Here is a 57011-nt window from a genome sequence, read left to right as displayed (position 1 = left end):
TGACGTCTTCCCAGTTACGGGCATCGACGTCGTCGTCCAGCACGATCACGAATTTGGTGTACATGAACTGACGCAAAAAGCTCCACACCCCCATCATCACCCGCTTGGCATGGCCCGGATACTGCTTCTTCATGGTGACCACCGCCATGCGGTAGGAGCAGCCTTCCGGCGGCAGGTAGAAATCGACGATTTCGGGGAACTGCTTGCACAGGATCGGCACGAACACCTCGTTGAGCGCCACGCCTAGAATGGCGGGCTCATCGGGAGGACGCCCCGTGTACGTAGAGTGGTAGATCGCGTCGCGGCGCATGGTCATGCGCGTCACGGTAAACACCGGGAACCGGTCTACTTCGTTGTAGTAGCCGGTGTGGTCGCCGAAGGGGCCTTCCGGGGCCATGTCGTCGGGGTAGATGAACCCTTCCAGCATGATTTCGGCGGAGGCAGGCACGTCCAGCTCGGCATGGCCGCACTTGACCAGCTCGGTGCGCGACCCGCGCAGCAGCCCGGCAAACGCGTACTCCGAGAGCGAATCGGGCACCGGGGTGACCGCTCCCAGTATCGTGGCGGGGTCTGCCCCCAGGGCCACGGCCACGGGGAAGGGCTCGCCAGGATGCGCCTTCTGGAATTCCAGAAAGTCCAGCGCGCCCCCACGATGAGACAACCAACGCATGATCAGCCGGTTCTTGCCGATCTTTTGCTGGCGGTAGATCCCCAGGTTCTGACGTTTCTTGTGCGGCCCTTTGGTGATCACCAGCGGCCAGGTCACCAGCGGCGCTGCATCACCCGGCCAGCAGTGCTGAATGGGCAGACGGTCCAGGTCTACGTCGTCACCTTCGTAGACCACTTCCTGGACCGGGGCGCGTTTGACGTTCTTCGGCCCCATGCTGAGCACCTGCTTGAAGATCGGCAGCTTCTCCCAGGCATCTTTCAGCCCTTTGGGCGGGTCAGGCTCCTTCAGAAACGCCAGCAGTTTGCCGACTTCCCGCAGGGCTTCTACCGACTCCTGCCCCATGCCCAGCGCAACACGCTTGGGCGTACCAAACAGGTTGCCCAACAGGGACATGTCGTGACCTTTGACATTTTCGAACAGCAGTGCCGGGCCACCGGCACGCAGCGTACGGTCACAGATTTCGGTAATTTCAAGGTAGGGGTCAACTTCGGCGGTAATGCGCTTGAGCTCACCTTGAGCTTCCAGCGCTGCTATGAAATCGCGCAAGTCGTTGTACTTCAAGGTCCTCTCCTCAACCCGGATATCAGTCGCCGCGTAGCGGGTGGCGCCACAATGCAGCGCCTTAACGGCGCTTCATTGCCTCGAAGAATTCCAGATTCGTCTTGGTATCTTTCAGACGGTCGATCAGGAACTCGGTCGCGGCCGTATCTTCCATCGGGTTGAGCAGCTTGCGCAGAATCCACATGCGCTGCATTTCGTCTTCCGACGCCAGCAGGTCTTCGCGACGCGTGCCGCTGCGACGAATGTTGATGGCCGGGAAGACGCGCTTTTCGGCCAGCTTGCGGTCCAGGTGGGCTTCCATGTTGCCGGTACCCTTGAACTCTTCGAAGATGACCTCGTCCATCTTGGAGCCGGTGTCGACCAGCGCCGTGGCGATGATCGTCAGGCTGCCGCCCTCTTCGATGTTACGCGCCGCACCAAAGAACCGCTTGGGCTTCTCCAGCGCGTGGGCATCGACACCACCGGTCAGTACCTTGCCAGAGCTGGGCACCACGGTGTTGTAGGCCCGCGCCAGACGGGTGATGGAGTCGAGCAGAATCACCACGTCCTTCTTGTGCTCGACCAGCCGCTTGGCCTTCTCGATGACCATTTCGGCGACCTGAACGTGACGCGCCGGCGGCTCATCGAACGTCGAGGCCACGACTTCGCCACGCACGGTGCGCGACATCTCGGTGACTTCCTCCGGGCGCTCATCGATCAGCAGTACGATCAGATGACACTCGGGGTTGTTACGCGTGATGGAAGTGGCGATGTTCTGCAGCATCAGTGTCTTACCCGCCTTGGGGGGCGACACCAGCAAACCACGCTGCCCTTTGCCGATGGGGGCGGTCAGGTCGATGATACGTGCGGTGAGATCTTCGGTGGAGCCGTTGCCGATCTCCATGCGCAGACGCTCGGTGGGAAACAGCGGCGTCAGGTTCTCGAAGAGAATCTTGTGCTTGGCGTTTTCCGGGCGGTCAAAGTTGATCTGACTCACCTTCAACAGGGCAAAGTAACGCTCACCCTCTTTCGGCGGACGGATCTTGCCAGAAATGGAGTCGCCCTTGCGCAGATTGAAACGACGAATCTGTGAAGGCGAGACGTAGATGTCGTCCGGTCCGGCGAGGTACGAGCTATCCGCGCTACGCAGGAAGCCAAAGCCGTCCTGAAGAATTTCCAGTACACCGTCGCCATAAATGTCCTCGCCACTTTTGGCGTGTTTCTTGAGGATGGCGAAAATGATGTCCTGCTTGCGCGAACGGGCGAGGTTGTCGATACCCATCTCGCGGGCAATATCGAGCAGCTCGGGAACGGTTTTTTGCTTGAGTTCAGTGAGATTCATCGGTGTGTTAGAAAATTGCTCATGAAAGCTGGGCGACGAGCGCCGGGAATAAGACAGGAGGCGAGGCCTAAGTCATTAGGGCAAAGCGCCGAGTGATGCGTTCAGACTCCATCCAGGCACACGCTCGATTGATAAGTATGGGCAGTCGCGTCGGCCATGATGTAGCCATTAGCCGTAATTGGTGACCGCTGGGCGTGAGGGTAGGTTATCTGACGACTTGGACATCTGGCTGATGCCATCGGAATACGTCTTGCTCGGGGTGCCGAGTCAACACGCTTGTCTGGACGTACAAGCCAACTCGGATCAGGCCAGTTACCCGATGGTAGTCAAGCCCCGCGACAAACGCAAGCCTTTGGCAATTGACAATAGCCAGAGGGCGCCGCAACCTTGGCATAGCCAACTTGAAGGATAGCTCATGCCCAAGGACATTTCGCTCCCCACCGATGCGCCTAACAGCGAAGTAGACAGCGCTGCCCCTCAGCGCCTGGCCGCCATTGACCTGGGCTCCAACAGCTTTCACTTGCTGGTTGCCAACTACCAGAACGAGCGGCTGCAAGTCGTTGCCCGGCAGGGTGAGAAGGTGCAGCTTGCTGCAGGCCTGGATGCTAATGGCTACCTCAGCGAAGCCGCCATGCAGCGGGCGCTGGATTGCCTGAGCCGCTTTGCGCCCTTTCTGACCGACATAGAGAGCGCCAACCTGCGGGTGGTGGGCACCAACGCGCTGCGCGACGCCCACAATAGCCAGGACTTCATCGAACGCGCCGAAGCCCAGCTTGGCCACGCCATTGAAATCATTGCGGGGCGTGAAGAGGCCCGACTGATCTATCTGGGCGCCGCCCATGCCCTGGCCGAGAACGGCCGCCGCCTGATCGTCGACATTGGCGGGGGCTCCACGGAATTCATCATTGGTGAAGCCTTCGAGCCCAAGGCGCTGGAGAGCCTGCGCATGGGCTGCGTGACGTTCAGCCAGCGCTTTTTTGCCGATGGCGAGATTACCGAAAAGCGCATGCGCCGCGCCGAGCTGGCGGCACTCTCGGAACTGGCCAATATCCAGCGGCCTTACCAGCGCCTGGGCTGGGATGACCCGGTGGGCTCCAGCGGCACGATCAAGGCTGCCGCCAGCGTTCTGTTCGCCTACGGCGATGCGCCCCAGGAAGGGGTGATTACCCGCAGCGGCCTGCAAAAGCTCAGAGAGCGGCTGGTAAAGTGCAAGCACCTGGACAAGGTCGAGCTGGATGGCCTGAAGGCAGACCGCGCCCGGGTATTCCCGGCGGGCATCGCCATTCTCAATGCCGTTTTCGAAGCCTTCGACCTGCACCAGATGCGTTTTGCCGATGGCGCGCTGCGGGAAGGCGTGCTGTATGACATGGCCGGGCGCAACAGTGCCGAAGACACTCGCTCACGCACCCTGGAGCTGCTCAAGCGCACCTACGACGTGGATGCCCGGCAAGCCGAGAACGTGGCCGACACCGCTGGGCGGCTGTTCAAACGACTCCAGCCCTCCTGGAGGTTGAGCAACGAACAGGGACATTTCCTGAACTGGGCCAGCCATGTCCACGAGATCGGGCTCGCCATTTCCCATAGCCAGTTCCATCGTCACGGCGCTTACTTACTGGAGCATTCGGACCTGGCCGGGTTTTCACGCCCGGAACAGCGCTTGCTGGCCTTTCTGGTGCGCGCCCATCGACGCAAGTTTCCGCTCAAGGAGTGGCAGGCACTGCCCGCATCCCAACAGCCCACGGCGGGCAAGCTGGCTCGCCTGCTGCGTCTGGCGGTGCTGCTCAATCACTCTCGGCCCGAAAGCCCTCCGGCACTGCCACACATCGTGGTCGATGACAGCGGTGAAGGTTTGGTGATCACGCTCCCCCAGAGCGATGAGCCTACCCTGCTGAGCACCGACCTGGAGCAAGAGCAGGGGCATATTGCGGGGGCGGGTTTCGTGCTGACGCTCGTCAGCTAGTCAGGGCACCGCACCGCCACCCCCGCCGCCTGCCAGAGCACTCTGGCAGGCGGCTGCAAGATGGCCAGGCAGCACTCTCCTTCCATCACCAGCAGCAGCCGCTGACGCTCCCAAGGGGGGATCGACTGCTCCTGCAACCAGCGCTTCAGGTCACGACGGCCACGCCCCGGCAGCACCAGCGCTTCTCCGCCCTGACGCCCACGCAGCACGAATGAGGCGCTAGCCGCATCTTGTGCTCCCGTTTCCACCTCGAGCGCCAGCGTGCCCAGCGGCGTCGCCAGGCCTGCCCGGCCATCCCACACCGCCTGCCAGCCATCCAGCGGTGCCTGCGGGGCCATCACGTAAAGCCCGCCCCGCCATACCCGCGCTTCGGCCCCAGGCCATGTGATGCACACACGCGCCTGAGCGGCAGCACGCAACTGGTCCAGCAGGCTGGCCAACCGCGCCTGTGGCGGCGTCGGTAACCCGTGTTGCTGGCACAGCGTCCGCACCAGCAGCCGTTGGCGAGGGAGTGGCAGCGCGGCCAGGGCATGGGCGTCGATACACCCGGGCGACAGCGCCAAACCGGCCAGCTCATCGGCAGCGTAGCTGGCCAGTAGCCCATCGGCCTCTCCCGCCCAGGCGGCACTGCGGGCCAACGCCCGGGCGGCCCCGGGCCAACGCTGGCCGAGCACGGGCAGCACGGCGTGGCGCAGGTAGTTGCGATCGTAATAGGTATCCTGATTGGTAGGGTCTTCGCACCACGCCAGCCCCTCGTGCCGGGCAGCCTCGCGCAGCTGGTCTCGCCGAACGCGCAGCCACGGGCGCAGCAGTACACGCCCCTGCCACTCACGGCGCCAAGGCATGCCAGCCAACCCACGAATACCGCTTCCGCGCAGCGCTGCCAGCAGCCAGGTCTCTGCCTGATCATCCTGATGCTGGCCCAGCCATAGCGTGTCGCCGGGGGCGAGGTACTCGAAAAAGGCCTGATAGCGCGCCCGCCGGGCAGCGCCTTCGATACCCTCCCCCTGCGGTTCGACGCTGACCCGCGCCACGCTGAGCGGGACGCCGAGCCGCTGGCAAAGCGCTGTACAGTGGGCTTCGAAGTCGGCGGCGGCAGGCTGCAAACCATGGTGAACGTGCAGCGCACGCAGGCTGCGGCCACGCAGCTGGCAGGCCCTTGCAGCCAGAGTCAGCAGCAGCGAGGAGTCCAGTCCGCCCGAGAGCGCCACCCAAACGCAACGCCCCGGCGGGGTCTCCGCCAGGGCGTCGTCGAGCAGCGCAAGCAGTGCGTCAGGCGGCAGGGGCGCCATAGCTCATCAAGCGTGCGTAGCGGCGCTCCAGCAGCGCCTCATGGTCCAGCGCCTGGAGCCGATCGAGGCTTGCCGTCAGCGCTTCCTTGACCCGCTCTGCGGTGGTGACGGGATGACGGTGGGCGCCGCCCAGCGGCTCCTTGATCAACGAGTCCACGAACCCCAGCTCCTTGAGGCGCTCGGCCGTGATACCCATGGCCTGAGCCGCGTCGGAGGCCTTCTCGGCACTCTTCCACAAAATGGAGGCGCAGCCTTCCGGAGAGATGACCGAGTAGGTGGAGTACTGCAGCATGTGCAGCTCGTCACACACGCCAATCGCCAGGGCACCACCGGAGCCACCCTCCCCGACCACCGTAGAGATGATCGGCGTTTTCAGCCGCGACATGACGGCCAGGTTATAGGCGATGGCTTCCGACTGGCCACGCTCTTCGGCATCGATGCCGGGGTAGGCGCCAGGAGTGTCGATGAAGGTGAGAATGGGCATCTTGAAGCGCTCGGCCATCTCCATCAAACGGCACGCTTTGCGGTAGCCTTCCGGACGCGGCATGCCGAAGTTGCGGCGCACTTTCTCTTTGACGTCGCGGCCCTTCTGATGGCCAATGACCATGACCGGCGCATCGTTCAGACGAGCAACGCCACCGACCAGCGCCGCGTCGTCGGCGAAGTTGCGATCACCGTGCAACTCGTCGAAGTCGGTAAAGATGTACTCCAGGTAATCCAGCGTATAGGGGCGCTGCGGGTGCCGCGATAGCTGGGAAACCTGCCAGGGGGTCAAGTCCTTGAAGATCGACTCCGTCAGCTTGCGGCTTTTCTCTTCCAGCCGAGCAATCTCGTCAGAGAGGTTCACCTGGCTGTCGGAGCTGACCAGACGCAGCTCTTCGATCTTTGCCTGGAGCTCGGCAACGGGCTGTTCAAAATCAAGATAATTTGGATTCATCGGCTCTGCCTGTAAGCTGCCTGTCATAAAAAGGCATTGTCAAAACGCATCTCGGTTGGGGCCATTATCGCACCCTGACCCCGCCACGCAAGGGCTCAGCGATAGCGCAGCTGAACCCCCACCTGGCCCTGAACGTCGCGCAGGGCCAGCAGCAGGTCGTCGCTGGGGGCCACTTTCCACTCATCGGCCAGCTCCAGCCACCCTACGGCGTCCGGATGGCGATACTGCAACCTCACCGGCAGGCCTTCGCTATCCCGGTAAGGCGCAAGGCTGTCGCGCAGGCTATCCACCAGGCGGCCATTGATCTGCCCGGCATCCAGCGCCAGTTCCACGGCCTGGCCATAGCGCACCCGGGCGGTGACCATCGGGGTGACGTCCTTGCCGCGCAGGCGCAGCCCGCCCGAGAAGTCATCGCTGGAGACTTCTCCCTCGACGATGATGACCTGATCCGACTCGATCTGACCGCGCAACTGGTCGAACAGCTCACCGAACAGCGACGCTTCGATACGCCCGGTGCGGTCATCCAGCGTGATGAAGGCCATGGTGTCGCCACGCTTGGACTTCATGGTGCGCATGGCCACCACCAGCCCTGCCACCCGCTGGGACTCGCGGGACGGCTTGAGGTCGCTGATGCGCGTAGAGACGAAGCGCTTGAGCTCGCGCTCGTACTCATCGATGGGGTGGCCGGTAAGGTAAAGCCCCAGGGTGTCTTTTTCACCCGAGAGACGCTCGCGGTCGGTCCACTCCCGGGCATGACGGTACTCGGCGTACACATCCCCGGCCTCTTCTTCGGCAGCAAACGCGTCCCCGAACATGTCCAGCATGCCCAGATTCTGGTTGGCATGGTTCTGGGCGGCGGCCTTGAGGGCGTCTTCCATGGCGGCAGCCAGCACGGCACGGTTGGGGCCCAGGGTGTCCAGCGCCCCGGAGCGAATCAGCGCTTCGAGGGTGCGCTTGTTCATGCGCTTGGGGTCGATACGGCGGCAGAAATCGAACAGGTCCTTGAAGGGGCCATCGGCATTGCGCGCCTCGACGATGGCACCTATCGGGCCTTCGCCCACGCCCCGGATGGCCCCCAGGCCGTACACTACGCGGCCTTCCGTATCCACGGTGAACTTGTAGCCACCCACGTTGACATCCGGGGGTGTCACGGTGAGCTTCAGATGGCGGCACTCTTCGATCAGCGGTACCACCTTGTCCAGGTTGTCCATCTCGGTGGACATGACCGCCGCCATGAACGGGCCTGGGTAGTGGGCCTTCAGCCATGCAGTTTGGTAAGAAACCAGCGCGTAGGCCGCCGAGTGCGACTTGTTGAAGCCATAACCGGCGAATTTCTCCACCAGGTCGAAGATGTTGCCCGCCAGGTCCTTGTCGATACCGTTGGCGGCACAGCCTTCCATGAAACCGGAGCGCTGCTTGGCCATCTCTTCGGGCTTTTTCTTGCCCATGGCTCGGCGCAGCATGTCCGCCTGGCCCAGGGTGTAGCCCGCCATCACCTGGGCAATCTGCATGACCTGTTCCTGGTACAGGATGATGCCGTAGGTCGGCGTCAGTACCGGTTTCAACAGCTCATGCTGGTAATCCGGGTGTGGATAAGATACTTCCGCCCGGCCATGCTTACGGTTGATGAAGTCATCCACCATGCCCGACTGCAGCGGGCCCGGACGGAACAGGGCCACCAGGGCGATCATGTCGTCCAGGGAGTCGGGCAGCAGCCGCTTGATCAGCTCCTTCATGCCGCGGGATTCGAGCTGGAACACCGCCGTGGTCTCTGCCCGCTTGAGCATTTCGAAGGTCTTGCCGTCGTCCAGCGGGATGGCATCGATATTGAGCGGGCCCTGGCCTGCTGCATCGCGCACCTTGTCCACCATCTCCAGCGCCCAGTCGATGATGGTGAGGGTCCGCAGCCCCAGGAAGTCGAACTTCACCAGCCCAGCGTCTTCAATGTCGTTCTTGTCGAACTGAACCACCAGCCCGGCGCCATCCTCGTCACACAGCAGCGGCGAAAAATCGGTCAGCTTGGTGGGCGCGATGACCACGCCCCCCGCGTGCTTGCCGGTGCCCCGGGTGGTGCCCTCCAGCTTCAGGGCCATTTCCCAGATCTCTTCCGCCTCTTCATCGTTGTCGATGAACTCCTTGAGGGCGGGCTCCTGCTCGATGGCCTTGGCCAGCGTCATGCCCACTTCGAACGGGATCAGCTTGGAGAGCTTGTCCCCCAGCGAGTACGGCTTGCCCTGGGCACGGGCCACGTCACGCACCACGGCCTTGGCGGCCATGGTGCCGAAAGTGACGATCTGGGAGACCGCGTTGCGGCCATAGCGGTCGGCAACATAGTCGATGACCCGGTCGCGCTTCTCCATGCAGAAGTCGACGTCGAAGTCGGGCATCGAGACACGCTCGGGGTTGAGGAAGCGCTCGAAAAGCAGGTCGTAGCCAATCGGGTCCAGGTCGGTGATCTTCTGGGCGTAGGCCACCAGCGAGCCCGCGCCGGAACCCCGCCCAGGGCCAACGGGCACGCCGTTGTCCTTGGCCCACTGGATGAAGTCCATGACGATCAGGAAGTAGCCCGGAAACCCCATCTGGATGATGACGTTGAGCTCGAACTCCAGGCGGTCACGGTAGCGCTGCTCGATCTCACGGAAGGCGTCGCCGTCGCGGGGGTACTCCTCGGCGGGAAATAGAAAGTCGAGCCGCTCGGTCAGGCCGTCATGGGAGACCTTGCGGAAGAACTCATCCTGGGTCATGCCCTCGGGGATGCCGAATTCCGGCAGGAATATCTCGCCCAGGCGCACATCCACGCTGCAGCGCTCGGCAATCATCACGCTGTTTTCCAGCGCTTCCGGAATGTCGGCAAACAGGGCCGCCATCTCTTCCGGGCTTTTCAGGTACTGCTCTTCGGTATAGCGGCGCTCGCGGCGTGGATCGTCCAGCGCCTTGCCTTCCCCGATGGCGACACGGGTTTCATGGGCCCAGTAATCGTCGCGGGCCAGAAAGCGTACGTCGTTGGTGGCCACCACCGGCGTGTTGGTCTCGATGGCCAGCTTGACGCTGGCGTGCACGCAGGCTTCCTCCAGCGGCCGCCCTGTGCGCACCAGCTCCAGGTAGAAACGGTCGGGAAAGGCCTGCTGCCACTCCTCCAGCAGTTGGCGCGCTTCACGCTCGTGTTCCGATAGCAAATGACGGCCAATGTCGCCATCGCGGCCGCCGGACAGCGCAATCAGTCCGTCGCTCTGGGCCAGTACCCACTGTTTGTCGAGAATCGCCCGCCCCTGGCGCTGCCCGTGGGTCCACCCCTTGGAGATCAGCTCGGTGAGGTTGCGATAGCCGTCCTGGTTCATGGCCAGCAGCGTAATGCGGTACGGGTGCGCTTCATCGTGAGGATTGGCCAGCCACAGGTCGCTGCCGATGATGGGCTTGAGCCCCGCTCCTTGCGCCGCCTTGTAGAACTTCACCAGGCCAAACAGGTTGGTCTCGTCCGTCAGCGCCAGCGCGGGCATCCCCCGTTCAGCGGTGGTACTGACCAGCGGCTTGAGCTTGACCAGACCATCGACCAGGGAGTATTCACTGTGCAAACGAAGATGAACGAACGGAACCGTCATGAGACTCTCAGCATAAAGCGCAAATGAAAAAAGGCAGCGCTACAGCAGCGCTAACTGACGCTGTACCGGCGCAAAGCTTTTGCGGTGTTCGGCCAGCGGGCCATGGGCTTCCAGAGCCGCCAGGTGCTCTTTGGTCGGATAGCCCTTGTGGCGCGCAAAACCATACTCAGGATAGCGTAAATCCAGCGCGGCCATCTGTGCGTCCCTGGCCACCTTGGCCAGAATCGAGGCGGCGGCAATCGCAGGGTGGCGCGCATCGCCTTTGACGACGGCCTGCCCCGGCAAGGCGTGCCCCGGCAGCCGGTTGCCATCCACCAGCAGGTATTCGGCGGCGGGCATCAGGGCATCGATGGCACGGCGCATGGCCAGGTGCGTGGCATGATAGATGTTGAGCGTGTCGATTTCGGCGGCGCTGGCCTCGGCCAACGCAAAGGCCAATGCCCGCTCCCGTATCTGCACGTCCAGCTGCTCCCGCTTGCGGGCCGTCAGCTTTTTCGAATCGGTCAACCCTTCGATGGGCGCCAGGGGGTCGAGAATCACCGCCGCAGCCACCACGCTGCCGATCAGCGGGCCACGCCCCACTTCATCCACACCGGCCAGGTAGGGGCCGGTATAGGCCACTACCAGCGGGGGATAATCACCCGCATCAATGGCCATCCGTGACGGCCTCCAGCGGCTGCCCCGCCGCCAGCGCCGCCACGGCCTGGGCAGCACGCTGGCTGGCATTGCGCTGTAGCGCGGCGTGCATGGCGGCAAAGCGCTCTTCCAGCGCCTGACGGGTGGAAGCTTCCTCCAGCAGCTCGCCCACCTGCAGGGCAATGGCCTCCGGCGAGGCGGCGTGCTGAATCAGCTCGGGAACCACACTCTCCTGGGCGATCAAGTTGGGCAACGAGATCCAGGCCGTCTTGACCAGCCGCTGGGCAAGCCAATGGGTTGCGGGTGCCATCTTGTAGGCCACCACCATGGCCCGGTGGCACAGCATCGCTTCGAGAGCGGCCGTACCTGAGGTGAGGAGCACGGCATCACTGGCCACCATGGCCTCTCTTGCCTGGCCGTCCAGCAGCGTTACCGACGGATGCAACGCGGGGTAGCCGGACAGCAGCTCGGCAAGCTCCCGATGCCGCTGGGCTGTCGCCGCAGGGATCACGACCTGCAGGCCAGGATTGCGCTGGCAAAGCAGCGTGACCGCCGCCAGGAAGGTCGCTCCCATGAAGCGGATTTCATTGCCACGGGAGCCCGGCAGCAGCGCCAATACCGGCCCGTCGAGCTTTAAGCCCAATGCTTCACGGGCCGCCTGACGGTCGTTGACCAAGGGCAGCTCATCCGCCAGGGGGTGGCCCACGAACGCCACCGGCACGCGATGCTGACGGTAGAAGTCGGCCTCGAAGGGCAGCAGCGTCAGCATGCCATCCACGGCCTTGGCAATGTTCTTGACCCGCCCCTGGCGCCAGGCCCATACCGAAGGGCTGACGTAATGGGCCGTGGTCACGCCCGCTTTCCGCAGCTGTTTCTCCAGCCCCGTGTTGAAATCGGGCGCATCGATGCCAATCATGATGTCCGGCTGCCAGGCCAGCGCGTCTTCACGCAGGGTACGGCGTACGCGGATCAGCTCGGGAAGGTGCTTGAGCACCTCGACCAGCCCCATCACCGATAGCGTTTCCAGTGGAAAGCGGCTTTGCAGGCCCTGAGCTTCCATGCGTGGCCCGCCCATCCCGCGAAACTCCACGTCAGGAAACCGGGCGCGTAGCTCACGCATGAGCCCCGCGCCCAGAATATCGCCAGAGAGTTCGCCTGCCACAAGGTATACGCGTTGCAGTGTCATGGAGACAAGACAGCCAGTTGAGGTGTATTAGCGCACGATACCGCGCGTGGAGCGCTCGATGGAGTCGGCAAACTGCGCGACTTCCGGCAGGTCGAAGCGGCTGCGCATATCGCTGACAGCTTGTTCGACGGTCAGCCCTTGGCGGTAGACCAGCTTGTAAGCAGTGGTCAGGGCGGCAATCGCCTCGCGGCTGAAGCCACGGCGCTTGAGGCCGACCAGATTCAGGCCACGCGCTTCAGCAGGGTTGCCGTTGATCATGACGAACGCCGGAGTATCCTTGGTGATGATCGAGCCACCGCCCGCCATGGCATGGTCCCCAAAGTGGCAGAACTGATGCACCGCCGAGAGCCCGCCCAGAATGGCATGGTTGCCCAGCGTCACGTGCCCTGCCAGGGTGACCTGGTTGGCCAGGATGCAGTCGTTGCCGATCACGCAGTCATGGCCAACGTGCACGTATGCCATGAACAGATTGCGCGACCCGATGGTGGTTTCGCTGCGATCCTGCACCGTACCACGGTGCAGCGTCACCCCTTCACGGATCACGTTATCGTCGCCCATGACCAGCCGCGTCGGCTCACCGGCGTACTTCTTGTCCTGGCAATCTTCACCCACCGAGGCAAACTGGAAAATACGCGTGCGCTCACCCAGCACGGTAGGCCCCTTGATCACCACGTGGGGGCCGATGACGGAACCGGCGCCGATGGTGACATCGGGCCCGATTACGCTAAAAGGGCCGACCTCGACGTCATCGGCCAGTCGTGCCGTGGGGTCGACCAGTGCAGTAGGATGTATCAAGCCACCTTCCTCTCGGCACAAATGATTTCTGCTTCACACGCCAGCTCGCCGTCCACCGTGGCGCGACAGGCAAATTTCCAGATGCCGCGCTTGCCACGAATGACGTTGGCTTCCAGCGTCAGCTTGTCACCCGGCATGACCGGGCGCTTGAATCGTACGTTATCGCTGCCGACCAGATAGTAGACATAGCCATCTGCCGGGAGCTTGTTGACCGTCTTGAAGCCCAGAATGCCACACACTTGCGCCAGTGCTTCGACGACCAGCACGCCCGGCATGATGGGGTGATGCGGAAAATGACCATTGAAGAATGGCTCATTGATGCTTACGTTCTTGTACGCCACGATGGCTTCGCCCACGGTCAGTTCCGTGACTCGATCCACCAGCAGGAAGGGATAGCGGTGGGGCAAGTATTCGCGAATTTCGTTGATATCCATAACCATCGTAACGACCTCTAAATAGACATAGCGCCTGAACCCTGTCAGGCAGGTACCAGCACTCCTGCTGGCCAAAAGGCAGAGGATTATAACTTGCTGTTATCAAGCCTCAAGCCACTCGTCCTTGAATTCCTTGTTTGCTTCACGATTCTCGCTGGCTTTTTTCCAATCGCGCCAATCGTTTGGCAATATCATCCAGCTGTTTGAAGCGCACTGCGTTCTTGCGCCATTGAGTGTTGCTCATGGCGCCCGTGCCGGAGGAGTAGACACCTGGCTCATGAATCGAGTTGGTGACCAGACTCATGCCCGTTACCTGCACCCCGTCGCACAGGGTCAGGTGACCCGACAGGCCAACGCCGCCACCCAGCATGCAATGCTTGCCCACTTTGGTGGAGCCCGCAATGCCTACACAGCCCGCCAGGGCGCTGTGGTCGCCAATCGTGACGTTATGGGCGATCTGCACCTGGCTGTCGATCTTGACGTCATTGCCAATGACCGTATCACCCAACGCACCACGGTCGATACTCGAACAGCTGCCGACCTCGACATCATCGCCAAGGATCACGCCGCCCAACTGAGCGATCTTGTGCCAACCGGCACCATCATGAGCGAAGCCGAAACCATCGCCACCGATCACACAGCCGCTTTGCAAAATGGCGCGCTTCCCGACGATGACACCGTGGCACACCGTCACGTTGGCGTGCAGCCGAGTATCGTCGCCCAATCGGCTGTCGGCACCCACCACGCTGCCTGCGCCAATCACCACACGATCCCCCAGCACCACGCCAGACTCGATCACCGCATTGGCCTGAATCGAGATACCCTCGCCCAGGGTGGCATCTTCCGCCACGATGGCACTCGGGTGGATACCCGGGACATCACGCGCAGGCAACGGGTCAAACAGCTGCGACAGTTTGGCATAGCCAAGATAGGGGTTGCTCATTTCCAGCCGCGGCACGGGGCAATTCTTGCCGTGCTCTGGATGCAGCAGAACGGCGGCTGCACGCGTGGTGGCCAGGTCTTTGAGATACGCACGATTGGCAAGAAACGCCACCTGATCGGGCGTTGCTTCCTTGAGGGTGGCCAGGCCACGAATTGGCTGGTCGGCGTCGCCCTCGAAATCAACGTCCAAGTGACGTGCGATATCGGCTAGGGTGAGGTGTTGAGAAGCGTGCGTCATGGGAGCCCAGGAAAGCAGCGGTGCGGCCAACGAGCGCCGCACCCACGGTCATGAATTAGTTCAGCGAATCAAAAATCTGCGTGACCTCGTTGGTCACGTTGGGAAGATCCGTCGAAGAGTGCAGCACTCCCTGCGGCTCTACCAGCACGTCGATGTTGTGACGCTCCAGCACCTGCTCGACGGCACGCTCAAGCTTCGACTCGGCGCTTTCGAGGAACTGCTGCTCGGAGGTTTGCTGCGCCTGCATCACTTCACGACGAAGCTGCTCGAAACGGCTGCCCTTCTGCTGCAGCTCGGCAATCAGCGCATCGCGCTCGGATTGCGACATGGTCTCGCCCTGCTGCTGCAAGCGAGTTTGAAGCTGCTGCAGCTCGTTACCCAGCGACTGAGCTTCGCGCTGCTGGCCACCAATCTGGCTTTCCAACTGGCTCAGCGAGGATTGTGCCGACTGGGTGTTCATCAGCGCTGCGCGCCAATCCAGTACAGCGACTTCAGCCGCGTAGGCGGGTAGCGTCATGGCCCCGAACAGGCACACAGCGGCGGTCAGTTTACGCATTATCATGACACTCCTTGAATTAGAACGTTTGGCCAAGCGAGAACTGGAAGAACTGCGTATCATCGCCACTTTCATCGTTTAACGGCTCTGCGATGCTGAAGGTCAAGGGACCCACGGGCGTCAGCCAGGAAAGGCCAATACCCACACTGTAGCGTAAATCGCCCAGATCTACGCCGGAACTGCAACGCTGGCGGCCCGCGTCTTCTTCCAGCACGTCATAGCAGGAGCTCAGGAAGGTATTACCGGCATCCAGGAACAGCGAAGGCTGTACCGAGCGCTGGTTCTCGACGAACGGCATCGGGAAGAGGACTTCTGCGCTGCCTTGAACCAGCACGTTACCCCCGAGGGTACGGTCACGTGCACCCTCGCGGGCGGGCGTGGTGCGCTGCCCCAGAGTATTGGACGTGAAGCCACGCACCGAGCCCAGGCCCCCTGCATAGAAGTTCTCGTAGAAGGGGTAAGGGTCATTGCTGGCCAGAGTATCGGCATAGCCCAGGTTACCGCTGAACTTGAATGCCCAGGTCTCATCGTCGTTGATCGGGAAGAGCTGCTGCGCGCGGGCCTGAACCTTGTAGTACTCCGCATCGCTGCCCGGCACACCGGTTTCCAGCGAGAGACGCTGGTAATTACCTGCCGTCGGCATGATACCGCGGTTCAGGTTGTTGCGGGTCCAGCTGGCGGTCAGCTTCAGGCTCTGAGCGTTGTCACCCTCGTCTTCTACGTAACGGCGAATTTCAGAGGCCGTATCGAAGTAGGTCTTGACGGTGATGTCTTCGATGCTCGCCCCGAAGTTGAGCCGCGACAGCTCACTGATGGGGTAACCGAAGTTGATGCCCGCGCCGTAGGCGTCGGTGGAGAACGTGGAAATATCGGAGTCGGCGTAGTCCGTCTCGCGATAGAAAACGTTATAGCCCCGTGAAATACCGTCCAGGGTCCAGTACGGGTCGGTAAAGGCAAAGTTCACGCTGGTGAACGTGTCACTGCGCTGAGCACCGATGTTGACGCGGTTACCGGTACCCAGGAAGTTGTTCTGGGCCAGACCGACGCCGTAGATCACCCCGGCGCTCTGCGAGAAACCGACGCTGGCCGAGACCGAACCAGACGGCTGCTCTTCGACGTTGTAGGTCACGTCCAGCAGATCAGGCTGCCCTGGCACGGGCTGAGTGTCGACTTCCACCTGGCTGAAGAAGCCAAGACGCTCCAGACGCTGGCGCGACTGGGTGATGGATTCCGTGGAGGCAGGCGCGCCCTCCAACTGAATCATTTCACGGCGCAACACTTCATCCTGCGTGGTGGTGTTACCAAAGAATTCAATACGACGCACGTAAGTACGCTGGCCTGGGTCGACGGCGATCACCAGATCGACCGTTTCACCGTCACCGGCCATTTCAGGGATACCGCGCACCTCGGCAAAGGCAAAGCCTTCGGCCCCCAGGCGCTGACGCAGGGCTTCCGTAGAGGCGTTGACGTCGCCACGGGAGAAAATTTCGCCACTGCTGACCTGCAGCAGGTTGCGCGCTTCGCTTTCGCTGATTTGCAGGTCTCCGGCAAACCGAATGTTGCCGACCCGATACTGGGTGCCTTCGTCGATGTTCAGCGTCACGAAGATCTCGGACTTTTCAGGCCCAATCGAGACTTGCGTGGAGGTCACGTCGAAGTTGACATAGCCACGGTCGAGGTAGAAAGAGCGCAGGCGCTCGATGTCCCCCGAGAGCGCTTCCCGGGAGTACTCGTCCCGCGAGAACCAGCCAAAGAAACGTCCTGGGCGGTCGTTCAGCTCGAAGACGCTACGCAGCGTGTCGTCATCGAAGTCACGGTTGCCCACGATATTGATCTGGCGAATCTTGGCCACTTCACCTTCGTTGATATCGATGTTGACCTGCACTCGGCCTTCATCGATTTCATCCACGGCGACATTGATGCTGGCACTGTAGCGGCCCTGCGCCTGGTACACCCCTTCCAGTTCACGCTCGATGTCGTCCAGGGTAGAGAGCTGCAGCACTTGCCCTTCGGAAAGGCCGGACTGGCGCAGGCCATTACGCAGGTCGTCATCGGAAATCTGACGGTTGCCGGTAATGTTCAGGCGAGCAATGGTGGGACGCTCGACGACCTGGATGACCAGAACATCGCCTTCGCGGGCCAGCGAGACGTCCTCGAACAGGCCGGTGGCGAAAAGGTCACGCGCGGCGGCGGCCAGCTGCTGCTCATCGACGCGGTCATTGGCACTGACAGGAAACGCATTAAAGACCGAGGCGGCGGATACCCGCTGTAGTCCTTCCACACGAATGTCCGAAACATCAAAGGATTGTGCCTGGGCGCCGCTGGCGCCCGCCAGCAAGAGTGCCGCCATTCCAAGGGTCTTGATTTTCATGCAGTCAGTTCGCTCGCGTTGGTCTGCCTGTCGTTGAGACAGGCACCATATACATTTGTGCAGGCAGATGACAAGCCATCCACGCGCTACACGCGTTATTACCACAGGCGCATCAAGTCAAAATAGAGCGCCATCAGCATCAGGGTGCCTACCATGGCCAGCCCTATGCGAAGACCTATTGCTTGTGTCTGCTCGGATACCGGTCGCCCGCGCAGCACCTCGACAAAATAGTAAAGCAAATGACCACCGTCGAGCACGGGGATAGGCAGCAAATTTAGCACACCCAGGCTGATCGACAGATACGCCAGAAAGCTGACGAAGGCTTCGGTGCCCGCACGCGCCGAATCTCCGGAGATTTGCGCGATGGTGATGGGCCCCGACAGGTTGGAGGGCGAAATCAGCCCCACCAGCATTTTACGAATGGCATCTACCGTGAGCACGACCATGTCACCGGTACGTGACAACGCTTGGCCCAATGCCTCGATGGGTCCATAGCGAATGTCGCGCAGCAGCTCGTCAGGCCAGTTGACCGGCTCGGCACCTGCCCCAATGTACCCAACCTCGACGCCACTCTCCAGCGTATTGCGACCTGGGGTCATGGTGAGCGTGCCGGATTCACCGTTGCGCTGGTAATCCACGCGAAGGGCTTCGCCTGCGCTGTCACGGATGATCTCGACGAACTGCATCCAGTCGCGAACCGGCTCACCGTTCAACGACGTAATACGATCTCCCGGCTGGAGGCCAGCCTCGGCCGCTGCCTGCCCCTCCAGCACCTGCCCAAGCACGGCAGGGACATCAGGCCGCCACGGCACGAAGCCCAGCGTTTCCAGCGGTTGCGGCGGGTCTTGGCGAACCATGTAGCGGCTGATCGGCAGTTGATACGCACGCGAGGCACTGCTGCCTTCCGGACGCGCTTCGATCTCCAGCTCGCCATTGAAGCCGATCATCGACACCAGCTTCAAATTGATCTCTTCCCAGGAGCGCATGGCATCGCCCTGGATGGCGGTGATTTCACTGCCCTGAGGCAAGCCTGCCTCGGCCGCTGGCGAGTTGGGCGTGACCGGCCCGACAATCGGCGCCACCGTGGTGGTACCGGCCACGAACAGTGCCCAATAAGCCACGATGGCCAGCAGGAAATTGGCGATGGGGCCCGCCGCCACGATGGCGATACGCTGCCAGACGGTCTTGCGATTGAACGCCTGGTCCAGCTGATCTTCAGGGACCGGCGCTTCGCGCTCGTCGAGCATTTTCACGTAGCCACCCAAAGGAATGGCGGCCACCGCAAATTCGGTCCCGTGGCGGTCCACCGTCGACCACAGCGGCTTGCCGAAACCGACCGAGAACCTCAGCACCTTCACACCGCACCGGCGTGCCACCCAAAAGTGGCCAAACTCGTGAAACGTGACCAGCAGGCCCAATACCACGATAACCGCTAGAATATTCTGTATCAGGCCCACGCCGTGCTCCTTTACATGACCCGCCGTTAAAGCGGAGAGTGCTCAGCCATTCGCTGGCGCACGATAATTTCCGCCTGCTCACGCGCCCAGCGATCCGCATTCAATACTTGCTCGAGAGACGCGGCATCGCCCTGATAAGGCTGTGCCATGACCGCTGCCACCACCTCGGCAATCTCGCTGAAGCCGATGGTTTCGGTCAGAAAGGCATCCACCGCCACTTCGTTGGCCGCATTGAGAATGGCTGGCGCCGCGCCACCCTTTTGAATCGCTTCTCGCGCCAGCCGCAAACAGGGAAACAGTGCCTCGTCGGGCGCCTCGAAATCCAGTCGTGCCACCTGGAACAGATCCAGTGCTTCGACGCCAGCATCGATGCGCTCCGGCCACGCCAGGCCGTAAGCAATCGGGGTACGCATATCGGGGTTGCCCAGTTGGGCAATCACCGAGCCATCGTCATAGGCTGCCATCGAGTGGATGACGCTTTGCGGGTGTACGACCACCTGTACCTGCTCAGGCGCGGCGTCGAACAGCCAGCAGGCCTCGATCAGCTCCAGCCCTTTGTTCATCAGCGTGGCGCTGTCGACGGAGATCTTGCGTCCCATGGACCAGTTCGGGTGTGCACACGCCTGTTCGGGCGTTACCTTGGCGATGTCGGCCGCCGCCCAGCCCCGGAAGGGACCGCCCGACGCGGTCAACAGCAGTTGACGCACGCCATGCTTGGCCAGCCCACCACGATGCTCGCTGGGTAGACACTGATAGATGGCATTGTGTTCAGAATCGATCGGCAGCAGGATGGCACCAGAGCGCTCGACCGCCTCCATGAACAGCGCGCCACTCATGACCAGCGCCTCTTTATTGGCCAGCAGCACGCGTTTGCCTGCCTCTGCCGCCGCCAGCGCTGGCAGAAGGCCAGCGGCCCCCACGATGGCGGCCATGACGGTATCGACCTCTGGCGCACTGGCGACATCGCATAGCGCCTCGGGGCCAGAGAGCACCTTGGTATCGATGCCCGTTGGTGCGAGTGCCTGCTGAAGCCACTCGGCATCGTTCGCATCATCCAGCACCGCAAACCGGGGCCGATGTTCCCGACACTGCGCCAGCAGGGCTTCTTTTGAGGTATGGGCCGTCAGCGCATAAACGCGATAGCGGTCAGGGTGGCGGGCGATCACATCCAGAGTACTGGTGCCTATCGAGCCCGTGGCCCCGAGCACCGTCACTTGCTGAACAGGCACGGTACTCATAGCGCACTCACCTGGGCCTGTAGTACCAGCAGGTAGAACAAGGCAAAGATCGGTATGGCGGCGGTCAGGCTATCGATACGGTCCAGCACGCCCCCATGGCCGGGCAGCAGCTGGCTGGAATCCTTGATGTCACGGTAACGCTTGAGCATGCTTTCCAGCAGGTCACCCAGCACCGAGATCAGCGTGACGACGGCCGTGACCAACAGCAGCGCGATGCCACCAGCGACGCCCAAGGGCTGCCACAGGGCGAACAGTAGCGCCAGCAAGCTCGTAGCGGCAAGCCCGCCCAGCACGCCTTCCCAGGACTTGCCGGGGCTGACCCGCGGGGCCAGCTTGCGCTTGCCCCAACGGCGGCCAGCAAAGTACGCGCCGATGTCCGCGCTCCACACCAACAGCAGCACAAACAGCAGCCACACGGCGCCGCTATCACGCAGGACGTTGAACCCCACCCAGCAAGGCAGCAGCACCCAGGCGCCCATCGACAGCCGCCGGGTGGTGCTCTGCCACTGCTGGCCCGCCGCCGGGTACTGGGTCACCCAGTACAGGTTCAGCAGCCAACCGGCGGCAGCCAGCCATAGCGGCCAGACGGCATAAGCCGCCCCACTGAACCACAGCAGCGCCATGAGCATTGCCATTCCGACGACGCAACCGAGCCGCTGGCTCGGTTGCGTCACGCCTGCGAGATTGGTCCACTCCCAGGCACCCAGAAGCACCACGACGGCGGTAAACAGCGCAAACGCGCCGCCCTGTAATCCAAACAGCCCGGCCAGCACCAGGGGTGCCAGCCAGGCAGCGGTGATGATTCGCTGTTTAAGCACCTTGCGCCTCTATTTGTTCGTCGGTCATGCCAAAACGGCGACGTCTCAAGCAGAAATCGTCGACCGCCTTGTCGAAAGCCGCCCCGTTGAAGTCGGGCCACAGCAAGGGTGAAAAATGCAGTTCTGCATAGGCCAGCTGCCAAAGCAGGAAATTGGACAGGCGCTGCTCGCCACTGGTGCGGATACACAGATCCACCGGCGGCACCTGCTCGACCCCCATGGCAGCATCCATCCGCGCTTCGTCAATGGCGTCGGGGCTCAACTCGCCTGCGGCGACCTGCTCGGCCAACTGGCGTGCGGCGCGAGTGATATCCCACTGGCCGCCGTAGTTGGCGGCAATCACCAGGTGCATGCCCGTATTGTCGGCAGTCAGAGCCTGAGCACGCTGAATGTGTTTCTGGATGGCGTGGGAAAAGCCACGCTGCTCGCCAATGATGGAAAGCCGTATATTGCGCTCGTGAAGCTTCTTGACCTCGCGTTTCAAGGCCATCAGAAAAAGCTCCATCAGCGCGTTGACCTCGGCCGCTGGACGCTTCCAGTTTTCACTGGAGAATGCAAACAGGCTGAGGGTTCCAACGCCCCGCTCGGCGGCACGCTCGATGACGGCACGCACGGCTTCGACGCCCGCTCGGTGGCCCCGCGCACCTGACAGCCCACGCGCCCGAGCCCAGCGATTGTTACCATCCATGATGATCGCAACATGGGACGGCATCACCCCCTCGGATCGAGAAGGCTCCGTGCCGCCCGGCTGCTGTGGGGGAAGCTGGGGGGAGGTCATGGGGTCTCGCACCAAAGATCAATCATATTAAAGCCAAGCGATGGCCCACGGGCAGCCAGGCTGCCCGTGGTGAAGTGAACGCAGTCTGCGATGTCGACGACATCGTTATACCTGCATGAGATCCTGCTCTTTTGCTGCCAACGCCTTGTCGATCTCGGCGATGTACTTGTCGGTCAGCTTCTGGATCTCGTCTTCGCCCTGGCGCTGATCATCTTCAGTGATCTCTTTCTCTTTCAGCAGCGACTTGAAGTCACCGTTGGCGTCACGACGCACGTTACGCACCGCCACACGGGCCGTCTCGGCCTCGCCACGCGCCTGCTTGATATAGCCCTTGCGCGTTTCTTCGGTGAGCATCGGCATGGGCACGCGAATCACGTTACCCGCACTGGAGGGGTTGAGCCCCAGGTCAGAGGTCATGATCGCTTTTTCGATCTTCGGCACCATACCCTGCTCCCAAGGAGCAACGGCCAAGGTGCGCGCGTCTTCGACGCTGACCGAGGCCACCTGATTCAACGGCACTTGGCCACCGTAGTACTCAACGGTCACGGCATCCAGGATGCTGGGATGCGCACGCCCGGTACGAATCTTGTTAAAGTTGACGTGCAGCGCCTCGACGCTCTTCTTCATGCGAGATTCTGCATCTTTCTTGATGTCGTTGATCACGTTGTTACCCTCTGTCTATCAGCGTGCCTTCCTTGCCCCCTACTACCAGATTCAGCAGGGCACCAGGCTTGTTCATATCGAATACCCGCACCGGCATATCATGGTCACGTACCAGGCAGATTGCGGTCAAATCCATCACGCCCAGCTTCTGCTCCAGAGCATCGTCGTAGGAGAGCTGGTCGTATTTTACGGCGTCGGGGTACTTCACCGGGTCCTTATTGTACACGCCGTCCACCTTGGTGGCTTTGATGACGACGTCCACGTCCACTTCGATACCGCGCAAGCAGGCGGCCGAGTCCGTGGTAAAGAAAGGGTTGCCGGTGCCTGCAGAAAACAGCACCACGTCACCGGAAGTCAGGTAGCGAATGGCAGTACGGCGGTCATAGTGTTCCACCACACCGCTCATGGGAATCGCCGACATCACCCGTGAACGAATATTCGAGCGCTCCAGCGCATCGCGCATGGCCAGGGCATTCATCACGGTGGCCAGCATTCCCATGTGGTCACCCGTCACTCGGTCCATGCCCGCTTCGTTCAACGCAGCGCCACGGAACAAGTTACCACCTCCAATCACGATACCCACCTGCACACCGATCCCGACCAGCTGGCCGATTTCCAGTGCCATTCGGTCCAGCACTTTGGGGTCGATACCAAAATCGTGCTCTCCCATCAGTGCTTCGCCCGACAGCTTCAGCAAAATACGCTTGTATTTCGATTTCGACTTGTCGAGTTTCGTGGCAGCGGGGGCAGACTCTTGAATCTCACGTGACATGGCATCTCTCCTGAGGCAGACCTGGACACAGGTGGGCGAGACAGCACCTGTATTTCACAGGGGCCGGATACACGAAGGCGTGCGCTCGCGCGCACGCCATCATCTTACAGAAACATTCGACCTTAGCGACGGCCAGCCTGTTCCATAACTTCTTTGGCAAAGTCGACTTCTTCTTTCTCGATGCCTTCGCCCACTTCGAAACGAGTGAAGCTGACCACTTCACCGCCAGCTGCCTTGACGAATTCGGCAACGGTCTGGTTCGGGTCTTTGACGAAGGGCTGCTCGGTCAGGCTGTTCTCGGCCAGATACTTCTTCAGACGGCCTTCGACCATCTTCTCGGCGATCTGCTCGGGCTTGCCTGCCATGTCCGGCTGCGCCAGGATGATGGCTTTTTCTTTGTCCAGCTCTTCCTGGGGCATGTCGGCCGGATGAGCCACGGCCGGGTTGATGGCAGCCACGTGCATGGCAACGTCCTTGGCAACCTCGGCATTGCCGCCTTTCAGCACGGTCAATACGCCAATACGGCCACCGTGAACGTACTCGCCAACCAGGCCAGCGTCCACTGCGTCTACCACGACGGCACGACGCACGCCGATGTTCTCGCCGATTTTCTGAACCAGCTGCTCACGCGCAGACTCCAGGTCGCCCGCCATCACGGTAGCCACGTCTTCGCTCTTGGCAGCGAAGAACGCATCAGCGATCTTGTTGGAGAAAGCGATGAAGTTGTCGTCGCGGGCAACGAAATCGGTTTCAGAGTTGATTTCGACCATGACGCCGTAGCTGCCGTCTTCAGCAACACGCGTTACCACGGCGCCTTCTGCAGCGGTACGACCCGCTTTCTTAGCGGCTTTTAGGCCAGAGCTTTTACGCAGGTTTTCGATCGCCACGTCAATGTCGCCGCCGGCTTCGGTGAGTGCTTTTTTGCACTCCATCATGCCAAGACCGGTACGTTCGCGCAGTTCCTTAACCTGAGAGGCGCTGATAGCTGCCATGAGATTTCACCTCGGAAATGGTTCTAACTGAGAGTTAAACGCGCTACAGAGTATACGCACGATAGATGACCGTTGCGTATCACGCTGCAGAGCGCTTGCCGGCACCTGGTGCTCGGCGTGATCGGCCCGCCTGGGCGTGCCCAAAGCGGGAAAAAGGGGGCATAAGGCCCCCTCTTGACGATGCGGCTCAACTGCCCGCCGCACCCACTGCCAGTGTTACTCGGCAGCAGCGTCAGCGTCGGCAGAAGCGGCTTCTTCCGTCACTTCGACAAACTCTTCGGGACGACCTTCTTTCGCACGGGTGCACGCGTCGGCAATCGCCTTCACGTAGATCTGGATCGCGCGGATGGAGTCATCGTTACCCGGGATCACGTAATCAACGCCATCCGGGTTAGAGTTGGTATCTACCACGCCAATGACCGGGATACCCAGCTTGTTGGCTTCGTTGATCGCGATGCGCTCGTGGTCAACGTCGATAACGAACAGTGCGTCCGGCAGGCCGCCCATGTTCTTGATACCACCGATAGAACGCTCGAGCTTCTCTTGCTCACGCGTGGCCATCAAGACTTCTTTCTTGGTCAGCTTGTCGAACGTGCCGTCTTCGCGCATGACTTCCAGGTCACGCAGACGCTTGATGGACTGACGAATGGTCTTGAAGTTGGTCAGCATGCCGCCCAACCAGCGATGGTTGACGAACGGCTGGCCAACACGGTTGGCTTCTTCCTTGATGATCTTGCTCGCGCTGCGCTTGGTACCAACAAACAGGATCTTGTTGTTGGAAGACGCCATCTTCTCGATCACGTCGATCGCTTCGTTCAGCGCCGGCAGAGTGTGCTCAAGGTTGATGATGTGGATCTTGTTGCGCGCGCCGAAGATGTATTTGCCCATCTTCGGATTCCAGTACTTGGTCTGGTGACCGAAGTGAGCGCCTGCCTTCAGCAGGTCACGCATATTGACGTGAGACATGGTAAAACTCCTGAAACTCGGGTTAGGCCTCCACGCACCCCATGGATCCGACCAGTAGCACCGCCAGGCGTTGCTAAAGGCACCCGGGACCATGTGCCGGTGCATGTGTGTTTTCAAGGCTTGCTATCTTGCAACCCAGCCATGCTGAGTTGCGCTCTTGTTGCCCTTGCCTGCCGCCTGCGCCAGCAAAAGAAGCTGCGGATGGCGATTGCAGGAAAGCGCGCGGCTTTATACCATAGATCATTGCCAAGATGAAGTCGCCGCTGCGCTTACCCGCCGAAAATGCTACTCATCACCTACTCTGAAGCCACATCGAGAATTCATGAACGTTCCTATCAAGACGCCTTCTGAAATCGAGAAAATGCGCGAAGCCGGACGCCAGGCCGCCAGCGTCATCGAAATGATCACGCCGCACATCCAGGCAGGCATCAGCACCGGCGAGATCGACCGCCTGTGCCACGAGTACATCGTCAACGAACTGGGCTCGGTCCCGGCGCCGTTGAACTATCACGGCTTCCCCAAGGCCACCTGCACCTCGATCAACCACGTGGTATGCCACGGCATCCCGGATGACGCCAAAAAGCTGAAAAGCGGCGACATCATGAACCTGGACATTACCGTGCGCACCCCCGACGGGTACCACGGCGACTCCAGCGTGATGTTCGTGATCGGCGAAACCATCCAGGGCGAACGGCTGTGCCGCATCACTCAAGAGTGCCTGTACAAGAGCATCGCCCTGGTCAAACCCGGCGTGCGTCTTTCCGAGCTGGCCCGCGTGATTCAGCAGCATGCCGAAGCCCATGGCTACTCGGTGGTGCGTGACTTCTGCGGCCACGGCATCGGTGCCGACTTCCACGAAGACCCTCAGTTCCTGCACTACGATGGCTACGCCCCGGATGCCGACATTCGCCTCGACGCGGGCATGTGCTTCACCATCGAGCCGATGATCAACGTGGGCGGCTACAAGACCAAAGTGTTGCGCGACGGCTGGACCGCGGTGACCAAGGACCGCAGCCTGTCGGCACAGTGGGAGCACACGCTACTGGTCACCGAGACCGGCGTGGAAGTGCTCACCGCGCGCAGCGACGAAGACTTCGGCTTCCTGAACGCCTGATGCTACTACACCACTACCGGTTCGAGCCGGATACGTCGCTGTTCGATCTGGCGCTGTTTCGCACCGAGCTGGCCGGGGCACGCTCTCCCATCGCCCCGTTCAAGGCAGCGCTCAAGGAGATTCAGGCGCGCCTCGACGAGCAGTTTCGCGCGGGTGCGGACATTCGTGACCTGGTACGTGGCCGCGCATGGTATCTCGACCAGCTGCTGGCGATTGCCTGGCAGCGCCACGCCTGGCCCGACACCGGCATCGCCCTGGTGGCGGTGGGTGGCTACGGGCGCGGAGAGCTGCACCCCCACTCGGACATCGACCTGCTGCTGCTGCTCGAACACGATGACGACACCCCCTACCGAGAGCCGCTGAGCGCCTTCGTGACGTTCCTGTGGGACATCGGTCTGGAGATCGGCCATAGCGTACGCTCGCTCAACGACTGCGAGCGGGAGGCCGAAGCCGACGTGACGGTCATCACCAACCTGCTGGAGTCGCGCTTGATCGCAGGTCCCGAGCGCCTGCGTGAACAGATGCGTGAGCGCCTGAGCGCCCCCCACGTATGGCCCGCCGACCGCTTTTTCGAGGCCAAGTGGCAAGAGCAGATCTCCCGCCACTATCGCTACAACAACTCCGAGTACCACCTGGAGCCCAACCTGAAAAGCTCGCCCGGTGGCCTGCGAGACATTCAGATGATCGGCTGGGTCGCCAAGCGGCACTTCGGCACCGAGCAGTACACCGACATCGTCGCCAACGGGTTCATGAACGACGCCGAGCTGCGCATCCTCAGCCAGGGGCAGTCGTTCCTGTGGCAGGTTCGCTACGCCCTGCACATGCTCACCGGGCGCGCCGAAGACCGCCTGCTGTTCGATCACCAGCGCACCATCGCCGACATGTTCGGTTTCAAGGACACACCCGAGCGGCTGGCCGTCGAACAGTTCATGAAGCGCTACTACCGCCATGTGACGGCGCTGGCAGGCCTCAACGACATGCTCTTGCAGCACTTCGATGAAGTGATCCTGCGCGGCAAGGAGTCGTTGGCCACCATCAAGCTCAACGACCGCTTCGAGATCAAGGGGGGCTATATCCAGGCCCGCTCGCGCAGCCTGTTTCGCGAACGCCCGGCGGCCATGCTGGAGCTGTTCCTGCTGATGGCCAAGCACCCGGAAATCGAAGGCGTGCGCGCCGACACCATTCGCCTGATCCGTGACCATCGCCATCAGATCGACGACCACTACCGGGAAGACCCCCGCCACCAGCGGCTCTTCATGGCGCTCATGCGGGCGCCGGGCAACGTGCCTCGCCAGCTCCGGCGCATGAACCGTTACGGCATTCTGGGCAAGTACCTGCCGGAGTTCGGCCGAGCGGTCGGGCTGATGCAGCACGACCTGTTTCATATCTATACCGTGGACGCCCACACCCTGCGCCTGCTGAAATTTCTGCACGGCTTCCGCAAGCCCGAGGCAAAGGACGACTTCCCGGTGGCCGCCAACCTGATCCACCAGCTACCCAAGCTGGACCTGCTGTGGATCGCCGGGCTGTTCCACGACATCGGCAAAGGGCGCGGCGGAGACCACTCTGAAATCGGCGCCCGTGACGTCGAGCAGTTCTGTCGTCGTCATCACGTTTCGCAGCACGATACGAACCTGGTCAGCTGGCTGGTCGAGCATCACCTGCTGATGTCGATGACCGCCCAGAAGCGCGACATCAGCGACCCGGACGTGATCCGCGACTTTGCACTGATCGTGCGCGACGAAACTCGCCTGGACTACCTCTACGTGCTCACCGTGGCCGACATCAATGCCACCAACCCCACGCTGTGGAACGGCTGGCGGGCCTCTCTGTTGCGCCAGCTTCATGCGGAGACCAAGCGCGCTCTGCGCCGAGGGCTGAAAAACCCGCCGGACAGAGACGACTGGGTCAGAGAAACCCGCACCGAGGCGCGTTCGCTGCTGCAAGCCGTCGGTGTGGACAGCAGCCAGATCGACCCGCTATGGGACTCCCTTGGGGAAGACTACTTCCTGCAGTACGCCCCCAGCGAGATCGTCTGGCAGACCCAAGGCATTCTGGCCCACCAGCCGTCTCCTCTGCCGCTGGTGCTGATCAGCGCCCCCACCGCCGACATGGCCGAAGGTGGCACCAAGGTGTTCATCCACACCCGCTCTGCGGATGACCTGTTTGCCGCCACGGCCGCCGCCATGGAGCAGTTGGGGCTGTCCATCCACGATGCGCGGATTGCCACGTCCCACAACGACTGGACGCTGAACACCTTCATCGTGCTGGATAGCCACAGCCAGCCGATCCGTGACCCGCTGCGCATCGAAGAGATGCGTAGCCACCTGGTGGAAGAGCTGGACGACCCGGACGACTACCCCGAGATCGTCACCCGGCACACGCCGCGCCAGCTGAAGCACTTCAAGGTGCCCACGGAGGTCGTCATCGAGCAGGACCCGGCCAATGAGCGCACACTGCTGGAGCTGACCGCCCCCGACCGTCCTGGCCTGCTGGCCCGGGTGGGGCGTATCTTCATGGAGCAGGATATCGCCCTGTCGGCGGCCAAGATCGCCACCCTTGGCGAGCGCGTCGAGGACGTCTTTTTCATCACCACCAAGGCCGGTGAGCCGCTCACCGACCCCGCCCGTCAACAGCAGCTTCGTGAGCGGCTGATCGACGTATTGAGCGTCTAGCCCAGATGCCTGGCCGAACACCCCCTGGTCGTTGGGTTTGAGCCTGCACCAGGGGTTGCCTATAATCGGCGGTTCGATAAACGGTACGGACTCGCCATGAACTCAGACCTGAATGCCCTGCACCCCTATCCGTTTGAAAAGCTGGCTGCCCTCAAGGCAACGCTCACGCCTCCGGCGGGGCTTGCGCATATTCCGCTGACCATTGGCGAGCCCCAGCATGCCCCTTACCAGGGCGCACTGGACGCACTCATTGCCCACCAGCTGGAGATGGCGCGCTACCCAGCCACCAACGGCCTGCCCGCCCTGCGCGAGACCATTGCCGCCTGGGCCACCCAGCGCTTTGGCCTGGCAGGGCTGGACGCCGAACGTCAGGTGTTGCCGGTGAACGGCACCCGTGAAGCCATCTTCGCCTTCGTGCAGGCGGCGCTGGACCGCACCCGCCCCGCCAAGGTAGCGGTACCCAACCCGTTTTATCAGATCTACGAAGGCGCCACGCTGCTGGCAGGCGGCGAGCCGCTCTACCTGGACTGTACCGCCGACAACGGCTTTCGCCCGGACTTTTCAGCCGTCAGCGCCGACACCTGGCGCGACGTGCAGATCGTCTTTCTCTGCTCACCGGGCAACCCCACCGGCGTAGTCACACCGCTGGCCGAGTTCAAGCAGCTCATTGCCCTGGCCGACGAACACGACTTCATCATTGCCTCCGACGAGTGCTACTCCGAGCTCTACCTGGACGAAGCCACTCCGCCGCCCGGGCTGCTGCAGGCTTGCGCCGAGCTGGGCCGCGATGACTACCGCCGCTGCGTGGTGTTTCATTCGCTCTCCAAACGCTCCAACCTGCCAGGGCTGCGCTCGGGTTTCGTGGCGGGCGACGCCGACCTCCTCGCCCCGTTCAAGCGCTACCGCACCTACCACGGTTGCGCGATGTCACTGCCGCTGCAGCACGCCTCCATCGCTGCCTGGCAGGACGAAGCCCACGTGCGCGCCAACCGTGACGCCTACCGCGAGAAATTCAGCGCCGTCACCGAGGTTCTTGCGCCTGTCATGTCGTTCCCGACGCCCGAAGCCAGCTTCTACCTGTGGCCCGCCGTGCCGGGGGGCGACGATATCGCCTTTACCCAGCGGCTGTTCAGTGAACAGCATGTCAGCGTGTTGCCCGGCAGCCTGATGGGCCGCCCCGGCAAGGATGGCCATAACCCGGGCGCAGGTCGACTACGCTTAGCCTTGGTGGCAGAGCTCGAACCGACCCTGGAAGCAGCCAAGCGACTGCGCCAGCTGATCGAGCGCAGCTAACGCCGCGACACCCCACGACAAGGAGGCTTTTCCATGCTGACGCTATATATCATCAACACCTGCGACACCTGCCGCAAAGCCCGCAAGGCGCTGGAGGAGAGCGGCATTCCCTTCAAGACCCATGACCTGCGCAAGGATGGCCTGTCGGCCAGCCTGCTGGAGCATATTCTCGAGCGGGTGCCGCTGCTGGAAGCCATCAATAAGCGCAGCACCACCTGGCGCAACCTGCCCCAGGAGGAAAAGGATCAGCTGGACGCCACGTCGGCCCGTCGGCTGCTGCTGGAACAACCCACGCGGCTCAAGCGTCCGCTACTCGAAGTCGACAACAGCACCATCCTGGTCGGCTACCGCGACGGCGATTACGACAAACTGAGCGGCTGAACGCCCCCTCTTAGACACACAACCTTGAAGGAAGCCCCGTTATGCTGAGCTTTGCGCTTGGAATTGGTACCCAAAACACCCAGGGTGACTGGCTGGAAATCTACTACCCGGCCCCGCTGCTGAACCCCGACGAGAGCCTGGTGGCCGCCGCCAAGGAAGCGCTGGGCGCCGCTGCCGAGAACAGCCCTGTCAGCTTCCTGCCGGAAGACTGCACCCGCCTGGCCAAAGCACTGGAAGCCGCGGGTCATTCCGAGCAGGCAGCGCTGGCCGAGTCTTTCGCCACTAGCCAGCGCCCGCTGGTAGCGATGTTCCTGGACACCGACCAGGCGCCGCAAACCGTGCCGGAGGTCTACCTCAAGCTGCACCTGTTGTCCCACCGTCTGGTGAAGCCCCACGGCCTGGACCTGACCGGCATGTTCGGCCTGCTGCGCAACATCGCCTGGACCAACGAAGGCGCCATCGACATCGAAGAGCTGCCGGCTCGCCGCCTCAAGGCACGCCTGGCAGGCCGCGCGCTGTCCGTCGACTGCGTCGACAAGTTCCCCAAGATGACCGACTACGTCGTGCCCACCGGCATCCGCATTGGCGACACCGCCCGCGTACGCCTGGGCGCCTACCTGGGCGAAGGCACCACGGTCATGCACGAAGGCTTCGTCAACTTCAACGCGGGCACCGAAGGCCCGGGCATGATCGAAGGCCGCATTTCAGCGGGCGTCATGGTCGGCAAAGGCTCCGACCTGGGCGGCGGCTGCTCCACCATGGGCACCCTCTCCGGTGGTGGCAACATCATCATCAAGGTGGGTGAAGGCTGCCTGATCGGCGCCAACGCCGGTATCGGCATTCCGCTGGGCGACCGCTGCACCGTGGAAGCAGGCCTGTACATCACCGCTGGCTCCAAGGTGACCGTCCTCGACGACCAGGGTCAGGAAGTCAACACCGTGGCCGCCCGTGAGCTGGCTGGCCAGGACGACCTGCTGCTGCGCCGTAACTCGCAAAATGGCCGCATCGAGTGCCTCACCAACAAGAGTGCCATTGCGCTGAACGAGGCGCTGCATGCCCACAACTGAGTCTGCCGCCCTGTCACCGACGCTCACCCTGGCCTTTGACCTGCTGGGTCGTGCGTCGGTGACCCCGGACGACGAGGGTTGCCAGGACCTGATGATCGAGCGCCTCACGGCGCTCGGTTTCCATGTCGAGCAGCTGCCGTTCGGCGATGTGAAAAACTTCTGGGCCGTGCGCGGCCATCATGGCCCGGTGCTGGCCTTCGCCGGGCATACCGACGTGGTGCCCAGCGGGCCGCATACCAGCTGGGAGTTTCCGCCCTTCGAGCCATGCATCGACGAGCAGGGCATGCTCTGCGGGCGCGGTGCGGCCGACATGAAAGGCAGCCTGGCCGCCATGCTGACCGCCGTGGAGCGTTTCGTGGCCCGCTACCCCGACCACGACGGCCGTATCGCCTTCCTGATCACTTCCGATGAGGAAGGCCCCGCCGTGGACGGCACCCGAGCCGTGGTGGAGCACCTGCGCGAGCGCAACGAACGGCTGGACTACTGCATCGTCGGCGAGCCCTCTTCCACGGCGCGGCTGGGGGATGTGATCAAGAACGGCCGACGCGGCTCGCTGGGCGGCGTGCTGCATGTCAAAGGGGTGCAGGGGCACGTGGCTTACCCCCACCTGGCACGCAACCCCATTCACCAGGCGCTGCCTGCGCTCGATGCCCTGGCACGCGAGCACTGGGATGCCGGCAACGACTTCTTTCCCGCCACCAGTTTCCAGATTTCCAACGTGCGCGCGGGTACCGGGGCGACCAACGTGATCCCTGGCGACATCGAAGTGGTGTTCAACTTCCGCTACTCCACGGAAGTGACCCACGAAGCACTGAAAGCTCGCACCGAAGCGATTCTGGATCGCCATGGCCTCGAGTACCATGTGGACTGGACCCTGAACGGCGAGCCCTTCCTGACCGCCGAAGGCGAACTGGTCGATGCGGCCATTCGCGGCGTGGAAGCCGTCACCGGCGAGCGCCCGCAACTGTCGACCAGCGGCGGCACCTCCGATGGCCGCTTCATTGCCACCCTGGGGGCACAGGTGGTGGAGCTGGGTCCGCTCAACGACACCATTCACAAGGTGAACGAGCGCGTGCTGGCCAGCGACCTCGATGCGCTCAGCCGCATCTACGAAGCCACCCTGCAGGCGCTGCTCACCACTGATGAGGTATGCGTATGATGGAGCGGTTTCCGGATATCGAAGTGTACCTGGCACGCGTGTCGCTGGACGATCTCAACGCCTGGCTCAGCGAGACCCTCGATGCCCCACCCCTGGGCCCGGCGGGCAAGGGCAAGTGGAAAACCCGTGGCCAGCATCAGGGGGAAAGCGTCCCGGTGCTGCTGGTGGACAACGCCGCCGACGGTTTTGCCAGCCTGTGGTTCGACAGCGCCCACACCCCCTGGCACACCGACCAGGAGTGCGCGCAGCACGCGGCCGAAGCGCTCAACGTGGAAGTCCGCTGTTCGCTGGGCGGCTGGCACCCTGGCGATGACCCGGACCGCTTCTGGCAAGTGCTGCCCGGCGGCCAGGAAAAAGCCATCGAATGGCCAGATTCCGGGCGCTAAACGTAAAAACCCCCGCACAAGGCGGGGGTTTTCCTGTCAGCAACCGCGCCGGAGCGCTTATTCGATAATGCTGACATCATCGGCCTGAAGGCCACGGTCGTTCTTGATCACGTGGTAACGCACGATCTGGCCTTCGGCCAGCATGCGTGGGCCACGACCGCGTATCGCCCGAAAATGCACGAAGACATCTTCGCCATTGTCCCGGGTGATGAAGCCGTAGCCCTTGTTGGTGTTGAACCACTTGACCTCGCCCTCTTCACGGCCATCGTTGGGGTCGATGATATCCTCTTCTTCATCGTCCACCACGGGTGCTGCCTGGGGCTGACGCGGGGCAGGTTTGACCCTGGCCACATCGGCCTTTACCACCATCGGTGGTGCCAGGGCCGCAGCCGCCAGCGTACCGACGAACAACATTGCAAAACAGCCAAGTGCCACAGCGGTATACACACTGAAAGCAGCCTCGGCCAACCACTGTTCAGCCAGAGGTGCATTGGTTAAATGAACAATCCCCGCCAGAAGAAGCGGCGTGGGGGCGGCCAGTAAGATACTGATAAAGAAACAGCGAAAAACAACTTTTGGGTTCATGGATGATAAAAGCTCTCTTGTTGTATGGGTAACAGAAGCAAGACAATACTCGGCCTACCAGGCCCTTTCCTAACAGTACCGAGCATACTACATACGGTGACGATGTTATCATGACAAACGAATTAACGCCTGCCGAGCTCACTCAACGTATTGAATCGTTGGAAAGTCGGCTGGCTTATCAGGAACATTGGCTGGACACCCTGGACCAGGCCGTCGCCCAGCAGGAGCGCCGCCTCGAAAAGCTGGAACAGCTGAGCGCCCTGATGCGTGAACGGCTCCGCGAACAGCATCAGGCGCTGCAAGCCAGCGACTCACAGGGCGGTTTTCGCCCCGAAGACGACATCCCGCCCCACTACTAATGGACCCACCGCCTGGCGCGCGGGTCACTTCACCACGCTGGCCGGTTCGACACTTTCCAGGCCAAACGCCTGGGCGACGGCCCGGTAGGTAATCTGGCCATCGTGGACGTTCAGCCCGGGCAGAAAATGGGCATCGTCTGCCAGCGCCTGGCGCCACCCCTTGTCGGCAAGCGCCAGTACGAACGGCAGCGTCGCGTTGGTGAGCCCCAGGGTAGACGTACGTGCCACGGCGCCGGGCATGTTGGCCACACAGTAGTGCACGATGCCATCCACCAGATAGGTGGGCTCGGCGTGGGTCGTGGGCTTGCTGGTTTCGAAACAGCCGCCCTGGTCGATGGCCACGTCCACCAGCACACTGCCGGGTTTCATTTCGGCCAGCATGGCACGGGTGATCAATTTGGGAGCTGCCGCGCCGGGGATCAGCACTGCGCCCACAATCATGTCGGCGGTGCGTGCCGCATGGTCCAGCGCATCGGCGGTGGAGTAGACGGTTTTGATACGCCCCTGGTAGCGCGCATCCAACGCTTCCAGCCGGGCCACCGAGGTATCGAGAATCGTCACCTCTGCCCCTAGCCCCAGCGCCATCCGCGCTGCGTTTTCCCCCACCACGCCACCACCAATGACCGTTACCTGCCCCGGTGCCACACCGGGCACGCCGGGCAGCAGCACCCCCGAGCCTCCTTGGGCCTTCTCCAACCCATGGGCACCGGCCTGTATGGCCATGCGCCCCGCCACGGTGCTCATGGGGGCCAGCAGCGGCAACCCGCCGCGAGCATCGGTGATGGTTTCATAGGCGATGCAGGTGGCTCCGCTTTTCATCAGCCCTTCGGTCAGTGCCCGCTCGGCAGCCAGGTGCAGATAGGTAAACAGCGTGTGCGCTGGCGTCAGGCGCGCCACCTCTTCCGGCTGGGGCTCCTTGACCTTCAGAATCAGCTCGGCGCGCTGCCACAGCGCCTCGACGTCGGCCTCCAATGTCGCGCCCGCGCTTTGGTAGGCGTCATCCTGAAAGCCAGCGCCTTCGCCCGCGCCTACCTGGACACTGACGGAGTGGCCACGCCCGACCAGCTCACGTACCCCCGTGGGCGTAAGCGCAACGCGATACTCGTGGTTCTTGATCTCTTTGGGAACGGCAATGTGCATGGCGGACTCTCCTTGGGTCATCAACATCACTGGGTGCTCAATGCATTACAGCACAGCAGGCGTGAACCACCAGCCCAAGGGAGCAAAACGAAAAAAACGCCGGTAAAGGCGTTTTTCAACAGCAAAATTCAGCGTTTGACGGGCCGCGACGAAAAAATCCACGCCGCACCGTCGATTCATCACTCGGCGGGCTCGGGCACCACCGCAGCGCCATAAATGCGCTGGTACTCCTCCGGCAAGCGCTTGGGGCGACCGCTGGAAAGCGCGACACAGGCAAACCGCGTGCGCGCCTTCAGCAGCGTCTTGCCGTCTGCTGGCCGTATCAGTTGAAAGCGGCGCGTCAGGCTGAAGCGGCCGTCGCAGTCGACGATCCAGGTGGCCAAGCAGAGCGTGTCGTCCTGAAAAGCAGGGGCGAGGTAGTCCAGCTCGTGGCGGTGGACCACCATCGCCCGGTCCAGCGCCCGATAGCGTTCCAGCGACAGCCCCAACGCCTCGGAGTGGGCCCAGCTGATCTGCTCTACCCAGCGCAGGTACTCGCTGTTATTGACGTGCCGGTAAGCGTCGATGGCTTCCGGCGCGACCTGCAGCGTGAGTACGAACGGCTCTGGCAACGCCCACTCCATGTGGCCACCTCCTTTCCTATGACGACGGCGCTCGACAGCGGGCGATGCTCAGTCGCGGAAGACCCGCACGCCCAGCGCTTTCAAATAAGCAGTTTCGGGAATCGCCGGGTGCACGGGGTGATCCGGCCCCTGATGCCCCTGGAAAATCACCTGGCCATGGCGGTCCTGATGGCGCACGGCACCGCGCACCACATCCACCAGCCGCTCGTGGGCCAGATGCATGGAGCAGGACGCCGACAACAGCAGGCCATCGCGACCCAGCAGGCGCATTGCCTCGCGGTTGAGTCGTGCATAGGCGCGCTCACCGTTGGGGATGTCCTTGCGCTTCTTGATGAACGCAGGCGGGTCGAGAATCACCACGTCGAACTGCTCGCCGTCGGCTTTCAATGCGGCCAGCGCTTCGAAGGCGTCGCCTTCACCCACGGCCACCTGCTCCTGCACACCGTTCAGCTCGGCATTGCGCGCCACTTGCTCCAGGGCAACGCCGGAGGCATCCACACACAGCACTTCGGAGGCGCCGCTGGCGGCAGCCTGAACGCCCCAGCCACCCACATAGCTGAATACGTCCAGCACGCGCTTTCCAGCAACCTGACTGTTCAACCAGGCCCGGTTGACGCGGTGGTCGAAGAACCAGCCGGTCTTCTGGCCGTTGAGTACCGGCACCGCAAAGGTCACGCCGTTTTCTACCAGCAGCACTTCGTCGGGCAGGGTGCCCTTGACCACTTCCACGTGGGCTTCCAGACCCTCCTGGCGGCGGCCCCCGGTGTCGTTACGGAATACGATGACCTCAGGCTTGATGACCTTTTCCAGCGCATCGACGATCTCGTCGACCAGGGCCTGCATGCCGGCGGTATTGAGCTGCACGACCAGCACATCGCCAAAGCGGTCGATGATCAGTCCTGGCAGCAGGTCGCCCTCGCCATGGATCAGACGGTAAAAGGGCTGATCGAACAGACGCTGGCGCAGCGCCAGCGCCTGATTGAAACGGTGCACGAACAGCGAGCGGTCCAGGCGCATTTCCGGGTCGCGGGACATGATCCGCGCACAGATCAACGAGTGCGGGTTCACGTAGGCCACGCCCAGGGTCTTGCCGTTGGAGGCCTCTACCAAGGCAGGCTCGCCCGCCTCGAAGGTCTTCAGCGGCGTTTCCTTGATATCGACTTCGTTGGAGTAGATCCACAGATGGCCAGCCTTCAAGCGGCGATCGGCATTTTTATTCAGGCGCAGACGTTGAGTCACAACATTCTCCAGATAAACAAAAACAGTTAGCCGCCCAGGGCGGCGCTCAGCGCTGGCAATCGGGGCAGAATACGCTGGCCCGCTGCCCCAGGGTAATGCGCTTGAGTTCACTGCCACAGCGCAGGCAAGGCTGGCCATGGCGACCGTAGACATTCAATTGCTGGGCAAAGTAGCCCGGCTCCCCCTGGCCGCTGACGAAATCGCGCAGCGTGGTGCCGCCCTGGGTAATGGCCGCCGCCAATACTTCCTTGACCGCCTGGGCCAGCGCTTCGTAGCGCGCCAGTGAAATGCGTCCGGCGGCCCGGCGCGGGTCGATGCCCGCCATGAACAGCGCCTCGGCGGCATAGATGTTGCCCGCTCCCACGACCACGCGGTTATCCATCAGGAAAGGCTTCACGGCGACGCGCTTGCCGCGCGACAGTGCGTGGAGCCATCGGCCCGTGAAGGCATCGTCGAGGGGTTCCGGGCCCAGGTGTGCCAGCCGCGTATCGAACTGTGCATCGGCGTGCTGCCAATCGACGAAGCCAAAGCGGCGCGGGTCGTGATAGCGCAATATATGACCGCTGGCGGTGACGATATCCACATGGTCATGCTTTTTGGGCAGATCACCCAGCCGGGCAATCCGCAGGCTACCCGACATGCCCAGGTGCCACAGCAGCGTGGCGTGGCCGGTAGGCGTGGCCAGCGGGATCTGCAGGTATTTGGCGCGCCGGGCAAGCTCACCCACGCGAGCCCCGACCAGACGCTCGGCCAGATCATCCGGCACGGGAACGCGCAGGCGCGGCTGGCGTACCAGCACTTCGGTAATCTCCTGCCCTTCCAGGTAGGGCGCGATACCACGCCGCGTGGTTTCCACTTCAGGCAATTCGGGCATGATGAAAGCCTATGATGACAGCACAGTGACAGCGATGCTAACACGCGAAACGCGAACGTTAGACATGCAAAAACCCGGCTTGGGGCCGGGTTTTTCAACAGGCGCTCGCCTGCGGTGAAAGCCGATCATCGTAACCGAGGTTACTTGATCTTGGCTTCCTTGTAGATGACGTGCTTACGGACGACCGGGTCGTATTTCTTGAATTCGAACTTATCCGGGGTGTTCCGCTTGTTCTTGTCAGTGGTGTAGAAGTGGCCAGTACCGGCACTAGACACCAGCTTGATCTTATCGCGCATGGTTTAACTCTCCCAAAAATGCTGAGCCAGAAACTGGCTTAGATAGCGTCGCCGCGTTTGCGGATGTCGGCCAGAACCGAGTCGATACCTTTCTTGTCGATGATGCGCATGCCTTTAGAGGAAACGCGCAGCTTGACGAAGCGGTTTTCAGACTCCACCCAGAAGCGATGGGTGTGCAGGTTCGGCAAGAAACGACGACGAGTCTTGCGCTGGGAGTGAGAAACGTTATTACCAGTTACCGGACGCTTGCCGGTAACCTGACATACTTTGGACATGAGAGCCTCCAACCGCTTGGCGAGTTGTTCAAAACTGTCGGGCAAACCGGAGCAGGGAGGGAGTCGACGCAGTTAACCGCCTAGCTGTACCCAAATCCGTTATTCAACCCAAGTTCAAAGGTGGCACTTTATACCAGAGCACCCGGCCACCAGCAAGCGAAACCGCCCAAAAAGGCCAAAAAAGCACGTTTTTGGACAATTTTCGTCACGACAGCCGCAGCATCGAGCGGGCCAGCCTGCCTTTTCGATACTGCCGGAGTGCGTGCGCATGACCTGCCCGCTAGAGCCAGCCGCGCTCGGCAAAGGACACCACGTCTCCGTCTCCCACCACAAAATGATCCAGCACTCGCACGTCAAAGAGAGCAAGGGCATCTTTCAAGCGTTCGGTGATACGTCGATCAGCGTCGCTGGGCTCAGCCACACCCGAAGGGTGATTGTGGGCCAGGATGACAGCGCCAGCGTGGAGTTCCAACGCACGCTTGGCAACTTCGCGGGGGTAAACGGATGCGCTGTCTAGGGTACCGCGAAACAGGGATTCATAGCGAATGATTCGGTGCTGAGTATCCAAAAAAAGTACCGCAAACTCTTCATGCCCCAGGTGGCGCAGCTGCGAACTCAGGTAGTGGCGCACCAGGGCAGGCGAGGTCAGCGCGTTGCCGCGTGCCAGCTGACTGGCCAAATGCCGCCGCGATAGCTCCAGCGTGGCCTGCAACTGGGAAAACTTGGCATCGCCCAACCCCCGGGCGGCACAAAACTGCTCTCTGTCTGCCTCCAGCAGCTGCCGCAACCCGCCAAAGCTCGCCAGCAGGTCACGCGCCAGGTCCACTGCCGAACGCCCCTGGACCCCCACCCGCAGAAAGATCGCCAGCAGTTCGGCATCAGACAACGACTGCGCCCCCATGGTCAGCAGTTTTTCACGGGGTCGCTCACCTTCTGGCCAATGATTGATGCCCATCCATGCCCCCTGTTCATGCTACCCAGTCCCATGGCGTGTGGCTCACGCCCTCATCCTCACTATACCTAGCGTTATAACACTTCCACCGAGCATGCCAAAATAAACCGCCAAATGGTATGGTAAGCCTCCTTACGACCGTCATACGGGACCGCCTACCATGGCATCACTCTCGCACACTTCCGAGCCATCACTATCCGAGTCATCACTATCAGCGCCATCGTTGACCGCACTGCTCGCAGGCAAGCGCGTACTGCTGGGCGTCAGCGCAGGCATTGCCGCGTATAAAAGCGCACTGATCGTGAGGCTGCTGAAGCAGGCAGGCTGTGAGGTGCGCGTGGTGATGACCGAGGGCGCTCAAGCCTTCATCACTCCCCTGACGCTGCAGGCTCTCTCTGGCGAGCCCGTGCGCACATCGCTGCTGGACCCCGAGGCAGAAGCCGGGATGGGGCACATCGAACTGGCCCGCTGGGCGGATGCACTGCTGGTGGCCCCGGCCACGGCCGATGTGATGGCGCGCCTGGCACACGGCATGGCCGACGACCTGCTGACCACTCTGTGCCTTGCTTCGGAAGCGCCACGGCTGATGGCCCCCGCCATGAACCAGGCCATGTGGCGCTATCCCGCCACGCAGCGTAACCAGGCACAGCTGGCCGCCGACGGCTGGCAGTTGATCGGCCCTGCCGCTGGCGAGCAGGCCTGTGGCGACGTTGGCCCAGGGCGAATGAGCGAACCCGAAGAGATCTTCGCAGCCCTTCAACAGCACTTCGCCAAAGCAGCCAAGGTTGCGCCGCCCGCTCAGGGCGCAGCGCGCCCTCACGTGGTGATCACCGCGGGTCCCACCCGTGAAGCCCTGGACCCGGTGCGCTACCTGTCCAACCACAGCTCGGGCAAGATGGGCTTCGCCCTGGCCGCCGCCGCCGTGGCGCAAGGGGCTCGCGTAACCCTGATCAGCGGCCCGGTCAATTTGCCCACCCCAGCCGGGGTCGAGCGCCAAAACGTGGAAACCGCCCGGGAGATGCACCAGGCCGCGCTGCAGCTCGCCCCCCAGGCTGCGCTGTTCATTGGCTGTGCCGCCGTGGCCGACTACCGCGCCGCCAGCGCCGCCGAGCACAAGCTCAAGAAAACCGACGACCAGGACACGCTGACCCTGACGCTGGTGAAAAACCCGGACATCATTGCCGACGTGGCGGCCTTGCCCAACGGGCAACGCCCCTTCGTGGTCGGCTTTGCCGCCGAAACCCAGGAGGTCGAACGCTACGCCCGCCACAAGCTCGACCGCAAAGGCCTGGACATGATCGTGGCCAACGACGTGGCCCAGCAAGGGCTGGGCTTTGGCAGCGACGACAACGCCGCCCTGCTGCTCTGGCGTACGCCTGGCGGCACGCAGCAGCACAGCGCGCCGCCCCAACCCAAGACCTCGCTGGCCACCCTGATCGTGCAGCAGGCGCTCTCCCTGCTGCCTCACACTTCTCACGGAGCTTCCTCATGAACCGCCCTCGCCTGCAGTGCAAGGTATTGGACGAGCGCTTGCGCGACTATCTGCCCTCTTACGCCACCGCTGGCTCGGCGGGCATGGACCTGCGCGCCCTGCTGGACGAACCGCAGACGCTGGCCCCAGGCGAATGCCAGCTGGTGCGTACCGGCCTGGCCATCTACATCGAAGACCCCAACCTTGCCGGCATGATCCTGCCGCGTTCGGGGCTGGGGCATAAGCACGGCATCGTGCTGGGCAACCTGGTGGGGCTGATCGACTCCGACTACCAGGGTGAATTGATGGTCTCGGTATGGAACCGCGGGCAGGCCAGCTTCACGGTCACGCCGTTCGAGCGCCTGGCACAATACGTGCTGGTGCCGGTGGTGCAGGCCGAACTGACCCTCGTCGACAGCTTCACCGATTCTACCCGTGGCAGTGGCGGCTTTGGCAGCACTGGCCGCCAGTAAGCACTCACTAGCGCGCTCTTTCAGGGATTGACCATGACCGTACCCGCTTCGATTTTTCGCGCCTACGATATTCGCGGCATCGTGGATGACACTCTCAGCGAAGCCACCGCCGAGCTGATTGGCCGGGCAGTGGGCTCGGAAGCCGCCGCCCGCGGTGAACACACCGTGATCGTCGCACGGGACGGCAGAGTTTCGGGGCCACGCCTGCAGGCGGCGCTCATCAAAGGGCTCCAGGCCGCCGGGCGCGATGTGATCGACCTTGGCATGGTGCCCACGCCGGTACTCTACTTTGCCACACACACCCTGCCCGAAAGCTGCTCGGGGGTGATGCTAACCGGCAGCCACAACCCACCCGACTACAACGGCTTCAAGATCGTGCTGGCCGGAGAAACCCTGGCCAGCGAAGCGATCACCGCCCTGTACGAGCGCATTCAGTCAGGCGACTTCACCGAGGGCCATGGCCGTGTGCACGCCCACGACCTGCGGGCCACGTATCTGGCGCGGATTCTTGAGGATGTGCAGCTCGCAAGGCCGCTCAGTGCGGTGGTGGATTGCGGCAACGGCGTGGCGGGCGAACTTGGCCCTCAGCTGGTCGAACGGTTGGGGGTGGCCACCACGGCGCTGTTCGCCGAGATCGATGGCCGCTTCCCCAACCACCACCCCGATCCCGGCAAACCGGAGAACCTGCAGGATCTGATGCGCAAGGTGCAGCAGGTAGGCGCAGACATCGGCCTGGCCTTCGACGGCGACGGCGACCGCCTGGGCGTGGTCACGCCGCGCGGGCGAATGATCTTTCCCGACCACCTGATGATGCTGTTCGCCACCGACATGCTCTCCCGCAACCCTGGTGCCAAAGTGGTGTTCGACATCAAGTGTACCGGGCACCTGGCACGGGTGGTGAGCGAGGCAGGTGGCGAGCCGGAGATGTGGCGCACCGGCCACTCGCTCATCAAGGCGCGCATGAAGGAAACCGGCGCCTTGCTGGGGGGCGAGATGAGCGGTCACATCTTCTTCAAGGAACGCTGGTACGGTTTCGATGACGGCCTGTATGCCGCCGCCCGGCTACTGGAAATACTGGCCCGCTACCCAGGCGATGCGGATGCCTTCTTCGACCAGTTTCCCCAGGCAGTGAGCACGCCCGAAATCAACATCACCGTGGCGGATGCCGACAAATTTGCCATGGTCGAGACGCTTGCCAGAGAGGGCGACTTCGGCGAAGGTATCAAAACCACGCTGGATGGTATTCGCGTTGACTACCCCGATGGCTGGGGGCTGTGCCGAGCGTCCAACACGACGCCCGCGCTGGTGCTGCGCTTCGAGGGGGAAGACAGCGCGGCCCTGGAACGGATACGCGAGCGCTTCGCACGCGCCCTGCAAGGTGTTTCACCTACGTTGACGATACCAAACACCCCCAACACATGATCATGCCGCGAAGCGCACACCACCCGCGCTACGATGAAGCAGACATTAAAAGCAGATATTACTAGAGCAAAGGGACAATCTCATGAGTTCAGCTAGCCGCGACCCCAAGGTCGTTGTGGAGGTGCTATCCGAAGCCCTTCCCTACATTCAGCAGTTTTCCGGCAAGACCGTGGTCGTGAAGTACGGCGGCAACGCCATGACCGAAGATACGCTGATCGACTCCTTTGCTCGTAACATCGTGCTGATGAAAGAAGTCGGCATCAACCCCGTGGTGGTGCACGGCGGCGGCCCGCAAATTGGCAGCCTGCTGGAAAAGCTCAATATCGAATCGCGCTTCGTCAACGGCATGCGGGTCACCGACTCGCAAACCATGGACGTGGTAGAAATGGTGCTGGGCGGCCTGGTCAACAAGAGCATCGTCAACCTGATCAACCAGAGCGGCGGCAAGGCAATTGGCCTGACCGGCAAGGATGGCGCCCAGATTCGCGCCCGCCAGCTGAAGGTAGAGCATCAAAGCCCGGAAATGACCGCCCCGGAGATCATCGACATCGGCCACGTGGGGGAAGTGGAAGCGATCTCCACCGACCTGATCGAGATGCTCGCAGCCCGCGACTTCATTCCGGTCATCGCACCTATCGGCGTGGATGCCAAAGGCAACAGCTACAACATCAACGCCGACCTGGTGGCCGGTAAGCTGGCGGAAGCGCTGAACGCCGAAAAGCTGATGCTGCTGACCAACGTGGCGGGCCTGATGAACAGCGAGGGCCAGGTCATGACCGGCCTGACCACGGCCCAGGTAGACGCCCTGATTGCCGATGGCACCATCTACGGCGGCATGCTGCCGAAGATTCGCTGCGCCCTGGACGCCGTCAAGGGAGGCGTCAACAGCGCTCACATCATCGATGGCCGGGTGCCGCATGCCGTGCTGCTGGAAATTTTCACCAACGCTGGGGTAGGCACCCTGATCACCAACGCAGGCTAACTGCGACGGAGGGCAAGAGTCATGAGTGACGACCGCAAGCCTCGCCGTCGCGAGCAAATACTGCAGGCCTTGGCCATCATGCTGGAAGAGGACAGCGGCAAGCGGATCACCACCGCAGCCCTGGCCCGCCAGGTGGGGGTTTCCGAAGCGGCGCTGTACCGCCACTTTCCCAGCAAGGCGCGCATGTTCGAAGGCTTGATCGACTTCATAGAAGAGAGCATCTTCGCGCGCATTACGCGGATACTGGAAGACATTCCAGACGCCACCACCCGCTGCAGCACGATACTCTCACTGCTGTTGGGCTTTGCCGAAAAGAACCCCGGCCTGGCCCGGGTACTGGGCGGTGACGTACTCACCGGCGAAACGGCACGTTTGCGCCTGCGCGTTCACCAGCTGTTCGAACGTTTGGAGACCCAGCTGAAACAAATCCTCCGCGAAGCCGAGCTGCGTGAAGGGTTGCGCCCCAGCATTCCCGCCTCCGCCGCTGCCAACCTGCTGATCGCGCAAGCCGAAGGGCGCATCGCCCAGTACGTGCGCAGCGACTTCAAACGGCTGCCCACCGAGCACTGGGAAGACCAGTGGGCGCTACTTTCCAGCCAACTGCTGCAACCCAGCCCTCAACTCGCCTGACTACGTGCGCGCTTCATACACGTACAGCCTACGCATACAACGCACACGCCCTCAGGGGTAGCCATCAACTACCCTTAGGGCGTGTGTCGTGGCGGTTGCCATGCCTCAGCCACACTGGGCCAGGCATCGCCACAAAGCGTTATACCCTCGCTTGCCCTTGAATCACCGCCTCGAACCCAGCGGGGGTAATCGGTTGCTTCTCGGCATCCAACGCGGTGCCCCCCAACTTGGCCAGCTTCTTGGAAAGCGACACCAGCTTGGCCAGCTGCAGCTTGCTGGGAGCCAGCATGCGCTGGGTCTTGGCAATCTTGATGCTGACGCCCTTCACCGGCGGATGACTGGCCTGGGATTCCGTCAAGGGTGGCAACTGGCCCGACCCCAGCGCATTTTCGATCAGAATCGGCGTGCGAGAAGAATCCCCCGCCACGGCAAAGGTCTTGGTGCGCTGTTCATACACCGCACCTGCCGAACTCAATACCGCACTCAAGCGGTCGTTCAGCGCAGGCGACGGCTCCTCGAACAGCACCTTTACCTCCCAGGCCGCACTTTCTTCATTCAGCAAGGCCGGGGCTTCTGGCACCACGATGGGCGACGCCCCACCCAACGCCCCTACTGCCACCGGCACCGCGCTTGCCCGCCGTGCCAGCATCATGTACCCCGCCACACACCCGCAAGTCACGCTCAACCAAAGCGCACCAATCGCCACTACCAACACCAACGTTTGGGTATCCATCGCCCTGTTCTCGTTTTGTTAGCCAAGCACCAAACTGCTTACCAGAAAAAACCATAGTTCAGGGCAGGCGATTTGCAAGCTAACATTTGGTCTATGGAGAGGCGTTTATTTCAAGGAAAGAGCAGCACCAGAACGCGGTGGCTAATTGAGGCCTTCTTCTACCTTCAGCATGGCCAGCGTATGGGCAAGCTGCTGCTTGACGGCGGTATCCAGAATATCCAGCAGCGCCTGGTAATCTTTCGGCTGTGCTTCCTCCAGGCCGTGCTTTTCGACGTTTGCCAGCGTTTGGCGAGTATCATGTATCAGTGCTTCCAGAGCCAGAATCACTCGCTCGTGCTCGTCCGCCGTCATCACGTGTCACTCCCCCTTCTGCAGCTGCTGCACCCGCTCATATAACTTCTTGGCGCTGGCAATGGCCGTGGCTTCATAAGCATCCAGGGTCAATAGCTGGTCGTTGGCTGGGTCCTGCATTGCAGCCTCCAGCACTGCCTGATAGCGTTTCAGCAAATGTGCCAGGTTCAAGCGAATCATGGTGAGCTCAAGCTGAAACTCCGCTTGTAGACGAGTCATTCGCTCAATGCCCGTAGGCACGGCCCCGCGAGCGGCAACGGACCCGATGGTCAGCTCGACGCGTTTTTCAACGGCATTCAATTTGGGGATCAGTTCATTAACCACGTACAGCGCAGAAATGGTAGTGGAGTGCGGTTTCACGGGTCTCTCAGCGGCCAACGGCGCCCTAAGTGGAAATAAAGCACCACTTTACCACGCACTCGTGCTGGCCTAAGGCTGAATTAACCCCTGGTAGAGCGGGTATATTCCCACACCCTCTTGGTAGTTAGTGCACAACTTGCAACGAATCCCCCCGCCCTACAGCGTAGTAGATCAAGCCTGCCTGCTTGACCAACTCTGGCGCATAGAGGTTACGCCCATCCACCACAATGGGGTAGCGCAGGATGTTTTTCAGCCACTGAAAATCGACCGCTCGGAACTCCTTCCATTCGGTGCAGATCACCAGCGCATCGGCGCCTTGCAGCGCCTCTTCGCGGCTGGCGACTAACGTGAGCGCTGCCTGCTGGTTGTATAACCGCTGGCACTCTGTCATGGCTTTGGGGTCGAACGCCTGCACCTTTGCCCCAACATGCCATAGCGCCTCCATCAAGGCTCGGCTTGGGGCTTCACGCATATCATCGGTATTAGGTTTGAACGCCAACCCCCATAAGGCAATGGTTTTACCTGCCAGCTCGCCATCAAAGGCCTTTTGCAGTTTGGTGAACATACCCTCTTTTTGTCGCTGGTTCACCGCTTCCACCGCGTTCAATAATGCTGGGGTATAGCCTACCTGCTCAGCCGTGGCGGCCAAGGCTTTCACATCCTTAGGAAAGCACGAGCCCCCGTACCCACAGCCGGGGTAAATAAAGTGATAGCCAATGCGCGGGTCGGAGCCAATGCCTTTGCGCACCTCTTCAATATCTGCCCCCAAATGCTCGGCCAGGTTGGCAATCTCGTTCATAAAGCTGATTTTGGTAGCCAGCATGGCATTAGCGGCGTATTTGGTCAGCTCTGCCGAGCGAATACTCATGAACACCAATTTTTCCTGCAGGCGAATGTAGGGTGCGTAGCACTCGCGCATGAGCACCCGCACCCGCTGGCTGTCGGTGCCTACCACAATACGCGCCGCGTGGTTGAAATCCTCAATGGCGGAGCCTTCTTTCAAAAACTCCGGGTTGGAGCACACCTCAAACGGTATGCTAGCACCACGCTGCGCCAGTGCCTGAGCAACCGCTTCGTGCACACGGCCTGCGGTACCTACCGGTACGGTCGACTTCGTGACCACCACTTTTTCATCGTGCATGTAGCGGCCAATCGTGCGGGCCACGGTTAGCACATACTGCAAATCGGCGCTGCCATCTTCATCCGGCGGGGTGCCGACAGCAACGAACTGCAGCACCCCAAACGCCACCGCTACCTCAGCATCGGTGGTGAAGCGCAGCCTGCCCGCCTCATGGTTGCGCTGCACCAGCTCGCTCAACCCCGGCTCGTAAATGGGTACGGTTCCACGCATTAGCTGAGTTACCTTCTCGGCATCCACATCCACACACAGCACCTGGTGGCCCACATCGGCCAGGCATACCGCCGTGACCAAGCCTACGTAGCCGCTGCCAAATACGGAAATCTTCATACCCAACCCTTCCCGGTAACATCACCCACGGCCTATACCGACTGATGACATGCACCTTACAAAGCCCAGATGACAGGGCTGGGGCAGTGGGATGACGGTTCTATGGCGGCAGCTGGGGAAGGGCCCTGTGAGTGGCGGCTTTAGCCCGCGATGACGGCGGCACCCGTGCTTGCTCAGGCAGTCGCCCAATGAATTGGCCTCCCACAAGGGGCTGGGTTGAGAAGGCGGGTGTTGTGGTAAAGTATCAATCCAGCTACAGGAGCCCGCATGGTCAGCAAGGTGCATAACCGTCACGATCACAGCTATAAACTGATGTTTTCGCATAAACAAATGGTGCGGGACTTGCTCACCGGCTTCGTCAAGGAAGCCTGGGTCGAGCAGCTGGATTTTAACCAAATGGAACAGGTCAGCGGCTCCTATATCACCGATGAACTGCGCGACCGTGAAGATGACATGATTTGGCGAATATGGTGGCGAGACCGCTGGCTATACGTTTATCTTCTACTGGAGTTTCAGTCATCGGAAGACAAGCACATGGCCGTGCGGATCATGAGCTACCTGGGGCTGCTGTATCAGGATCTGATTCGCCAGGACGCGTTTACCCCGAGCGGCAAGCTGCCACCTGTGTTGCCCATTGTGCTCTACAATGGAGAGAAGCGCTGGACAGCGGCACAAAACGTCGCGGATCTGGTCGAATCGGTACCGGGTGGGCTGGAGCGCTATCGCCCCCATCTTAGCTATTTGCTGATAGATGAAGGCGCTATTGTTGACGCGCCTGGGTGGACGGATGAAACGCGCAATATCGTGGCAGCGATATTTCGTATCGAGAAACATCGCGATGAAAACGATGTTTCAGACGCCATGGGGCATTTAGCAGACTGGCTCAACGGCCCAGAACAAGCCAGCTTGCGGCGGGCGATCATCGTATGGTTCTACCGAGTGTTCCTGCCCAACCGAGCCCCAGGGCTTGAATTTCCTGAGGTGAGTGATTTCACCAACTTGCATGAGGTACACGACATGCTGGCAGAGCGAATTAAAAAGTGGCCTGAGCTGTGGGAAGAAAGGGGGCGTCAGGCAGGCGAAAAGCTGGGTATTGAAAAAGGCGAGAAGCTGGGCATTGAGAAAGGCGAGAAGCTGGGTATTGAAAAAACCGCTCGCAACTTGTTGAAGCTGGGCGTGCTCAGTGACGAGCAGATAGCCACAGCGACCGGGTTGGCGGTTGACGAGATTACCAGGCTACGCAGGGAAGATAAGCACTGATCCCAAGCGACACCCTTCCTTTGCTCACACAAGGGCAGCCACCGAATCGGGCTGCCCTTGTCGTTTCTGCCTGTTTTTTATGCCTTCCGATGACTTTCTGCTCAACGCCCAGGCAGTCGCCCGATTGCCCTGCCACCCGTGGGCTTGAGGCTTCAGTGTACCAGCGGCAGCGGCGGCTTAGAAATGGCCTAGTAGGAGGCGGCTTTAGCCCGCGATGACGGCGGCACTCGTGCTTGCTCAGGCAGTCGCCCAATGAATTGGCCTCCCACAGGGGGGCTTGAGCGTTACCGACCACACTTGGCCTATCTGCTTCTTGATGAAGGTGAGATTGTCAGTGGATCACTGGGTGGGATCAAATGTGCAACGTGGCGGCAGCAATCTTTGGGGGCTGGAACACAACCACGACGAGCAAGACATGCAGGCGGTGCTTATAATGTTAGTTGAGTGTCTCAACGCCCCAGAGCCAACGGGCCCAAGGCGAGCGTTTGTGGTGGAGTGCAACAACGAAGCCATCTCATGCTCCACACAATAGCCTGCAACCCAGCAGTTGACACCTGAAATCAACCCCTCTATATTAATAGTTATGACAAAGGAGCGTGTTTATGGAGGATCCAGGGTTAGATACTTTATTAGCCCTAAACGATATTCAGTACGGTATTCACGGTGATTTTTGGGTCAAATTTGAAGTACGGCGAGTCACCCCAACACCCAATATTCCCCATGGAGTCAAATACAGCCTGACGCTGCACCATAAAAGCGGGACACGGCTACTTGGATATGACAACGCCCATGCGCCAAACATTAAACGCAGAAAATTTGCGGGGCGACGCGATGAATGGGATCACCGACACTACCGTAGCGTCGTTAGCGATTACTTCTTTGATTCTGCCGCTCAGTTAATCGAAGATTTTTGGAAACAGGTCGATGAAATACTTCGAGAGGAAGGAATATGACCACTGTCAAAATTGGTATCATGAACCGTGATGAATTCCGCCAGCGCACCATCTCGATTGCCAAAGGCCTCTATCAACCTACCGCTGAAGAGCCCAAGATATGGTTCGATAGCGTCGAGTCCATGTCTCGTCTGTTGAATACAAAAAACCTTGAGCTACTTAAAACGATTCGCCAATGCAAGCCACAATCCTTGGGAGAGCTTGCTGAAATCACAGGGCGTCGCAAAGAGAGCCTGAGCCGCACCATTAAAAAGATGGGTGATTATGGCTTGGTAGAAATCAAAGAAGGTCCTCGGCATGCTAAAACGCCTGTTGTGACAGCTGACAGGTTTGAAGTCACGCTAATGTAAGATGTGCCTGCACGGCAGCCTGCATATACTGTTGCGAGGAGTGCAACGACGAAGCCATCTTGTGCCAGAAGCAATTTCATACCAGCAGCATCACCATTACATGCTCACGCTGCTGCTTCACGGCATCGTCCAGAAACTCAAGCAGCCAGCCATAGTCTTCAGGCATCTGCTCATCCATGTCGGTGGCTTGGATGTCGTCGATGAGCACTTGAATCGCATTGGTCACATGCTGTAGCTCATAGTTACCCACAACCCCTCATTTAATCAACGGCCATAGCATGGGGCTTTTTATTTCTCACTCTCATTCTCATCTCCCCAGCTATTAACAATATCTTCCAACCCACTCCCGTATTTGCGATCTAATATATCAGCATGCTCCTCGATTTCATGCTGCATTTCAAACCTCTCTTTATCCCACCGCGCATACAAATAGCCAGAACCATTGTTCTCGCTAACATTAAGATAAAATTCGTATGCATCTAAAAAAAGCTCCTCAATGTATTTCGCAAGTCTATTTTCACACTCATAAAAAGATATATATAAAGGCTGATTTTGCGGCCATTTCTCTCTTGCGTGACTGACCAGACGATTCACAGCATTACCTTTGCCAACATAAACGCACAAAAGCGAATGAGCGCCATGGTCCTGACAATAACCAACATCTATCCACAAATGATAAACGCCAACCTTATTGCGGATTTTTTTAAGGTAGTCTGTCAGCTTAAGAAGACCATCACTCTCTTCACCTTCAATAAATGGCAATGTCAGACATGTACAGAACTCACTAAGATTAACAATCTCCTCGACTGTTGGAGCATCAGCCAACTCATGTTTAGCAACATCGTCAAATTTGTAATAATCGTTTTCTAAGCAGCTTTTACCTTGATGCTCACATTCAAACATGAAAACACTGGCACCTTAAATTATTATCTCACTAACTAAAAAACGGGGACTCTTAGGCCCCCGTCGTTACTTACCACTTTAGCCTTACGGCCAAGCCTGACCTTAACCCAGCAGAGAAAGAACGTTCTGCGGGATCTGGTTGGCCTGAGCCAGAACGGAAGTACCAGCCTGCTGCAGGATCTGCGCGCGGGTCATATTGCCCACTTCCACCGCGTAGTCGGCATCTTCGATGCGCGAACGAGCGGCTGACAGGTTGGTCTCGTTAGTACTCAGGTTAGTGATCGCATCACCAAAACGGTTCTGAACGGCACCCAGCTCAGAGCGAAGGCTATCGATCTGGTTCAACGCCGAGTCCAAGGATTTCAGCGGGTCAGCGCTTAGCTTGACGTTTTCACCGTTATCATCTTGCTTAATGCTAACTACGCCAGTGGCTTCGTCAACTTCAGCTTCGAAGTAAACGGTCTGACCGTCTACTTCGCCTTTGATCACATAACCACCATTCTCATGGGTGTATACTTCAGGGCTATCACCAACCAGAGCAGTACTGAGGCCAGAAGTATCGATTTCTACTGCGGGAACTGCATCTTCGAAGTTGACGACTTCAGTAAGAGCGGCAGCCGTTACATCGATGCTAGTCGAATCAATGCCCGGTGTACCAGGTGTTTCCTCTTCGCTAGAATTCCAAGTTACTACACCTGTATCGAAGTCAATCGATGCGCTGAATAGGGTAGTACCACCATCCATGGATACGTAGTAGTTCTGACTTTGATCAGAGGAATCCACTCCCCCATAAACTTCCATACCAGCTGCAGCATTGCTGTCAGAGAACCCGCCAACATCGTCAACATCGACGATTTGATCGCCATCATTGACATGCGTGGCAGTAACTTCAGCGCCAGCAAGAGTTACACCTGCACCAGCATTTTCTGAGGTATCAAAGCTAACAGTATTGGTGGCTGAGTCGTAAGTACCAGTATAGTAGTTGCCTGATGTAGAGTCCTTCACCAACAAGGTATCTGCATCTGCATCATCGTATACTAACGAGAAGTTGCCACCTGTATTGCTATCAGAGAAGGTCAGTGCTGTAGTTGAAATTGCAGCAGGTGTACCAGCGACAGTTTCAGTAACCGGCGCTTCGGATAGCTTCGAAGTATCGAGCGTTTTTGCACGAACATCAAAGTTGCTCAGCCCCAGAGTAGAAGAGTTGATCTCTTTCAGGTTGACGGTGATCTGCTCACCATCGTTGGCACCTACCTGGATTTGCAAGCCGCGATCAGAGGCCAGCACGTCAACGCCGTTGAAGTTGGTTTCTTTAGAGATACGGTCGATTTCGTTCAGACGCTGACCGATTTCATCTTGTATAGACTGAAGGTCGTTTTCAGAGTTGGTGCCGTTCTGAGCCTGAACAGCAAGCTCACGAATGCGCTGTAAGTTGTCGTTCACTTGGTTCAAAGAGCCTTCAGCGGTCTGTGCCAACGAGATACCATCGTTGGCGTTACGCTGGGCCTGGGCCAAACCAGTGATTTGGGCGCTCATGCGGTTGGCAATCGCTTGGCCCGCCGCGTCATCCTTGGCGCTGTTGATACGCAGGCCGGAGGACAGGCGCTCCATGCTGGTTTGCAGAGCATTTTGCGACTTGGACAGATTGGACTGGCCAATCATGGAAGTGATGTTGGTATTGATCACTGACATGTGATTCTCCTTGCGTGTGAACTGGCCGTCAGGCCCGCTATTCGGCTGCTTTTTGCGCCGTTGTATTAATTAACGGCAAGGGGGGAAGATTCTTTAGGAAGAAGGGCAAAGATTTGTGTAATTTTTGGTAACTGGAGGAGTGGTGCTATGTGGTGATGGGGGTAAATCGGTCGCGGGCTGAAGCCGCCTCCCACGGTGGCTTTCAGTCTGGTTCGTGCCCAGGTTGACTGTGTTATAGATGTGCCCCCACAAAGGGGGGCTGGGCACGTATTGGGATGGGTTAGCGCTTGCGACCTAGCTGGTAGTCCAGTGCGTCGAACTGCTGGGTGAGGTAGCTGCTCATGCTGTTCATCTGGGCGATCATCGCGTCTAGCTGGCTGAACTGGGTGCGGTAGCGGGCAATGGTGCCTTCAATGGATTTTTCCATGCGCTCGAAGCGCTCGCCCAGGCTTTTAATACGGTTTTCAGCACCGCTAATGGCCAGCTTCACTACCCCGTTGTTGCCGAGCATCTGCTCTACGGTGGTGTTTAGCTTCCCTGCCATTCCGTTCGCTGTGGTATCTCCCGCGAAGAAGTCACTTAGCGCCTGGGGGTTATTGGCCACCAGGTCGGATAGCTTGTCGTCATCCACTGCCAGCTTACCGTCACGCTGCAGGGTAATGCCTAACTGGTTCAGGGTGCCCAGCTCGCCACCTTCCACACCACCGGTCAACACGCTACGCAAGCGACTTTCAATGGTGCGCACGGTGCTGTCGCCAACCAGTTCGCCTGCGGTTTCGCTGTCGCCGGTAAAGCTGGTGAGCTTGGCAATGGTGCCTTTCAGGTCGTTGAACGCTTTTACGAAGCCGTTAATGGCTTCGCGCTGCTTGAGGGTGTCTCGTTCGACAGTAATGGTGCTGGTGGCGGTTTCGCCATCGGCAATGCTGAGTTCGGCCAGGTTCAGCGTGACCCCTTGAATGGCACCTTCTATTTGGTTGTTGGCACTGCTAATGGAGATGCCGTTGACCGTGAGCGCGGCATCCTCACCGGCTCGCTTGGTGGCGGCATCTTCAGCAAAGGGCCCTGCCACGGTTACTGCCGGGTCTTGGCTGGTATCGACAAAGCTAAAGCTGGCGATAGAGGCATCCGCGCCGGTGTTTTTAGAGCTGAGCGCCAGCCGGTAGCCTTGGCCATCGTTGATGATGGTGGCGTTTACACCTGCATCTTTATTGGCGTTAATGGCATCGCGTATCGCGGAAAGGCTGCTGCCGGGGGCGATATCAATATCCACAGAGTCCGCACCGCCAAAATCCAGCCGTAGGGCCGTTGCGCCTTGCAGGTCCAGCGCGGTGTCTCGGTCAGTCACACGGGTTGAGGCAAGCGTGCCAGAGGTGGCTAACTGCGATACCTCTACCCGGTAGCTACCGGGCAGCGCACTGGCGGAGGTAGTGGCTTTAATGGCATCGCCACGCACGTTCGCGGAAAGGCTTTGGTAGAGCTTTGGGTCGTTGAGTTTCGCTACAGCATCTTGAAAGCTGTTTAGCGATGTTTGCAGCTGGCCGTAGGCAGAAATCTTATCCTGCTGTTGCTCTTTTTGGCGGGTAATCGGCGCGAGTTTGCCCCGCTCCGCTTCTTGAAGCTGATCCAACAAGCCGGTGAGATCCAGGCCAGAGCCAACGCCTAGAGAGGTTATTGTCGCCATACCGTCGTTCCTCGGTGCAAAAGGCTAAACCCATGCGCGATGAACGCGCTTGTGTCGTCGCTCCTGAAGGGGGGGGGGTTAAGCAGAGCGATCAAATATAAAGTCATTATCGGCGCATCAGCGGAAAACTTGAATGGGGTGAGTGTTTTTTTAAGCTTTGCCTGCACGCAATAAAGTATGCCAGTTACAAAAACGCCTACTGTTTTCAGCAGGCGTAATGTAAGGCGGGAAAGCGCTTAGCGGCGGCCCAGTTGGGCGTCCAGCGCATCGAACTGCTGGGTCAGGTAGTCGCTGGTCTGGTTCATTTGGGCAATCATGCTGTCTAGTTGGCCAAACTGGGTGCGGTATCGTGCAATGGTTTGCTCGATGGCTTTCTCCATGCGCACATAGCGTTCGCCTAGGGATTCTACGCGGTTTTCAGCCCCGCTGATGGCCCCTGCCACGGCACCATTGGTGCCCAGCAGTTGCGTTAGCGTCTGGTTAACCTGGCCGGCCATCCCTGCATCGCTGGCATCGCCTGCAAAGAAGGTGGAAAGCGCCTCCTGGTTGTTGGCAATGGCATCATCTAACTTGTCACTATCGACGGCCAAAGTGCCATCGCGCTGAAGGGTAATGCCGATATCGCTCAGCATGGAAAACTGGCCTTCCATACCACCGCTTAACACGCTGCGTAAGCGCGATTCAACTGTGCGCACGGCACTGTCGCCGTTCAACTCGCCAGCCACGCCGCTTTCAGGGTTGAAACTGGTAAGTTCTCCAATGGTTCCTTTCAGGTCGTTATAGGCATCCACAAAGCTGGTGATTGCTTCGCGCACGGCGCGGGTGTCTTGTTCTACGGCCACGGTGCTGGTGCCTTCTTCTTGCAGGTTGAGCGTGACCCCTTGAATGGCGCCTTCCACTTGATTAGTGGGGCTGGTGATCTCAACGCCATTGACATTGAGCAGGGCATTTTGACCAGCTTGCACCACATCGGTAGCCAGCTCACTGCCGAAGGCGGTGCCAAAGGCCACGCCTTCAATGGAAGCCGCAGCCCCCGTCTGAGTAGAACTCAATGCCAGGCGGTATGCTTCACCGTCGAAAATAATCGACGCGGAGACGCCGCTGTCTTGCTGGGCATTGATGGCATCGCGCACGTCTTCCAGCGTGCTATTGGCACTGATAGCCACGTTGACATCGTCCTGGCCGGCGAAGCTTAGGGTCAGGGAGGTGTCTTCTTCGGTCAGGGCTACCGTGGCATCCGGCACGGAGGTGGTGGCCAGCGTGCCTGCGGTAGCGAGCTGGTCGACAGTGACGTTGTAAGCGCCTGGCTGGGCTTCACTATCAGCGGCGGCCGTAATGGCGCTGCCACCAACGTTGGTTGAAAGGCTTTCGTACAGGGCGCTGTCGTTAAGCGCTGCGGCTGCACTTTGAAACTGAGACATTGCGCTCTGCAGCTGGCCGTAGGCGGAAATTTTTGTTTGCTGAGTTTCCAGTTGTCGCTCGATGGGTTCCAGCTTACCCCGCTCGGCTTCTTGCAGTTGGTCTAGCAAGCCGTTGAGATCAAGCCCTGAACCGATACCCAGTGATGAAATGGAAGCCATACGTTACCGTCCTTTTTGAATACGCCCTATTTCCTGCTCCGACGTCAATGAATCATCTAACAATGTGTTGTATCAGTAATAACCTTCGGCCATTTAACCCCAGGCTTTAGGGTTCGGCCAAATTTTCCTCTCGCCGTCACGTGGCTCATCGTGATACTGATGGCCATCCACAGTGATTTACAGCTTGAATTTACAGGGTTTAGGTTGCACTTGTGTGGCAAACACCAAACGCAGTGCAAACGAACCATCATAGACCTTGGTCTAAAGCCCCTGCTCATTTATAATGCACTGCAGCACATCCCTATCCCGTGCGATTGCAGGAGCCACCCATGCCCGCAGAAGCGTTACCTCAGGCCTCCAGCGCTGCCTTTCATCTGCAACGCAGCCTGCGTCACTGCCTTTCCCGTGCTGCCGAGCTGCTTTATGAAAGCGGCCATGTCCTTGAAACCATCACCTTGCCCCAACGGGGCTTGTCCCGTCATGAGCTGAACACGCTGCGCCACCAGCAAACTGGCTGGGCCATGTGCCAGCAGGTGCTGGAAGAGAGCGGTGCCGCCACCTACAACAGCTATGGCCGTTGGGTGTTGACGGGCATGGGCCGCGAGCTGATGTTCGATATGTTTGGCCAAGGCGCCGCCGACTGCGCTTGAAGCCAGGTTTGAAGCCCGCACATCCATGCACTCCACCTTTCTCTTGAGTGCACTGCGCTAGCCAGCTCACCAAGATCTTCTCATTGACCTGCGGGCAACGTTACAGCGCTGTATTAGCCTTGATTAATGGCTGGCTGGGCCTTTTGTAAGAGATCTCTTAAATTTTTGTAAGAGATCTCTTACAACGCTGTAAGACATTCCTGTCACTTGCCGTTTTGCGCTTGCCCTTCTTCCCCATGGCGTTAACCTAACCGCTTATCATCTTCAGATAGCGGCCAAGGAGTAGCGCATGGCAGATGGAACTGGTCTTCATTTCACCCTGACGCTCCCCGGCGTTGACGACGTGGCCGTGATCGACTTCACCCACCGTGAAGCCCTCTCCCAGCCCTTCGAACTGGCCCTCAACCTGGCCAGCCGCGACGGCAGCCTCGATGCCGCCGAGTTACTCGACC

Annotated in this window: 55 protein-coding genes (1 of these 55 running past the window's edge); 18 read left to right on the top strand and 37 right to left on the bottom strand. The window is 60.5% G+C overall.

All coding sequences use genetic code 11. The annotated features are described in order from the left end of the window. Together ubiD and rho are read right to left on the bottom strand one after the other, a co-directional pair. Positions 1–1231: the 5' portion of a 4-hydroxy-3-polyprenylbenzoate decarboxylase gene (gene ubiD, locus IE061_RS12565; protein WP_039175248.1), read on the bottom strand. Its footprint begins 263 nt before the window's first position; the window shows 1231 of its 1494 coding nt (coding positions 1–1231); it begins with the start codon at positions 1229–1231; the stop codon falls past the left edge of the window. A 61-nt stretch (positions 1232–1292) separates the two neighbouring features. Further along, complete coding sequence (rho, locus tag IE061_RS12560; protein ID WP_016915030.1) at positions 1293–2552, bottom strand: transcription termination factor Rho; 1260 nt, start codon at positions 2550–2552, stop codon at positions 1293–1295. A 415-nt stretch (positions 2553–2967) separates the two neighbouring features. Here rho and ppx point away from each other — a divergent pair, with 415 nt between their 5' ends. After that, a complete protein-coding gene (ppx, locus tag IE061_RS12555) occupies positions 2968–4512 on the top strand; it encodes an exopolyphosphatase (RefSeq protein ID WP_193461749.1) in 1545 nt (514 codons plus the stop codon). On the opposite strand, the gene tilS is transcribed toward ppx, so the two are convergent. The 18 genes from tilS to rpsB form a co-directional block, all read right to left on the bottom strand. Further along, positions 4509–5804 carry a tRNA lysidine(34) synthetase TilS gene (tilS, locus tag IE061_RS12550; protein ID WP_193461748.1) on the bottom strand — a complete coding sequence of 432 codons (1296 nt, stop codon included), beginning with the start codon at positions 5802–5804 and terminating at the stop codon, positions 4509–4511. The two genes, ppx and tilS, sit on opposite strands and share 4 nt — an antisense overlap. Continuing rightward, the gene (gene accA / locus IE061_RS12545; RefSeq protein ID WP_039175245.1) at positions 5785–6741 is read right to left on the bottom strand and encodes an acetyl-CoA carboxylase carboxyl transferase subunit alpha; all 957 of its coding nucleotides are present in this window, start codon (positions 6739–6741) and stop codon (positions 5785–5787) included. Before accA ends, tilS begins: the two co-directional genes overlap by 20 nt. A gap of 95 nt (positions 6742–6836) precedes the next feature. Continuing rightward, on the bottom strand, positions 6837–10340 hold the full coding sequence (dnaE, locus tag IE061_RS12540; protein ID WP_193461747.1) for a DNA polymerase III subunit alpha: 3504 nt from the start codon (positions 10338–10340) through the stop codon (positions 6837–6839). A 39-nt stretch (positions 10341–10379) separates the two neighbouring features. Next, on the bottom strand, positions 10380–10997 hold the full coding sequence (rnhB, locus tag IE061_RS12535) for a ribonuclease HII (protein ID WP_193461746.1): 618 nt from the start codon (positions 10995–10997) through the stop codon (positions 10380–10382). After that, on the bottom strand, positions 10987–12162 hold the full coding sequence (gene lpxB / locus IE061_RS12530) for a lipid-A-disaccharide synthase (RefSeq protein WP_193461745.1): 1176 nt from the start codon (positions 12160–12162) through the stop codon (positions 10987–10989). Before lpxB ends, rnhB begins: the two co-directional genes overlap by 11 nt. A gap of 27 nt (positions 12163–12189) precedes the next feature. Next, positions 12190–12957: an acyl-ACP--UDP-N-acetylglucosamine O-acyltransferase gene (gene lpxA / locus IE061_RS12525; RefSeq protein ID WP_039175241.1), complete on the bottom strand. Its 768-nt coding sequence runs from the start codon at positions 12955–12957 to the stop codon at positions 12190–12192. After that, complete coding sequence (gene fabZ / locus IE061_RS12520) at positions 12954–13397, bottom strand: 3-hydroxyacyl-ACP dehydratase FabZ (RefSeq protein WP_026001844.1); 444 nt, start codon at positions 13395–13397, stop codon at positions 12954–12956. The genes lpxA and fabZ overlap by 4 nt, the downstream gene beginning before the upstream one ends. Positions 13398–13533: 136 nt before the next feature. Beyond that, the gene (lpxD, locus tag IE061_RS12515) at positions 13534–14571 is read right to left on the bottom strand and encodes a UDP-3-O-(3-hydroxymyristoyl)glucosamine N-acyltransferase (protein WP_039175343.1); all 1038 of its coding nucleotides are present in this window, start codon (positions 14569–14571) and stop codon (positions 13534–13536) included. Positions 14572–14626: 55 nt separating this feature from the next. After that, positions 14627–15127, bottom strand: a complete 501-nt coding sequence (locus tag IE061_RS12510) for an OmpH/Skp family outer membrane protein (protein ID WP_039175240.1) — start codon at positions 15125–15127, stop codon at positions 14627–14629. 19 nt (positions 15128–15146) lie between these two features. Then, positions 15147–17498 carry an outer membrane protein assembly factor BamA gene (gene bamA / locus IE061_RS12505; protein WP_373294982.1) on the bottom strand — a complete coding sequence of 784 codons (2352 nt, stop codon included), beginning with the start codon at positions 17496–17498 and terminating at the stop codon, positions 15147–15149. Between the two features lie 98 nt (positions 17499–17596). Then, positions 17597–18955 carry an RIP metalloprotease RseP gene (gene rseP, locus IE061_RS12500; protein WP_039175238.1) on the bottom strand — a complete coding sequence of 453 codons (1359 nt, stop codon included), beginning with the start codon at positions 18953–18955 and terminating at the stop codon, positions 17597–17599. 26 nt (positions 18956–18981) lie between these two features. Then, the gene (gene ispC / locus IE061_RS12495) at positions 18982–20193 is read right to left on the bottom strand and encodes a 1-deoxy-D-xylulose-5-phosphate reductoisomerase (protein ID WP_189462673.1); all 1212 of its coding nucleotides are present in this window, start codon (positions 20191–20193) and stop codon (positions 18982–18984) included. Continuing rightward, positions 20190–21011 (bottom strand): phosphatidate cytidylyltransferase, encoded by an 822-nt coding sequence (locus tag IE061_RS12490; protein ID WP_189462672.1) that lies wholly within the window; start codon positions 21009–21011, stop codon positions 20190–20192. The genes ispC and IE061_RS12490 overlap by 4 nt, the downstream gene beginning before the upstream one ends. After that, positions 21004–21789, bottom strand: coding sequence for a polyprenyl diphosphate synthase (gene uppS / locus IE061_RS12485; protein WP_039175235.1), 786 nt, complete (start codon positions 21787–21789; stop codon positions 21004–21006). Before uppS ends, IE061_RS12490 begins: the two co-directional genes overlap by 8 nt. A gap of 105 nt (positions 21790–21894) precedes the next feature. Next, positions 21895–22452, bottom strand: coding sequence for a ribosome recycling factor (gene frr, locus IE061_RS12480; RefSeq protein ID WP_039175234.1), 558 nt, complete (start codon positions 22450–22452; stop codon positions 21895–21897). Between the two features lie 4 nt (positions 22453–22456). Then, positions 22457–23224 carry a UMP kinase gene (gene pyrH, locus IE061_RS12475; protein WP_039175233.1) on the bottom strand — a complete coding sequence of 256 codons (768 nt, stop codon included), beginning with the start codon at positions 23222–23224 and terminating at the stop codon, positions 22457–22459. A 122-nt stretch (positions 23225–23346) separates the two neighbouring features. After that, on the bottom strand, positions 23347–24216 hold the full coding sequence (gene tsf / locus IE061_RS12470; RefSeq protein ID WP_189462671.1) for a translation elongation factor Ts: 870 nt from the start codon (positions 24214–24216) through the stop codon (positions 23347–23349). A gap of 216 nt (positions 24217–24432) precedes the next feature. Then, the gene (gene rpsB, locus IE061_RS12465; RefSeq protein ID WP_039175231.1) at positions 24433–25182 is read right to left on the bottom strand and encodes a 30S ribosomal protein S2; all 750 of its coding nucleotides are present in this window, start codon (positions 25180–25182) and stop codon (positions 24433–24435) included. A gap of 322 nt (positions 25183–25504) precedes the next feature. Between rpsB and map the strand changes: the two genes are divergently transcribed. From map to IE061_RS12430, 7 genes are all read left to right on the top strand, one after another. After that, complete coding sequence (gene map / locus IE061_RS12460) at positions 25505–26296, top strand: type I methionyl aminopeptidase (protein WP_039175230.1); 792 nt, start codon at positions 25505–25507, stop codon at positions 26294–26296. Continuing rightward, positions 26296–28971, top strand: a complete 2676-nt coding sequence (locus tag IE061_RS12455) for a [protein-PII] uridylyltransferase (RefSeq protein ID WP_039175229.1) — start codon at positions 26296–26298, stop codon at positions 28969–28971. Before map ends, IE061_RS12455 begins: the two co-directional genes overlap by 1 nt. Positions 28972–29067: 96 nt before the next feature. Further along, positions 29068–30264 (top strand): succinyldiaminopimelate transaminase, encoded by a 1197-nt coding sequence (dapC, locus tag IE061_RS12450; RefSeq protein ID WP_144980481.1) that lies wholly within the window; start codon positions 29068–29070, stop codon positions 30262–30264. A gap of 33 nt (positions 30265–30297) precedes the next feature. Then, a complete protein-coding gene (locus IE061_RS12445) occupies positions 30298–30645 on the top strand; it encodes a Spx/MgsR family RNA polymerase-binding regulatory protein (RefSeq protein WP_193461744.1) in 348 nt (115 codons plus the stop codon). 41 nt (positions 30646–30686) lie between these two features. After that, positions 30687–31712: a 2,3,4,5-tetrahydropyridine-2,6-dicarboxylate N-succinyltransferase gene (gene dapD / locus IE061_RS12440; RefSeq protein WP_039175227.1), complete on the top strand. Its 1026-nt coding sequence runs from the start codon at positions 30687–30689 to the stop codon at positions 31710–31712. Beyond that, entirely contained in the window at positions 31699–32871 is a 1173-nt protein-coding gene (gene dapE, locus IE061_RS12435) for a succinyl-diaminopimelate desuccinylase (protein ID WP_096922077.1), read from the top strand. The genes dapD and dapE overlap by 14 nt, the downstream gene beginning before the upstream one ends. Beyond that, entirely contained in the window at positions 32868–33257 is a 390-nt protein-coding gene (locus tag IE061_RS12430; protein ID WP_039175225.1) for a hypothetical protein, read from the top strand. The genes dapE and IE061_RS12430 overlap by 4 nt, the downstream gene beginning before the upstream one ends. A 57-nt stretch (positions 33258–33314) precedes the next feature. Here the strand turns inward: IE061_RS12430 and IE061_RS18245 are convergent, their stop codons facing one another. After that, a complete protein-coding gene (locus IE061_RS18245) occupies positions 33315–33842 on the bottom strand; it encodes a cold-shock protein (RefSeq protein WP_308429540.1) in 528 nt (175 codons plus the stop codon). A gap of 110 nt (positions 33843–33952) precedes the next feature. Between IE061_RS18245 and IE061_RS12420 the strand changes: the two genes are divergently transcribed. Continuing rightward, positions 33953–34201, top strand: a complete 249-nt coding sequence (locus IE061_RS12420; protein WP_039175223.1) for a SlyX family protein — start codon at positions 33953–33955, stop codon at positions 34199–34201. Positions 34202–34225: 24 nt separating this feature from the next. On the opposite strand, the gene ald is transcribed toward IE061_RS12420, so the two are convergent. From ald to radC, 7 genes are all read right to left on the bottom strand, one after another. After that, positions 34226–35341 carry an alanine dehydrogenase gene (ald, locus tag IE061_RS12415; protein ID WP_193461743.1) on the bottom strand — a complete coding sequence of 372 codons (1116 nt, stop codon included), beginning with the start codon at positions 35339–35341 and terminating at the stop codon, positions 34226–34228. A 179-nt stretch (positions 35342–35520) separates the two neighbouring features. After that, positions 35521–35964 carry an acyl-CoA thioesterase gene (locus tag IE061_RS12410; protein ID WP_096922075.1) on the bottom strand — a complete coding sequence of 148 codons (444 nt, stop codon included), beginning with the start codon at positions 35962–35964 and terminating at the stop codon, positions 35521–35523. A 48-nt stretch (positions 35965–36012) separates the two neighbouring features. Beyond that, complete coding sequence (locus tag IE061_RS12405; RefSeq protein ID WP_193461742.1) at positions 36013–37203, bottom strand: class I SAM-dependent rRNA methyltransferase; 1191 nt, start codon at positions 37201–37203, stop codon at positions 36013–36015. A 46-nt stretch (positions 37204–37249) separates the two neighbouring features. Then, the gene (gene mutM, locus IE061_RS12400; RefSeq protein WP_193461741.1) at positions 37250–38077 is read right to left on the bottom strand and encodes a bifunctional DNA-formamidopyrimidine glycosylase/DNA-(apurinic or apyrimidinic site) lyase; all 828 of its coding nucleotides are present in this window, start codon (positions 38075–38077) and stop codon (positions 37250–37252) included. 140 nt (positions 38078–38217) lie between these two features. Then, on the bottom strand, positions 38218–38373 hold the full coding sequence (gene rpmG / locus IE061_RS12395; protein WP_009098622.1) for a 50S ribosomal protein L33: 156 nt from the start codon (positions 38371–38373) through the stop codon (positions 38218–38220). 38 nt (positions 38374–38411) lie between these two features. After that, positions 38412–38648 carry a 50S ribosomal protein L28 gene (gene rpmB, locus IE061_RS12390; protein WP_016915065.1) on the bottom strand — a complete coding sequence of 79 codons (237 nt, stop codon included), beginning with the start codon at positions 38646–38648 and terminating at the stop codon, positions 38412–38414. 280 nt (positions 38649–38928) lie between these two features. Continuing rightward, positions 38929–39603 (bottom strand): RadC family protein, encoded by a 675-nt coding sequence (gene radC, locus IE061_RS12385; protein WP_039175218.1) that lies wholly within the window; start codon positions 39601–39603, stop codon positions 38929–38931. A gap of 157 nt (positions 39604–39760) precedes the next feature. On the opposite strand from radC, the gene coaBC reads away from it, so the two are divergent. The 5 genes from coaBC to slmA all read left to right on the top strand — a co-directional run bounded on the left by coaBC (position 39761) and on the right by slmA (position 44578). Further along, positions 39761–41092 (top strand): bifunctional phosphopantothenoylcysteine decarboxylase/phosphopantothenate--cysteine ligase CoaBC, encoded by a 1332-nt coding sequence (gene coaBC / locus IE061_RS12380; protein ID WP_230478461.1) that lies wholly within the window; start codon positions 39761–39763, stop codon positions 41090–41092. Next, positions 41089–41544, top strand: a complete 456-nt coding sequence (dut, locus tag IE061_RS12375; RefSeq protein ID WP_193461740.1) for a dUTP diphosphatase — start codon at positions 41089–41091, stop codon at positions 41542–41544. The genes coaBC and dut overlap by 4 nt, the downstream gene beginning before the upstream one ends. Before the next feature lie 33 nt (positions 41545–41577). Continuing rightward, positions 41578–42966 (top strand): phosphomannomutase/phosphoglucomutase, encoded by a 1389-nt coding sequence (locus IE061_RS12370; protein ID WP_193461739.1) that lies wholly within the window; start codon positions 41578–41580, stop codon positions 42964–42966. Positions 42967–43048: 82 nt separating this feature from the next. Next, positions 43049–43948 (top strand): acetylglutamate kinase, encoded by a 900-nt coding sequence (argB, locus tag IE061_RS12365; RefSeq protein WP_193461738.1) that lies wholly within the window; start codon positions 43049–43051, stop codon positions 43946–43948. Positions 43949–43969: 21 nt separating this feature from the next. Then, complete coding sequence (gene slmA / locus IE061_RS12360; RefSeq protein ID WP_039175213.1) at positions 43970–44578, top strand: nucleoid occlusion factor SlmA; 609 nt, start codon at positions 43970–43972, stop codon at positions 44576–44578. Between the two features lie 139 nt (positions 44579–44717). On the opposite strand, the gene IE061_RS12355 is transcribed toward slmA, so the two are convergent. The 4 genes from IE061_RS12355 to IE061_RS12340 all read right to left on the bottom strand — a co-directional run bounded on the left by IE061_RS12355 (position 44718) and on the right by IE061_RS12340 (position 47490). Beyond that, positions 44718–45311: a hypothetical protein gene (locus IE061_RS12355; RefSeq protein ID WP_193461737.1), complete on the bottom strand. Its 594-nt coding sequence runs from the start codon at positions 45309–45311 to the stop codon at positions 44718–44720. A 141-nt stretch (positions 45312–45452) separates the two neighbouring features. Further along, a complete protein-coding gene (locus tag IE061_RS12350) occupies positions 45453–45662 on the bottom strand; it encodes a DUF423 domain-containing protein (protein WP_193461779.1) in 210 nt (69 codons plus the stop codon). 6 nt (positions 45663–45668) lie between these two features. After that, positions 45669–46022, bottom strand: coding sequence for a hypothetical protein (locus tag IE061_RS12345; protein WP_193461736.1), 354 nt, complete (start codon positions 46020–46022; stop codon positions 45669–45671). Between the two features lie 124 nt (positions 46023–46146). Beyond that, positions 46147–47490 carry a UDP-glucose dehydrogenase family protein gene (locus IE061_RS12340; RefSeq protein ID WP_193461735.1) on the bottom strand — a complete coding sequence of 448 codons (1344 nt, stop codon included), beginning with the start codon at positions 47488–47490 and terminating at the stop codon, positions 46147–46149. 267 nt (positions 47491–47757) lie between these two features. On the opposite strand from IE061_RS12340, the gene IE061_RS12335 reads away from it, so the two are divergent. From IE061_RS12335 to IE061_RS12325, 3 genes are all read left to right on the top strand, one after another. Then, the gene (locus IE061_RS12335) at positions 47758–48750 is read left to right on the top strand and encodes an Rpn family recombination-promoting nuclease/putative transposase (RefSeq protein ID WP_193461734.1); all 993 of its coding nucleotides are present in this window, start codon (positions 47758–47760) and stop codon (positions 48748–48750) included. Positions 48751–49352: 602 nt separating this feature from the next. After that, complete coding sequence (locus IE061_RS12330) at positions 49353–49703, top strand: toxin-antitoxin system TumE family protein (RefSeq protein WP_193461733.1); 351 nt, start codon at positions 49353–49355, stop codon at positions 49701–49703. After that, the gene (locus tag IE061_RS12325) at positions 49700–50053 is read left to right on the top strand and encodes an HVO_A0114 family putative DNA-binding protein (protein ID WP_016915079.1); all 354 of its coding nucleotides are present in this window, start codon (positions 49700–49702) and stop codon (positions 50051–50053) included. The genes IE061_RS12330 and IE061_RS12325 overlap by 4 nt, the downstream gene beginning before the upstream one ends. A gap of 76 nt (positions 50054–50129) precedes the next feature. Here IE061_RS12325 and IE061_RS12320 read toward each other — a convergent pair whose 3' ends face one another. The 5 genes from IE061_RS12320 to fliD (IE061_RS12300) all read right to left on the bottom strand — a co-directional run bounded on the left by IE061_RS12320 (position 50130) and on the right by fliD (IE061_RS12300) (position 55909). Next, positions 50130–50303, bottom strand: coding sequence for a hypothetical protein (locus IE061_RS12320; RefSeq protein WP_193461732.1), 174 nt, complete (start codon positions 50301–50303; stop codon positions 50130–50132). 38 nt (positions 50304–50341) lie between these two features. Further along, on the bottom strand, positions 50342–50956 hold the full coding sequence (locus IE061_RS12315) for a hypothetical protein (RefSeq protein WP_193461731.1): 615 nt from the start codon (positions 50954–50956) through the stop codon (positions 50342–50344). A gap of 102 nt (positions 50957–51058) precedes the next feature. Next, positions 51059–52648, bottom strand: coding sequence for a flagellin N-terminal helical domain-containing protein (locus IE061_RS12310; RefSeq protein ID WP_193461730.1), 1590 nt, complete (start codon positions 52646–52648; stop codon positions 51059–51061). Between the two features lie 280 nt (positions 52649–52928). Beyond that, positions 52929–54329, bottom strand: coding sequence for a flagellar filament capping protein FliD (gene fliD, locus IE061_RS12305; protein ID WP_193461729.1), 1401 nt, complete (start codon positions 54327–54329; stop codon positions 52929–52931). Positions 54330–54565: 236 nt separating this feature from the next. Beyond that, positions 54566–55909: a flagellar filament capping protein FliD gene (gene fliD, locus IE061_RS12300; RefSeq protein WP_193461728.1), complete on the bottom strand. Its 1344-nt coding sequence runs from the start codon at positions 55907–55909 to the stop codon at positions 54566–54568. 329 nt (positions 55910–56238) lie between these two features. Between fliD (IE061_RS12300) and IE061_RS12295 the strand changes: the two genes are divergently transcribed. Further along, positions 56239–56559 (top strand): hypothetical protein, encoded by a 321-nt coding sequence (locus IE061_RS12295; protein ID WP_039175200.1) that lies wholly within the window; start codon positions 56239–56241, stop codon positions 56557–56559. The last annotated feature ends 452 nt before the right edge of the window (positions 56560–57011 follow it).

The sequence above is a fragment of the Vreelandella hamiltonii genome (assembly GCF_014651795.1).
In the GTDB taxonomy this organism is placed as follows: Bacteria; Pseudomonadota; Gammaproteobacteria; order Pseudomonadales; family Halomonadaceae; genus Vreelandella; species Vreelandella hamiltonii.
This window is presented reverse-complemented; position numbering and strand designations above follow the sequence as displayed.

Bases quoted from the DNA above. Each gene is read 5' to 3' on its own strand.
- rho (WP_016915030.1), bottom strand. From the start codon at position 2,552: ATGAATCTCACTGAACTCAAGCAAAAAACCGTTCCCGAGCTGCTCGAT.
- rpmB (WP_016915065.1), bottom strand. From the start codon at position 38,648: ATGTCCAAAGTATGTCAGGTTACCGGCAAGCGTCCGGTAACTGGTAAT.
- ppx (WP_193461749.1), top strand. From the start codon at position 2,968: ATGCCCAAGGACATTTCGCTCCCCACCGATGCGCCTAACAGCGAAGTA.
- IE061_RS12445 (WP_193461744.1), top strand. From the start codon at position 30,298: ATGCTGACGCTATATATCATCAACACCTGCGACACCTGCCGCAAAGCC.
- fabZ (WP_026001844.1), bottom strand. From the start codon at position 13,397: ATGGTTATGGATATCAACGAAATTCGCGAATACTTGCCCCACCGCTAT.
- IE061_RS12410 (WP_096922075.1), bottom strand. From the start codon at position 35,964: ATGGAGTGGGCGTTGCCAGAGCCGTTCGTACTCACGCTGCAGGTCGCG.
- argB (WP_193461738.1), top strand. From the start codon at position 43,049: ATGAGTTCAGCTAGCCGCGACCCCAAGGTCGTTGTGGAGGTGCTATCC.
- dapE (WP_096922077.1), top strand. From the start codon at position 31,699: ATGCCCACAACTGAGTCTGCCGCCCTGTCACCGACGCTCACCCTGGCC.
- lpxB (WP_193461745.1), bottom strand. From the start codon at position 12,162: ATGACACTGCAACGCGTATACCTTGTGGCAGGCGAACTCTCTGGCGAT.
- tsf (WP_189462671.1), bottom strand. From the start codon at position 24,216: ATGGCAGCTATCAGCGCCTCTCAGGTTAAGGAACTGCGCGAACGTACC.
- coaBC (WP_230478461.1), top strand. From the start codon at position 39,761: ATGGCATCACTCTCGCACACTTCCGAGCCATCACTATCCGAGTCATCA.
- rnhB (WP_193461746.1), bottom strand. From the start codon at position 10,997: ATGGCCATTGATGCGGGTGATTATCCCCCGCTGGTAGTGGCCTATACC.
- fliD (WP_193461729.1), bottom strand. From the start codon at position 54,329: ATGGCGACAATAACCTCTCTAGGCGTTGGCTCTGGCCTGGATCTCACC.
- map (WP_039175230.1), top strand. From the start codon at position 25,505: ATGAACGTTCCTATCAAGACGCCTTCTGAAATCGAGAAAATGCGCGAA.
- ispC (WP_189462673.1), bottom strand. From the start codon at position 20,193: ATGAGTACCGTGCCTGTTCAGCAAGTGACGGTGCTCGGGGCCACGGGC.
- IE061_RS12315 (WP_193461731.1), bottom strand. From the start codon at position 50,956: ATGTTTGAATGTGAGCATCAAGGTAAAAGCTGCTTAGAAAACGATTAT.
- fliD (WP_193461728.1), bottom strand. From the start codon at position 55,909: ATGGCTTCCATTTCATCACTGGGTATCGGTTCAGGGCTTGATCTCAAC.
- IE061_RS12355 (WP_193461737.1), bottom strand. From the start codon at position 45,311: ATGGATACCCAAACGTTGGTGTTGGTAGTGGCGATTGGTGCGCTTTGG.
- pyrH (WP_039175233.1), bottom strand. From the start codon at position 23,224: ATGTCACGTGAGATTCAAGAGTCTGCCCCCGCTGCCACGAAACTCGAC.
- IE061_RS12455 (WP_039175229.1), top strand. From the start codon at position 26,296: ATGCTACTACACCACTACCGGTTCGAGCCGGATACGTCGCTGTTCGAT.
- mutM (WP_193461741.1), bottom strand. From the start codon at position 38,077: ATGCCCGAATTGCCTGAAGTGGAAACCACGCGGCGTGGTATCGCGCCC.
- tilS (WP_193461748.1), bottom strand. From the start codon at position 5,804: ATGGCGCCCCTGCCGCCTGACGCACTGCTTGCGCTGCTCGACGACGCC.
- IE061_RS12330 (WP_193461733.1), top strand. From the start codon at position 49,353: ATGGAGGATCCAGGGTTAGATACTTTATTAGCCCTAAACGATATTCAG.
- radC (WP_039175218.1), bottom strand. From the start codon at position 39,603: ATGGGCATCAATCATTGGCCAGAAGGTGAGCGACCCCGTGAAAAACTG.
- IE061_RS12420 (WP_039175223.1), top strand. From the start codon at position 33,953: ATGACAAACGAATTAACGCCTGCCGAGCTCACTCAACGTATTGAATCG.
- IE061_RS12510 (WP_039175240.1), bottom strand. From the start codon at position 15,127: ATGCGTAAACTGACCGCCGCTGTGTGCCTGTTCGGGGCCATGACGCTA.
- IE061_RS12430 (WP_039175225.1), top strand. From the start codon at position 32,868: ATGATGGAGCGGTTTCCGGATATCGAAGTGTACCTGGCACGCGTGTCG.
- accA (WP_039175245.1), bottom strand. From the start codon at position 6,741: ATGAATCCAAATTATCTTGATTTTGAACAGCCCGTTGCCGAGCTCCAG.
- dnaE (WP_193461747.1), bottom strand. From the start codon at position 10,340: ATGACGGTTCCGTTCGTTCATCTTCGTTTGCACAGTGAATACTCCCTG.
- rpsB (WP_039175231.1), bottom strand. From the start codon at position 25,182: ATGTCTCACGTCAATATGCGTGACCTGCTGAAGGCAGGCGCTCACTTC.
- uppS (WP_039175235.1), bottom strand. From the start codon at position 21,789: ATGACCTCCCCCCAGCTTCCCCCACAGCAGCCGGGCGGCACGGAGCCT.
- bamA (WP_373294982.1), bottom strand. From the start codon at position 17,498: ATGAAAATCAAGACCCTTGGAATGGCGGCACTCTTGCTGGCGGGCGCC.
- IE061_RS12295 (WP_039175200.1), top strand. From the start codon at position 56,239: ATGCCCGCAGAAGCGTTACCTCAGGCCTCCAGCGCTGCCTTTCATCTG.
- lpxD (WP_039175343.1), bottom strand. From the start codon at position 14,571: ATGACGCACGCTTCTCAACACCTCACCCTAGCCGATATCGCACGTCAC.
- dapC (WP_144980481.1), top strand. From the start codon at position 29,068: ATGAACTCAGACCTGAATGCCCTGCACCCCTATCCGTTTGAAAAGCTG.
- IE061_RS12340 (WP_193461735.1), bottom strand. From the start codon at position 47,490: ATGAAGATTTCCGTATTTGGCAGCGGCTACGTAGGCTTGGTCACGGCG.
- dut (WP_193461740.1), top strand. From the start codon at position 41,089: ATGAACCGCCCTCGCCTGCAGTGCAAGGTATTGGACGAGCGCTTGCGC.
- slmA (WP_039175213.1), top strand. From the start codon at position 43,970: ATGAGTGACGACCGCAAGCCTCGCCGTCGCGAGCAAATACTGCAGGCC.
- IE061_RS12310 (WP_193461730.1), bottom strand. From the start codon at position 52,648: ATGTCAGTGATCAATACCAACATCACTTCCATGATTGGCCAGTCCAAT.
- IE061_RS12325 (WP_016915079.1), top strand. From the start codon at position 49,700: ATGACCACTGTCAAAATTGGTATCATGAACCGTGATGAATTCCGCCAG.
- rpmG (WP_009098622.1), bottom strand. From the start codon at position 38,373: ATGCGCGATAAGATCAAGCTGGTGTCTAGTGCCGGTACTGGCCACTTC.
- dapD (WP_039175227.1), top strand. From the start codon at position 30,687: ATGCTGAGCTTTGCGCTTGGAATTGGTACCCAAAACACCCAGGGTGAC.
- IE061_RS12335 (WP_193461734.1), top strand. From the start codon at position 47,758: ATGGTCAGCAAGGTGCATAACCGTCACGATCACAGCTATAAACTGATG.
- IE061_RS18245 (WP_308429540.1), bottom strand. From the start codon at position 33,842: ATGAACCCAAAAGTTGTTTTTCGCTGTTTCTTTATCAGTATCTTACTG.
- IE061_RS12350 (WP_193461779.1), bottom strand. From the start codon at position 45,662: ATGACGGCGGACGAGCACGAGCGAGTGATTCTGGCTCTGGAAGCACTG.
- ald (WP_193461743.1), bottom strand. From the start codon at position 35,341: ATGCACATTGCCGTTCCCAAAGAGATCAAGAACCACGAGTATCGCGTT.
- IE061_RS12370 (WP_193461739.1), top strand. From the start codon at position 41,578: ATGACCGTACCCGCTTCGATTTTTCGCGCCTACGATATTCGCGGCATC.